The following is a 57,671-nucleotide window of genomic DNA, read 5'->3' on the forward strand; positions in this document are numbered from 1 at the left end:
GTGACCATAGTGGAGAGGTAATACCCGTTCCCATTCCGAACACGGAAGTCAAGCTCTCTTACGTCGATGATACTGGATTCGTTCCGGGAAAGTAGAAAGTCGCCAGTTTTTTTTTCGGGCAGTTAGCTCAGCTGGTACGAGCGTCTGGTTTACACCCAGAATGTCGGGAGTTCGATCCTCTCACTGCCCACTATGAGACACTCTATTTTAGAGTGTCTTTTTTTTGTCTTATCACTCTTTTTTTTTATTCCGGATCTCATTTCTCCCGACATTCTGTCAGAAGTCGCTCACTGCCGTTCGCTACTACCCATATATCGGATAATCCTAAAAAATTGCGCTGACGCACAATTTTTTTTAACGGATTTCCGATTAAAGGGTGTCGGAGTTCGATCCTCTCACTGCCCATCTAGAGACACTTCGTTTTGAAGTGTCTCTTTTTTTTGCTATGACTTCATTTGGTTTGTCCCGGATCGAACTCCCGACATTCTGCAGATCTCGTTCGCTCCGCTCACTCGCGCCATTTATTGGAGAATCCTAAAAAATTGCTTTCGCAATTTTTTTTAACGGATTTCCGATTATAGGCAAGTTCGATCCTCTCACTGCCTTGTACAATAGATATTTTTATGACTTCCCATTTCTATTCAGTTTTTTTATAATTGTAAAAAAGGGGATTTTATTTCATGATTCAAGATATTGCACCTTCTGTTTTTGATAATCATTTTGAAAATATTTCAGTTAGTGATGATGATATTGTATTTGATTTTTGGGATGATAAGGTTTATGTCTGTTATGATTCGAAAGAACAAAGGCTGATATTACCAACTTTTAAGGATTTTTCTTATCCAAAGCTTGCTGCCACTTATCTTTTTTCAATTGATAATAAAAAATATTTCCTTATTAAAGATGAAATTGTTCCATTTGCTAATCTTCCAAATTATACTTTGTTAACACCTCGACAGTTAAGGGATATGCCGCTTGCTTCTAATGTTGAACTCTTTGCTGTTTTCTCGGCTTATCATATCTGGAAGTGGTATGATGATAACAAATTTTGCGGACGCTGTGGACATGAACTGAAGCTGGATACAGTAGAACGTGCTCTCTTCTGTCCAGAATGTCAGACAAAAATCTATCCACGGATTAACCCCGCTGTAATTATTGGAATCATAAATGGAGATAAAATCCTGATTACTAAGTATCGTAGAGGCTATGCGCATTCAGCTCTTGTTGCTGGCTTTACTGAGTTCGGAGAAACTCTGGAGCAGACTGTTGAGCGCGAGGTCATGGAAGAGGTTGGTCTTAAAGTAAAAAATATCCGCTATTATAAGTCACAGCCATGGGCACTTGCACAGGACATTCTTGCAGGATTTTTCTGTGAGGTTGATGGCGATGATAAAATCAAAATGGATGAGGGTGAACTCAAATATGCTGAGTGGGTTAGTCGCAGTGAGATTGAGCTTCAGCCTTCGAATTATAGTCTGACAAACGAGATGATGAGGATGTTCCGAGACGGGAAGATTTCCTGAAATCTCTGGGTGACATCTTATAAAACTTCTTGAAGGTTTCTGCCATATAGCTGGCTCCTGTAAAGCCTGTGATTTCAGCAATTTCTGCCATACTCATGTCACCAGCCTGTAATAAATCTGCAACCTTTCGGCTTCTGTAATGCATTAGGTATTCAATTGGAGATTTATCTGTAAGTTTATTGAAAATCTGATTACATAAAGTCTGACTTACGCAGCCAGCCTGTGCAATATCTTTTAGGTTAATCTGTTCGTTAAAATGCTCATCAATATAAATCATCATTCCTTTTAATTTTGCATTGTGAGAATCAGCATCTTCTATTCGACCTACGTGCAGACGATAAGCATCTGTAAAACGGTGCATGATTATTTCCCAGAGCTCGAAAAATCCCTTAGTAATCATAAACTCACTTTTGTTTTCTTCTTCCTTACAGAGATTTTTGAGAAGCTGTTGAATTTCAGGACCATCAAAATCATCAGCTTTAAAATGTATGAAAGGAACGGAACGATCTGAAATTATTGGCTTTATGGCTTTTGTTTCAACCGCATAAGATGAACAGATAATCCGTGGATTCATAATGGCAAGGTAATATCTTGTAACTCGGTTTTCTGTAGCAATAGAGTAGTGGATGGCGTTTGCATTTACAAAAAGTGTATCACCTTTTTTAAGACGAATATTTACTCCGTCTACAGAATATTCCATGGAGCCGGAATAAACAGAAACGAATTCAACATCATCATGATAATGAGGAACCCGCTCCCAGGTACAGCCTGGATAAACATAACCGTCATGAATGTAGGTTGGAAAAGAATCTATATTATAATTTACAACTTCAGAACCATCGTTGCGCTTCATGATGATTCCACTCTTTGGTTTTTGTGCTGCCATAAAACTTTCCTAAAATAATAACAAAATTACATTTAAAGTGTAATATAGTTATAAAAATATGTAAAAATAATAATTATATTACATTTATTTACAATAGTATAATTCAACTATCTTGTAAAAGCAAGGGAATCTGGAATGGAATTATGGACACCTTCTGTTTCAGATTCCCTGTTATGGAGGGCTTTATGGCTGAAGAAGAATTTGCAATCAGAATGAACAACGTGACTAAGGAGTTTAAGGTTCTGAATCGGCATGAGGGGTTGAAGGGAAGTATTAAAGATTTATTTTCCCGCGACTACAAAACTATTACTGCGGTTGATAATATTTCCATCAATATCAGGCCTGGTGAAATTGTAGGCTATCTTGGTCCTAATGGGGCTGGAAAATCCACTACAATCAAAATGATGACCGGCGTTCTGGAGCCCACCCGTGGAGAGATTCTTGTAAATCAAACAATTCCATATAAAGACCGCAGCCGCAATGCAGAGAATATCGGTGTTGTATTTGGTCAGAGAAGTCAGCTCTGGTGGTCACTGCCACTTATTGAATCCTTCAAACTGCTTAAGGATATCTATATGATTGATACAGCAGATTATAACAGAATGCTTGAACTGTACCGCGAGCTTGCTGATATTGAAACTCTTCTGCACAAGCCTGTTCGCCAGATGTCTCTTGGTCAGCGAACTTTGAGTGATATTCTTGCGGCCTTTTTGCATAATCCGAAAATCGTATTCCTTGATGAACCTACAATTGGTCTGGACGTTTCGATGAAGGCAAAAATCCGTGAGCTCATTAAAGGGCTGAACAAGGAAAAGAATACAACGGTAATTCTTACAACACATGATATGGGGGATGTTGATGCGCTGTGTCAGAGAATTGTAATCATTGATCACGGATGCATGATTTACGATAACGACATTGAACACTTGAAGCATTATTTCGGCTCATACAGAACGCTGCGTCTGAATCTTGCGGATACAGGCTGGAAGGAAATTATTGTTGATGAATGTCAAACTGATGTTATGTCTGTAATTTCAGAATATCAGAGAATGGGCAGCATTAAGGATATCAGCGTAGAGGATATTAGTACTGAAGAGGTTATTAAGAAAATCTACGATGCTTCAAATCGAAAATCCGTTAAAAAACGAGCCTGAAAAGGGGCGTTTTAGGATTATCGAAATAATGGCTCAGAGGCAAGCTATGCTTGCCGACTATTAATTTATTACGGAGATGTTATATGAATCTAAAAAAATACTTAGCATTAACCCGCCTTGGCATGATGGAAAAACTCCATTACCGCCTTGGAACTTTTGTAACACTTTTCGGAAATCTGATTTATCTGGTTCTGATTTATTTTCTCTGGAAGGCAATTTATGCCAGTTCTGGAAGTGATGTTGTAAACGGCATGACTCTGAACGACACTCTGGTTTACCTTGTCCTTGCAACAGCTCTGTTCAATTTTCTGGAGGTATTCCTTGTCTGGGATATGAGCCGTGAAATTCAGTCGGGCTCAATCGTTCTGAAACTGCTTAAGCCAATGTCCTTTCGTAATTATAGTTTCTGGTCATACATCGGAGAGAATATCATGTCTTTCTTTCTGACTTTTTTGCCCACATTTATCATCATAAATATACTTACTCATGGCAGTATTGCTCTCAGTTTTAATCTGCTTTTCTTTGTGCTTTCAGTCGTGATGGCTCTGGTAATCAATTTCAGTATAGATATGATCTGCGCGACAATCTGTCTGTATACAGAATCTACCTGGGGTTTGAATATGGTAAAGGAATGTATTGTGCTTCTTTTGTCTGGAGCTTCAATTCCTCTTGCTTTCTTTCCAGAGTCGCTTCGAAAGATTGTTCAGTATCTGCCGTTCCGCTGTATTTATGATACTCCATTGAATGTCCTGCTGCAAAAAAACGGTTATACAATTGGAAACGGTCTGTTATTTTCACTTGTTCTTCAGCTTGCCTGGTGCCTGGCCCTTACAGCTATAGGCTGTGCTTTCTGGAGTGTTTCGCTTAAAAAGATTACTGTAAACGGAGGCTAGAAAATGAGTAATACAGTTGCAACTAAGAGAAGGGGACTTCGCTTTTATCTTGATATATATAGAAAGATTCTTGTACAGGATTTGAAAAGTAAGATGAGTTATCGTGCAGATTTCATTATTTCGAATATAGGAATGATAGTTTCGAATCTTGTTGGTTTTGTGACTTTTGGAATTTTGTTCAGAAACTTTCCGTCAATCAATGGCTGGATAATGTACGAAATGCTTTTTCTGTATGGCTTTTCGCTGATAGCTTTGACCCCAGTTCAGTGCTTTTTTGACAATAACTGGAATCTTCGTTATGCAGTAAAAACCGGAGATTTTATAAAGTACTGTTTCCGCCCAATCAACATATTCTTCTATTATATTTCTGAAGTTTTTGATGTTAAGGGACTGGGACAGCTTTGTTTCGGTGTGGGAACTTTAGCCTTTGCCTGGAGTCATTTGGGAATACCTGTGACCTTTGTGATTCTTGCACAGACTCTGCTTTTTTTGATAGCAGCATCACTTTTTATGATAGCAATTATGAATTTTGCAGCTGCTACCTGTTTCTGGATTCAGAATTCGGGATATATTATGGTAATCATGTTCCGCTTTAAGGATTTTGCAAAATATCCGGCAAGTATTTTTAATACAGTTTTCAGAATTATCTTTACTTTTGTGATTCCGATTGCGTTTATTGCGTATTATCCTTCACTGGTAATTCTGCGTCCTGATAATATTCCGCTGCTTTCGTGGCTTTCACCACTCATAGGCCTTCTGTTCTTTTATCTTAGTTACAGATTCTGGCTTTTAGGGGCTAGAAAATATGATGGTACCGGCTCGTGAAAATAAAGTGATTTGCAATAGTAACAAAAATACGTTACTCTTTTGTTATAATATTATGAATCTACTTAAAGAGGAGATGTATTAAAATGAAGAAGATTATTGCTATGGCTTTTACAGCTGTTTTAATGCTAAGTGCTACTTTTGCTCTTGATTTTGAAGTTGGAGCACGTGGTATTCTTGGTAGAAACTTTGATGGTGGTTCTTTTGCTGATAATTACAATGCTGCAAAAGAAGATAAGACTTTCGACTTTGGTTTTGGAGCTTATGCTAACTTTGCATTGTTTGGAGGTCTTGGAATTCAGGCAGAAGCAAATTATGTAAGAAGTTCGATTACATTTGCAAAAGATGGTACCCAGAATGTTCAGTATAATATGCATATTCTGGATCTTTCTCCAATGGCATGGCTGAATCTTGATTTGTGGAAATTTACAGTTGGTTTTGGTGTAGGTCCAAATTTTGAAATTCCTTTAGCTTCTTTGGGTGATATTACAAATGCAAAGAAACAGGATTTTACAGTAGGTCTTATAACTGGAGCTGATTTTAAATTTTATTTTACAGATCATCTTGGCCTTGTTCTTTCTGGACGTTTTGTTTGTGACTTTAAAAAGAAAGATGTTCCAATTGAAGTAAATGGATATCAGGTAGGAGGAGCTTCTTATCCTACTTATTCTTTTGCCCGCAGAACCCTCTACGGTGGACTTGGACTTGAGTTTAAGTTCTTCTAATAAGGTATAAGATTTACTATTGATTAAAAGGTCTTCCCTTCGGGGAAGGCCTTTTTTATATGGAATAAGATTTTTCAATGTACTTCCACACAATTAAGTAAATCACTATAATCAATCTATTATAAGGAATACAAATATGATAGTAATGAAATTCGGTGGTTCTTCTGTTGCTAATGCAGAGAGAATCAAGCATGTTGCTTCTATTATTAAGGCTTATCAGGATAAGAGACCTGCTGTAGTACTTTCAGCTATGGGCGATACTACAGACCATCTTCTGGAAGCTGCAGATAAGGCTGTGCTCGGAGAGGTTGATGTTGCTGGAGTTGCTAAACTCCATGAGGATACTGCCGCTGAGCTTGGAATTAAAATTGAAACTATTGAAGCTCTTTTGACTGAGCTTAAACAGCTGCTTACCGGTATTTCAATGCTTAAAGAAATCAGTAAACGTTCACGCGACTATCTTGTTAGCTTTGGCGAGCGTATGTCTGTTCGTATGATGGCAGCTTACTTGGAGTCTCAGGGAATTCCAGCCCGCTTCTATGATGCATGGGATATTGGAATTGTTTCTGATTCTAACTATATGTCTGCTGAACTTCTCGATGAGGTTTGGGAAAATATTCCGGCTCATCTTAATGATTACAAAAACGGCACAGACAATCATATTCCAATCGTAACTGGTTTTATTGCAAAAGACGTTAAGGGAAATATTACAACTCTTGGTCGTGGTGGTTCTGATCTTACAGCAACAATGATTGGTGCTGCTATGCGCGCTGAAGAAGTTCAGACATGGAAGGATGTTGACGGTATTCTTACTACTGACCCTCGCGTTGTAAAAGAGGCTAAGCCTGTTCCTGAAGTTACTTACGAAGAAGCTCAGGAACTTGCTATGTTCGGTGCTCAGGTTCTTCATCCTCGTTCTATGCTTCCTGTTCGTAAGACTGGAACTCCGGTTCGTGTTAAGAACTCTTACAATATTACAAGCCCGGGTTCTATTATCGTAGAAAAACATTCTGGAAAAGTTCCACCTGTTTGCGCAATTACAACTGTAAAACACATCACTTTGATTGATATTGTTTCTTCACGTATGCTGGGCGCTGCAGGCTTCCTGGCTCACATCTTCAATAACTTCCTTAAATGGAATATCAGTATTGATGTAATTGCTACTTCTGAAGTTTCTGTTTCTCTTACTGTAAATACAAAGGCTGATCTTACAGGTCTTATTTCCGATCTCGAGCAGGCTAGTCAGGTATCTGTTCGTAAGGATAAGGCTATCGTTACTATTATTTGTGACGCAGCTCATTCTTCTGCTATCCTTGCAAGCGGCTTTGATGCTCTTGCTGAAGAAGGAATCAATGTTCAGATGATTTCTCAGGGTGCAAGCAAAGTTAATATAAGTATGATTGTAAATGATGACGAAGCAGATAAAACTGTTCAGATTCTTCACAATGCATATTTCAGCTGATAAGCGGTTATGAAAAAAGCATTTACTGTCCTGGTGTTAACAATATGCCTTGCAGTTTTTATGCATGCGCAGTCACCGGAACTGACAAAAATCGGTGTTTATACATGTGGCGAACAGCCTAAGCAGGTTTTGTTTTCTCCGGACAGTAAATTCATAATTATGCCGTTATTAAATGATAATGGTTTTGATGTTTTCAGCATTCAGGAAAAGAAGATTGTAAAACGAATAGTTCCTCCTGATGCTTTACAACTAGGCTTTGCAGAAGGTCTTTTTATTCCACAGAAAAATGTTTTTCTGGTTTCACAAATGACAACTGCAAAGCTGTACGAATATTCTTATCCTGGTTTCGAATATAAAAGAACTATATCTACCGGAGGAAACTGGTCAAAGATTATTGCCTTTTCTGACGAAAAGCAGCTGCTGGCCGTTTCTAACTGGGTTTCGAATGATGTTTCAATAATTGATTATGAGACGGGAAGTTGCTTCAGAAAAATTTCTACAGGAGCTGCACCTCGAGGGCTATATTTTATTGAGGATGGAAAAAGTCTTATAAGCCTTTCCTTTGATGCTGGACTTGTAGAAAAGTTTGATGTTGAAACAGGTAAGCAGCTTTCGGTGTTGAAAGTTGAAAAGGGAGCTATGCGGCATATTGTTTTGAATTCGGACAGTACAAAGGCATATGTTTCCGATATGTATCATAGAATGATTTACGAAATAAATCTTAAAACCTTTAAGATTGCAGGCAAAACTCAGGTGTTCAATAATCCAAATACTATTAAACTTTATCAGGATAGATGGCTTTTTGTTTCTTCTCGTGGTCCGAATAATCCTGAAGATTACACAAAACGAAGCCCAAAAAATGGAAAGATTCAAATTATAGATACCCAGTCTATGAACGTTGTTACAGCCTTTGAAGGTGGTAATCAACCTACCGGTCTTGATATCAGTCCTGATGGAAAATATCTGTGCTTTTCAAACTTTCAGGATGCAAATATTGAGCTTTATGAAATACAAAACTAATGATTAAAAAATCTTTTTTTGATATTATACGAAAATCAAACAAAGGAGTTTTTTATGAAGATTGCACTTGTTGGTTATGGAAAGATGGGACATATGATTGAGCAGGCTGCTAAGCGTGCTGGTCATGAGGTTGTTACAACTATAGATGTTATGGCAGATGATGCCAAAGTAAAAGTTGCTGCTGGAGATACAGATGCAATTGTGCGCGCTGTAAAATCAAGCGGGGCAGAGGGAATTATTGAGTTTACTCATCCGACTGCTGTCCTTGCTAATGTCCGTGCACTTCTTCCTCTCGGACTTCCTCTTGTTGTTGGAACTACAGGCTGGAATGACAAGCATGAAGAAATTGCTGAATATGCAAAGCAGGTTGGCGGAACAGTTATGACTGCCGGAAACTTTTCTATCGGCGTAAATATGTTCTATAAAATTGTAGAAGAAGCTGCAAAGATTATGGCTGAATATAAAGATTATGATGTTGCAACATGGGAACTTCATCACAATCAGAAGGCAGACAGTCCTAGTGGTACTGCACTTGAAATTGCACGCCGTGTTCAGCTTGGTTATAAAGATAAGACTGAAATTGTAACTGATGCTTTCCATGAAAGACCAGCTGCAAATCAGCTTCATGTAAGTTCAACCCGCTGTGGTAATGTTCCTGGAACTCATAAGGTTTTCTTTGATGGAACTGCAGATACAATCGAGCTTACACATACAGCAAGAAGCCGTGAAGGCTTTGCTGTTGGCGCGGTAGAATCTCTTATTAAACTTGATGCTGCTCTTAAGAGTGGTAAGGTTTCTAAGGGAAATCTCTACGGCTGGGATGATATTTACTAGCCGTAAATTATTGACTTATTTAATCATCAGTATATTTGAGCACGCTATGAGAATTTGAGATATAACCAGAATGCTGTATCTGATTTTTCCGGCGTGCTTAAATTTTAACTTTGCCTGATTTATAAAATGGAACGCTGTGAGTGCCAGGAAGATTGAGGTACCTGCAAACAGCATAATTGTGTGGCCGGTTGTCTCATAGCACAGGAAAATCAGACTGCAGAAATGCAGGTATGATGATAATGCAAAGCCAAATGCAAAAAGAATATAAAAACGAACATCCTGCTTTCCTGAAAGGATTATTGCAATGACAGTTCCCGTCAGATAAATAGCACACATCAGAATTATAAGCCATAAGGGAACTTTGTGAATAAAGAATACTGTTCTATATAATGTACACCAGCAGAATACATTCGCAAGAATAAAAATACGACCGAAGATTCTCAGAAGTTTAATTCTTTCGAAAGCCAGAAAAACTGTTGAGAGGGTGGCAATTGAAAGTGCAAATATTGTTACCTTAATTAAGTGAAGGGAATCTGGCAGAAAATCTCTTAACAGTAAGATATTTAGTGCACCAAAAAATGGAATGATTAAACATTCACAGATTTTCTGGAGCATAGCATGTTTGATGATATAAGAAACAATCAGAAGCCCAATTATAATTATTAAAGCGCCAAGAAGAATCCAGTTTGCAATTGTCATTTTATTACCTCTGATTATGGGCCTTTCAGACCTGTAATCTTTAGTAATATTCTAGCATAGAAATTGTTTTCTGTGAATTGAACTTTTAGTCTTGTTTCATTATAATCTGACGTATTAAAATCGGGCGTATGTTTCGATTTTTTTTGAAAAACTACCCGGTACGCCGGGATTTTGAGGATAAATATATGACAATTACTGAAATGCTTGGTCAGAGCGGACTTCTGACTCTGCTTGGTATGTGTGTTGTATTCAGCTTTATCATTATCCTGATTATCTGTATGACCATCCTGAAGGGTGTTATTCATGCACTTAAACTCGATAAAGAACAGCCTGCTGACACACCAAAGGCTTCAGCTCCGGTAAATACTGGAAATGATGGTGCTATTATTGCTGCAATAGCAGCTGCCGTGCATGACAAGGCATTGAATTCGTAAATATAGGGGTATAAATATATGGCTAAAGTAGGAATTACAGAACTTGCAATTCGTGATGCTCATCAGAGTCTTCACGCAACACGTATGACAACAGCAGATATGCTGCCAATCTGTGACAAACTTGATAAAGTTGGTTACAAATATATCGAAGGATGGGGTGGAGCAACTTATGACTCTTGTATCCGCTTCTTGAACGAAGATCCATGGGAGCGCCTCCGCAAACTTCACGCAGCACTTCCAAACAACAAGATCATGATGCTTCTTCGTGCTCAGAACCTTCTTGGTTACAAGCACTATGCTGATGATGTAGTAGAGAAGTTCGTTGAAACAGCTGCTAAAAACGGTATCGGATGTTTCCGTATTTTCGATGCTTGTAACGACCCTCGTAACATGGAATGTGCTACAAAGGCTGCTAAAAAATCTGGCGTAGATGTTCAGATGGCTATTTCTTATGCCGTAACTCCATTCCACACAAACGACAAATATGCAGAGCTTGCTAAGACTTATGCAGACTTTGGTGCAGATTCTATCTGTATTAAAGATATGTCAGGTCTTCTTAAGCCATATGAGGCTTATGACCTCGTTCAGAAAATCAAGGCAAAGGTTGATCTTCCAGTAGAAATCCACTCACACGCTACAACAGGTCTTTCTGTTGCAACACTTTTGAAGGCTGCTGAAGCTGGTGCAGACTGGCTTGATACAGCAATTTCTTCTATGTCTATGGGTACTTCTCACTCTCCAACAGAAACTGTAGTAGAAATGCTCAAGGGTACAGACATGGATACTGGCCTTGATACAAAGCTTCTTCTTGAGATTGCTGCTTACTTCCGTGAAGTTCGCAAACACTATTCATCTCTTGAATCTGCATTCCTTGGTGCTGATACACGTATTCTCCTTTCTCAAGTCCCTGGCGGAATGCTTTCTAACCTTGAATCACAGCTCAAACAGCAGAACGCAGGCGACAAGATGGACGCTGTACTTGCTGAACTTCCAAAGGTTCACAAGGCTGCAGGTTACGTTCCACTTGTAACTCCAACATCTCAGATTGTTGGTACACAGGCTGTTATGAACGTTCTTATGGGACCTTACAAAGTAATGACTCAGGACTTCCGTAATCTTATTACTGGTAAGTTCGGTAAACTCCCAACAGATGCTGATCCAGAGCTTGTTAAGAAGGCTCTTGAACAGAATCATATGGATGCAGTTGTTACATGCCGTCCAGCAGATCTTATTGAACCTGAATGGGACAAGATGGTTGAAGAGTCTAAGAAGGCTGGTGGTGACGGTTCTGATGAAGACGTTCTCACATACGCTATGTTCCCTAATGTTGCTCCTAAGTTCTTTGCAGAACGCGCTAAGGGACCAGTTGATGCAGCAAGCACATTCGCTAAGAAAGAAGCTCCCGCTGCTGCCGCTAAAGAAAACAAGGGCGGTTCATATACAATCAACGTTAATGGTACAGCTTACAATGTTACAACAGGCCCTGCTGGCGACAGCATGAGCGTAAATGTAAACGGTACAGCTTATAATGTTACATTCGGTGCTGCTGGTGCCGCTCCAGTTGCAGCCGCTGCTGCTCCTGCTGCAAGTGCTCCAGTTTCTGGTGGTACAGCAGTTCCTTCTCCTGTTGCCGGAACTCTTCTCCGTCACGCAGTTTCTGAGGGTGCTCAGGTTAAGAAGGGTGATACAGTAATCATTATTGAATCTATGAAGATGGAGCTTGAAGTTAAGGCTCCTGCTGACGGAAAGATCAGCTTTGTTGTACAGCCAGGCACTCAGATTGCACAGGGCCAGACTTTGGCTAACCTCGGTGGTGCACCTGTTGCCGCTGCTCCTGTAGCTCCAGCTCCTCAGCATGCTGCCGCTCCTGCACAGCCAGCTCCTGCTCCTGCAGCTTCTGCTGGTGGAAAACCAGTTGCTGCTCCTGTAGCCGGAACATTGCTCCGCTATGCAGTTAGCGAAGGTGCTTCAGTTTCTCCTGACACAACAGTAATCATCATTGAATCAATGAAGATGGAATTGGAAATTAAGGCTGGTGCCGCTGGTAAGATTCACTTTATCGCAGCAACTGGCAGCCAGATTGCACAGGGCGCTACTTTGGCCGAGGTACAGTAATGGAAACAGAATTGAACAAAAATACTGAGAAATTCAAGGTATTAAAAGCTACTGCTATTGTATGTCTGATTGCTGTAGTTCTTTCTTTTGCAGGCTGTGGAGCTTCTAAGAACTCTTCATCTGCAAACAAGAGCTATGCAACATCTACAATCATCAAGGGCTCTGAAAATATTAAACCTATTTCGGTTTCTTCATTCTTTAAGAATGTAGGAAAAAATACCGGAATCTATAAAATGATTCACACTCCAACTGCTGCAGAACTTGCAGAAGAAAAGGCTTCTAAAGAAGCTATGGAGTTAGCTAAGGAAGAGCAGGCTGCTCAGGCCGCAGCAGACTTGGCTTCACATCCAGTTAAGGGCTGGCAGAGACTTATTATGCTCGCTATCGGCTTCCTTATTGTTTATCTTGCAGTTGTAAAGGGCTTTGAACCACTTCTTCTTATTCCAATCGGATTCGGAACTATTCTCGTAAATATTCCTGGTGCCGGTATGGGTGATGGTCCTGATGGTATGCTTCATATCATTTACAATGCAGGTGTTGGAAACGAGTTCTTCCCAATGCTTATCTTTATGGGTATTGGTGCTATGACAGACTTTGGTCCGCTCATTGCTAACCCTAAGACTGCATTGCTTGGTGGTGCCGCACAGCTTGGTGTATTTGCTACCTTGTTTGGTGTTGCCGCAATGAACTTTATTCCTGGAATCGACTATAACATGAAGCAGGCTTGTGCCATCGCTATTATTGGTGGTGCTGATGGTCCTACTTCTATCTACGTATCTGGTAAGCTTGCTCCAGAAATGATGGCTGTTATTGCGGTTGCTGCGTACTCTTACATGGCTCTCGTTCCAATGATTCAGCCACCTATCATGAAGCTTCTTACTTCTAAAAAAGAACGCCAGATTAAGATGAGTCAGCTCCGTCCTGTATCTAAGACAGAAAAGACTCTCTTCCCATTGCTTCTGCTTGTTGTAACAATTCTTCTTCTGCCTCCTGCAGCTCCACTTATCGGTATGCTCGCATTCGGTAACTTCATTAAGGAAGTTGGAATTGTACAGCGTCTTTCTAAGACTGTAGAGAATGAATTGATGAACATTGTTTCTATTCTTCTTTCTCTTGGTGTAGGTTCACAGATGACTCCAGAAAAGATCATGCACGCTAACTCACTTGGTATTATCGTTCTTGGTCTTGTTGCTTTCTGTATTGCTACAATGGGTGGTCTTATCATGGCTAAGATTATGAACCTCTTCCTTAAAGAGAAGATTAATCCGCTTATCGGTTCTGCTGGTGTATCAGCAGTTCCAATGGCAGCCCGCGTTGCTAACAAAGTAGGTATGTCAGAAGATCCTACAAACTTCCTTTTGATGCACGCTATGGGACCAAACGTAGCAGGTGTAATCGGTACTGCTATCGCAGCCGGTGTTTTCATCAGTACATATGGAATGTAATATAAAACTACATATCTAAATTAAAGATTTTAGGCAGATCTCTTCGGAGGTCTGCCTTTTTCTTTTTAAAGTCGCTCGATTAATCTCGCTCTGAGCCGTTTTTTCGATAATCCTAAAACGACCCTGCCGGCTCGTTTTTTAACGGATTTTCGATTGTAGGCTAGTAACAAATTTCTTGACTTTTGGTGTTATAATATTATATATTATATAATATAGATATCTAAACAATATTACACGAAGCAAAGGAGGTTCCGATGGTGTTTACAGCGGGCTCCGCCCTGCTTGATGCTGTGGTACTTTCGGTTGTCAGCCTTGAAGGAACTTACGGCTACAAGATAACGCAGGATGTCCGTAAAATTATGGATGTTTCTGAAAGCACGCTTTATCCGGTGCTCAGAAGACTCCAGAAGGACGGTTACCTTGAAACTTACGACATGGAGTTTCAGGGAAGGAACAGAAGATACTATAAGATAACTTCTAATGGTATGATTCTGCTGGATAAGTATCGCAGTGAATGGGTACTTTTTAGAAATGGTGTTGATGAGATTCTTATGGGAGTTTCATCTGGAAAAGAGGAAAAATAGATGACGAGAGAAGAATATTTGAATGAATTAAAGAGCAGTATTATGTCTCTTTCTTCTGATGAACAGTCTGAGGCTATTCAGTATTATTCTGATTATTTTGATGAAGCTGATGATGATGAAAAGGTAATGCGTGAGCTGGGAACTCCTGAGGAGCTTGCTAAAACTATTATTGAGAAGTTTGCAAATGCGCTCGTGGATACAAAGTCTTCAAAGGCTGATAATGATTCGGATGATGATTCTGATAGTGAAAGAACAAGTGGTGCAGACGGATATAGTATGGATGCCCTTTACTTTGAGTTTAAGAAATCTGAAGTAAAGAATCTTTCTATGGATTTTGGAGCTGCTGAAGTTGTTCTGATTGAAGGCGATAAATACTGTATTGAAACCCGCGGACTTCCTGAAGAATGCATAAACTGTTATTTGAATAAGGAAGGTACTCTGGTAGTAAGTAATACACGACGATTTAATCTGAACTTCTGGAGTCATAACCGCAGAAGCAGAATTGTTCCTCGTGTACTTGTTACTATTCCTAAGGATGCGAGTGTTGGAAAATTCAGAATTGGTGTTGGAGCAGGAAAACTTGTTTCAAAAAAAAATTCATTGAATTGTGAGTCTGGAACTGTTGATGTGGGGGCAGGAAACATTGTTCTTGATGGTATTTTTGGCGGCAAAATTAATATGCGTTGCGGTATGGGTAATCTTGAATTTACAGGAACCATAACAGGAGTTGTAAATCTTGATTGTGGAATGGGTAATATGGAGCTGAAACTTAAAGGTGATCCGACTGCTTATTCTTACGATGCAAAGGTTGGATTGGGAGATTTCCGCTTTAATGGTGAAAAGAAGAGTGGTGTCTGCCAGGTTTACAACAATCAGAAGCTTGCAAATCATTTCTCTGTAAATTGTGGAATGGGTTCTGTAAATATTACAATTAAATAGAACAAACTGATAGGAGATAGATAATATGGAAAAGAAAAGACTGTATAAATCAAGAAAAAATAAGATGATTGGTGGTGTCTGCGGAGGATTAGCAGAATACTTTAATATGGATCCGACAATCGTTCGTATTGTTGCAGCTCTTTTATGTCTGCTCAAGGGTGCAGGATTGATTGTTTATATCATCGCATGTCTTGTAATGCCTTATAATGATGAGGATTTCAGTGAAGATGATGCTGAAAATCTTAAAAGTGCAAATATTGATCCTGAAGAGGTAAAAAAAACAAGTCATAAAAAATCTGAGTCAAAAAATGACGAAAAACTTCATTCTGATGAAGAATTTGACAGCTACTTTAAGAAAGACTAAAAACAGGTAAATTATTACTTAAAAGCCGGTTCCTGAATAAGGGCCGGCTTTTTTTATCATATCCATTAAGAATTTTTTCCTATGGTATAAAAGCTAACTTATGATAAAATAGTAATACTATGGTAGGAATAAAAATTAATAAAACGTTGCGAAATGTTTTAATAGCACTTGTTGTTATTATTCTCATTTTCGCTATCCCGAGCTTTTTTCCTGATAAAGATTATCATGCTAAGTATGATAATTATGATTTATCCACAAATGTTGGGGTCGTTTCTTCTACACGAACTTATTCGGAGTATTTGAAAGAGCATTCTTCGGCTAAGAATCCTAAGAATGAAGTTTCTGTTGATGTTCTGAACTTTGTTGAAGAAAAATCAACTGGTACCCGCGTGGAAAAGAACTACAAAGGAAAAGATGTTGTTATTACAGATGAAGAATCTTCTGTAACTTGGATTGTAGATGTACCGGAAGCTGGCTTCTATAATATCAGTATGGAATATGTTGCCGTTCCTTCTCGAAATGTAAATATGGAACGTATTCTGTATGTAAACGGTGAAATGCCATTTACTGGTGCTGATACCCTTGCTTTTTACAGACTTTGGAAGGATGGCGGCCCTGTAAAATATGATAACCGTGGTAACAGTATCCGTCCAACTCAGGTAGAAGTCTTTGATTATCAGTCTGTATATTTCAAGAGTGATCTTGGCTATGAAGTAGACCCTTATAAAGTATTCTTTAACAAGGGTGAAAATGAAATTACTCTCGAAGCAACTAGTGAACCAATGGCAATCAGTGGTATTAAACTTTGTCCGGTTGTTGTTTATAAAACCTACGAGCAGTATCTTGCAAAACAGAAATCAAATCCTGACAGTTATACAGGAAAAGATATTACAGTTAAGGTTCAGGGAGAGGATTCTGTAGTTCGTTCAGATCCATCTTTGTTTGCCCGCTATGACCGTTCTTCTGCTATTACTGAACCATACAGTACAAAGCAGACAATTTTGAACTACACAGGTGGTGATTCATGGAAGATTCCTGGGCAGTGGATTGAATGGGAGCTTGAAGTTCCTGAAGACGGCTGGTATACAATTTCTTTGAAAGCACGCCAGTTCTTCCAGCGTGGTTATGTAGCATGTCGTTCTGTTTATATTGATGATGAAATTCCTTTTGACGCACTTAAATCAGTAGGCTTCAAATATGATTCTGACTGGCAGTATGCAACTCTTTCAGATGCAGAAAAGAAACCATATAAGTTCTATCTTTCAAAGGGTAAGCATTCAATTAAGCTTGAAGCAACTCTTGGTGAGATTGGACATGTAATTCAGCAGGTTCAGGATTCTGTTTACAGATTGAATCTTATTTATCGTACAATTCTTGTTCTTACTGGTGAACATCCAGATTTGAACCGCGACTATGAAATTCAGAAGGTATATCCGGATGAAGTAGCTGCTATGATGCTCGAAAGCCGCCGCTTGTACAAGCTTATTGACGACTTTGTTGCAATTACCGGTGAAAAATCAAATCAGATTTCTCCTGCCGAGGTTCTTGCAGTTCAGCTTGAACAGTTCTATAAGCATCCTGACAGAATTACAAAAGGTTTTGCAAGCTTTAAGGATAATACAACAACTCTGGCTTCTTCTATGCTCAGCATGACAGAAACAAAGCTTGATATCGACTATATCCAGCTCCAGAGTATCAATGATAAGATTAAAGTAGACCGCTCAAACTTCTTTAAGAACGTTGGTCATGAAATTACTTCATTCGTAAACTCATACTTTTATGATTCTTCTTCTCTTGGTAGTGTTTACAAAGAGGGATCAGATCATCTTATTGAAGTATGGATTGTAACAGGTCGTGATCAGAGCCAGGTTCTTAAGAACATGATTGATGACAGCTTTACTCCAATTTCTGGAATCAATGTAAACGTAAAGCTTATTAAGGTTGAATCACTTCTTAATGCCGTAGTAGCAGGAAACGGACCTGATGTTGTAATTTCAACTTATCAGTCACATCCTGTAGATTATGCTTTGCGTAATGCAAACGTAAACCTTCGCCGTTTTAAAGATTGTGATGAAGTTCTTTCATGGTTTATGCCAAGTGCTTATAAGCCTTATGAATATAATGGTGGTATATATGCGCTTCCTGAGCAGCAGACATTCAACCTTATGTTCTACCGCAAGGATATTCTTGAACAGTTAAAACTTAAGGTTCCTGAAACATGGGAAGAACTTATTGAAATTCTCCCAACTCTTCAGGGTAATAACATTACAATCGGTGTTCCTTATCCAAATATTATTACTCCAGATATGACAACCTTCTATTCGATGGTATATCAGGCTGGTGGACAGATTTATAACAAAGAGGGTAATAAGTCAGTTATTGACAGCGAACCTGGTGTTGCCGCATTCAAAACTTATACAGGCCTTTATAATAGTTATGGAATTCCTACTGTCTATGACTTTATGAGCCGCTTCCGTACAGGTGATATGGCAATCGGTATCGCTAACTATACTACATACAATACAATCGTAGTTGGTGCACCAGAAATCCGTGGCCTCTGGGACTTCACATACCTCCCTGGAACAAAGGATGAAAAGGGAAATATTGATCGTTCTAATATTTCCGGTGGTGTTTGTACAATGATGATTAAGAAGGGAATCGACCTTGATGACCTTGACCTTTCAAATCTTCCTGAGCTTGCTTATAGCGACAATAACGGAAAGACATTTGAAGAAGGCGTAATTCCTGGTATCGATGAAAAGACCTGGAACGAGGTTATGAGAAATGAAACCCGTATGGCTGATTCATGGGAATTCATGAGATGGTGGGTTTCTGCTGATACACAGGTTCGCTTTGGTCGTGAAATGGAAGCTCTTCTTGGTGCTTCTGCCCGCTATGCAACTGCAAACAGAGAAGCTCTCAGACAGCTTTCATGGAACTCAAAACAGATTAAAGTTCTTGAAGATTCTATGCAGGAAACAGTTGGGGTTCCTGAAGTTCCTGGAAGCTACTATACTCCACGCCATATCGTAAATGGTACACGTCGCGTTATCAACGAAAAGGATGATGCACGCGAAACCCTTATTGATTATACACGTAAGATCAATGAAGAGCTTACCCGTAAGCGTCAGGAATTCAACCTTCCTGTTGCAGAGGACTAGTTAGGAGATAATTATGAGTGAAAAGTTAGATAAATATATAGCTAAGAAAAAGCTCGCAATTTCTGATTTAGGCCGTAATATACGTGTAAACAAAGTCTGCTATTTATTCCTTTTACCATATGCAGTTTTGTTTATTACATTCTATGTACTTCCTATGCTGACTTCAATTTATTTTAGTTTTACTAACTATAATATTCTGGAGAAACCGGATTTTATTGGTGCCAGAAACTATCTGAACCTGTTCCTTGAGGATGATGTATTTACAACAGCTGTAAAGAACACTTTCCTTATTGCTATAATTACAGGTCCTGTAGGATACATCATGGCATTCATTTTTGCATGGCTCATCAATGAGCTTCCAAAATGGATTCGTACACTGGTAGTATTCTTCTTCTATGCACCTTCTATTTCAGGAAATGCATACTTTGTATTCAAGACATTGTTCAATGATGATCAGAACGGTTGGCTTAACAGATTCCTTGCAAATATGGGAATTACTAATGCTCCTATTATGTTCCTTACAGATCCTCGGATTGGTATGAAGGTTATTATTCCGATTATCCTCTGGATGTCTCTGGGTACAGGATTCCTTTCGTTCGTTGCCGGTCTTAAAGGTATTGATAAGGCACAGTATGAAGCCGGATATATTGATGGTATTCAGAACCGCTGGCAGGAACTCTGGTTCATTACACTTCCAAATATGAAGCCTATGCTGCTGTTCGGAGCTGTAATGTCAATTACTTCTGCATTCGGTGTTTGTGATGTAACTATGCAGCTTGCCGGATATCCTTCAACAGACTATTACGCACGTACAATTGTTACACACCTTTTCGACTACGGATTTACACGTTTCGAAATGGGTTATGCATCTGCAATTGCAACAGTATTGTTCCTTACAATGATTCTCTGTAACAAGGTTATTCAGAAACTCTTGAACAGAGTAGGACACTAATAGAGGGGGATGAAAATGAGTACTAAAAATATGTATAAAGATCAGACAATTCATCATTATAAATTCCGCCGTAAGCCAAACCGCTCTGTTGGTGGTGATATCGGAATCTACATCTTCCTTGCACTTTGTTCTGCAATGATGGTATTTCCTTTGTTCTTTGCAATCTGTAATGCTCTTAAACCTCTTGATGAAGTTTTGAAGAACCCTCCTACAGTATTGCCAAGAAACCCGACTTTCGATAACTTCTCTGACCTTCTTATTACAATGAGTCAGGGTTGGGTTCCACTTTCACGCTATATCTGGAACACAATTTTCATTACCGTTACAGGTACACTTGGTCATGTTGTTCTTGCTTCTATGGCTGCATATGTACTTGCTAAGTATCGTTTCCCAGGTGGACAGCTCTTCTTCCGTGTTGCTGTTGTTGCACTTATGTTCAGTGGTTATGTAACAGGTATTCCTAACTATTTGATTATGTGTAAGCTTCACATGGTAGATACATACTGGTCATTGATTCTGCCGGCTATCGGTGGTTCTCTTGGACTCTTCCTTATGAAGCAGTTCATGGACGGCTTCCCTATGTCTCTTGTTGAAGCTGCAAAAATTGACGGTGCAAGTGAACTTTTGATTTTCTGGAAGCTTGTAATGCCAAACGTTAAGCCTGCATGGCTTACAATCTCAATCTTCTCTATCCAGAACCTTTGGAACAACGCTCAGGTACAGTACATCTATACTGAAAGCAAGAAAATGCTCCGCTATGCTCTGGATCAGGTAGCACTTGGTGGTATTGCCCGTACAGGTCAGCAGAATGCTGTAATCGTATTTACAATGTCTGTACCGATTGTATTCTTTATCTTCTCTCAGAGTCAGATTATGGAAACAATGGCTACATCAGGACTTAAGGACTAGCGCTATGATGAAACGAAAACTATTATTGATTGCAGGTCTTTTTACTTTATATGCAGGACTTTTTGCAAAAGGTGATACATATATTTATGACTACTGGGGAAAAATGGAAAAGTCTCCGGATGCATATCGTGTATCGCACGTAGTATATGCAGATGATCTGGACCTTGATATCGGATTGAAAAAGCCGTCTTCATTGTTCGCACACGGAAATATGCTTTATGTAGCAGATACAGACAACAGCCGTATCATTCAGCTTGAATATACAAAGCAGAAGACTCTTGAGCTTCGCCGTGTAATTGATCATGTAAATCCTAATGGATTTGACACACCGGAAACTTTGAATCTTCCTGAAGATGTATTTGTTGGAAAAGATGAATCAATCTATATCGCTGATACTAAAAACGGCCGTGTTATCCGCCTTGATCAGAATCTGAATGTTACTCAGCTTCTTAAGGAACCGGATGATCCGACTTACGAGCAGGGAAAAGACTTCCTTCCTACAAAGGTTGTCGCAGATTCTAAGGGCCGTGTTTATGTTTCAGCAAGAAATATCAACAAAGGTTTCTTAAAGTATGAATATGACGGTACTTTCCAGGGCTTCTTTGGTGCAAACGAAGTTGTTTATAACTGGACAGATATGATCTGGAAAAAACTTTCTACTCAGGCTCAGAAAGAAAAAATGGTTCTCTTTGTTCCTGTAGAATATTCAAACTGCTATATAGATAAAGAAGGCTTTATTTATGCCGTTACAAAAACTTTCGAAGAGTGGGATCTTAAGTCAGACAGCGCAAAACCAATCCGTCGTCTTAATGCTCTTGGAAAAGATATTCTTGTTAAGAACGCTGTAAATCTTCCTATTGGTGATGTTCAGTGGGGTAATGCAGCTGGTATCAGTAATCCTTCTAAGTTTACAGATATTACAGTTCTTGATGATGAAGTTTATATCGTAGTTGATGAAAGCCGTGGTCGTCTCTTTGCTTATGACAATCAGGGATACCTTCTGTTTGCTTTTGGTGGCCGTGGTAACGTAGACGGATTCTTCCGTCAGCCAACTTCAGTTGAGCACATCGGTTATGATCTTTTTGTTCTTGATGGACAGAATGCTTCTATTACAGTATTTACACCTACAGATTATGGTAAGCTTATTTATAAGGCAACAGAACAGTTTGCCTGTGGTGAATACGATGCTTCTGCAGAATCATGGTCAAAGGTTCTTGAATATAATGGAAACTACGACCTTGCATACATTGGTCTTGGAAAAGCTTGTCTTCGTCAGAACAAGTACAAGGAAGCAATGGATTATTTCAAGACAAAGCGTGATCGCAGAGACTATTCAAAAGCCTTTAAGTATTACCGCAAAGAATGGATTGAAGCAAATATTGGCTGGATGGTAGGAGTTCTTATTGCAATTATTGTCATAGCCTTTGTTTCAAAAATCGTAAAGAAAATTAAATGGGAGCTTGATTCACTATGAGTTATATAACACGTAAATTAAGTAAATTAGGCAAAAAAGAAACTTATATTCACTTTTTGAATACACTGCGTTATGCTTTGTATGTTATCTTGCATCCCGCAGATGGTTATTGGGATTTGATTCACGCAAAGCGTGGTTCTTATTCTGCAGCCAATTTTATTGTAATTATCACACTTCTTACTCATGTATGGAAGCTACACTTTGCAAGCTTTGTAGTACAGCCAAACGTAAACTGGGAAGAAGTAAATATTCTTATGGAATTTGCTAAGGTTCTTCTTCCTCTGGCAATTTTCTGTATCTGTAACTGGGGTGTAACAACCCTGTTCGATGGTAAGGGACATCTTGGAGACATTTACATGGGTACTGCTTATGCGCTTACTCCGTATGTTCTCATTCAGATTCCAATTATCATTTTGAGTAATTTTGTAACTGTTGAAGAAAGTGCATTCTATTCTGTATTTAATTCACTTTCATTTGTATGGATCGGAATTCTTATCTTTATGGCAATTATGATGATTCATTCCTACAGTTTTGCGAAGACACTTCTGTTCGTGATTTTCACAGCAGCTGGTATGCTGATATTCATTTTTATTATGCTTCTGTTCTTTAGTATGATTTCTCAGGGCGTTGCATATTTTGTTTCTCTTGGACGAGAAGTAATCTTCAGATTGAACTGATGGGTAAGGGGTATTAAAAATGGAAAAAGAAAAGAAGGTAAAAGAACCTAAGGCTCCTAAAGCTCCAAAGGTTAAAAAATCAAAATATCCTGAAGGATATATTGGCCGTCCAAAGCCAATGAAGACTAAGACTTTTGAATTTCATAAGCCAACTGCAAAATTCTGGGTTGGTTTTGGATTCACACTTGCTGTAATCGGCTTCCTTACATATATAGTAATACGCCTTATTCAGGTTGGAAATGCAGTACAGCCTCCTTTAGAGTATTATGAAGCAGAAAAGATTGCAGATACTTATACTCTGGAAAATAATTATCTGAAGTTCGAAATGAATGGTAAAACTACAACCTTTACAGTACTTCAGAAAAATACCGGTAAAGTATGGTATTCAAATCCACAGGGTGCAATGACAGATAAGCTTGCTCTTGTAAAAGAAAAGAACAACATGATGTCTACACTTCTGGTAAAGTATTCTACAGAAAATGGTTCTGATGATACTTATGATACATATACAAACAGTGTTCAGAGAAACTTCTATAACATTGTTAAGAAAGGAAATGAAATTACTGTAAACTATACAGTTGGGCAGATGGACCGTGAGTATATATTCCCTCTCATTATGTATCAGGATGAATTTGATAAATGGACTGAAGGACTTACAAAATCACAGACAAGTGCTGTAGGTCGTGCTTACCACAAATATAATAAAAGTTCTTTCAAGGGATCAGAGCTTTCTGATATGCTTGAAAAGTATCCTGGTATGGAAGATCAGAATCTTTACCTCGTATTTGAAAATGTTCAGACACATGTGAAGGTTCAGATGGAAGAACTTTTTGCAAAACAGGGCTTCACTTATGAAGATTATCTTAAGAACAAAGAGCTTTATAAAGAATCAAATATCAAGGAAGTTCCAGCATTCAATGTTTCAATCACTTATAAGCTTGATGGAAACAATCTTGTTGTAAATGTTCCATTTAATGAGATTTCTTACCGTCTCAAGTATCCTATTACACAGCTTTCTGTTTTACCATATTTCGGAGCAGCAGGTCCTGATGATGAAGGATATATGCTTATTCCAGAAGGTGGTGGTAGCATTATCAACTTTAATAATGGTAAAACAAAGCAGAATGGTTATTATGCTGACTGCTACGGATGGGATTATGCTATGGAGCGTAAGGCTGTAATTACAGAAACACGTGCAGCTTATCCTGTATTCGCTATCAGCTATCCAGACAGCAGTGTTCTTTCTGTAATAGAGAAGGGTGCTGAATATGCTGGTATTACAGCAGAAATTGCCGGAAAGCTTGGCAGCTACAACTATATTCGTGCAGATTATAAGATGCTTCACCGTGAACAGTATGAAGTAACAGCACGAAGCCAGAGTGCACAGTTTGTTTACGAGCCTCAGCTTCCTCAGGAAGAATATATTCAGCAGTCATTTACTTTCGTAGACAGTGGTTCTTATGTAGATATGGCAAAGGCTTACAGAAACAAACTTTTTGCAGGTGCCAAGAAACAGAATGTACAGAATGTTCCTGTTGCTGTAGAAATTGTTGGTGCTATCGAAAAGAAACAGCAGATTGCCGGAATGCCAAAGGTAAGACCTTATAAGCTTACAAGCTATAAAGATGCCGGAAAAATTATTAATGAAATTGATGAACTTGGAATTAAAGATGTTAATTACAAGCTTTCTGGTTTTGTTAATGGTGGTATCCGTCAGAAGTTTATGAATAAAATCAACTTTATTAAGGTTCTTGGTGGAAAATCAGATTTCAAGAAGATGCTTAAGTCTGTTGAAGAAACTTCGGGAAAGCTTTATCTGGATGGTGCAGTTCAGACAGCTTACCGTTCAAATATTTTTGACGGTTTCTTCAGCTACCGCGATGCTGCACGTTTTGTAAGTGATGAGCTTTGTGAACTTTCAGAATATACTCCAATCTGGTACGGTAAAGATCCTGAAAGAGATAATTATTATCTTTTGAATAATAAAAACCGCATTAAGGGGGCTGAAAAGTTCCTTAAGAGTGCTTCAAAAATGAAGCTTGATGGTGTTTCATTCCGTGATAACGGTAATCTTCTTTCTTCAGATTTCAATGACCGTGCTCCTCTTACAAGAGCTCAGGAAACTGCAAATCAGATTGCAAAGTTTGATGAAGCAGCAGAGAAGGGGCTTGCAATTATGATTAATGGTGGAAATGACTATGCAGTAACAAAGGCTGACTTTGTAACAAATATGCCTCTCCATGGAAATCAGTATGCAATTATTGATGGTATAGTTCCATTCTATCAGATTGCATTGCATGGTTATGTAAATTATGCAGGTTCCCCAATTAATCTTGCTTATGAAAAAGATCAGATTCTTCTTGAGTCTGCAGAAGCAGGTGCTGGTCTTCAGTTCTCATTTATTAATGCTTCTGAACGTGATCTTCAGGAAACAAACTATACAGAGTACTATGCTAGTAACTTCGATGAATGGAAGGAGAAACTTTCTGAAGTTTATGAAGAATATAACTCAAAGATGTCTCCTGTAATGAATTCACTTATTAAAAATCATGAGTATGTTTCAGATAACGTAACTAAGACAACTTATGAGAACGGTTATGTAGTTTACGTAAACTTCAGCTATAAGAACTATATTACACCTTCAGGAAAATTTATTCCTGAAAGAGAATACAGAGTAATGAAGGTGGAGGACTAATATGAAGAAAAAAGTCGGATTAATGGGAAGACGTGCAGTATACGGATATCTGTTTATTCTGCCGTTCATTCTTGGATTTGTATTCTTTATGATAAAACCTCTGGCACAGTCACTTCACATGGCTATGTCGGAAGTAGTAATTTCAAACCAGGGATTCCAGCTCAACTGGAATAATTTTGATAACTTTAAGAAGGCTCTGCTTGTAGATGCAGAATTTAATAGAATGCTTGTTGAAGCAATCGGACAGATGGTACTTCGTTCAGCAGCAACTATCGTATTCAGTTTCTTCGTTGCTTTGCTTTTGAATCAGAAATTTAAGGGTAGAACTCTTGCACGTTCTATCTTCTTCCTTGCAGTTATTCTTTCTTCCGGTGTACTTGTAGGTCTTGAATCAAGCAACGCTCTTATGGCTCAGCTTAAGGAAATGATTGAAGAGTCTGGAAATGCAAATACAATTACAGACGTACTTGAAAAGATTCTTGTTTCAGAAGGCTCTGGAGTAAATGGTATCAGTGGTAAGGCATTCAAAACTGTCTTTGAAATTATTGATTCTATTTACGATGTTGCAATGGCTTCTGGTATTCAGATTATTATCTTCCTTTCTGGTCTTCAGAATATTTCTCCAAGTATGTATGAAGCTGCTCAAATGGAAGGTTGTACAGCATGGGAAAGTCTCTGGAAGATTACTGTTCCTATGGTAAGCCCTCTTATGCTTGTGTGTTGGATTTATACAATCGTAGACTTCTTCATGAAGAGTGATAACCAGATTATGACTAAGATTAATACCCAGATGACAGAATTGCTCAATTATGGTTTCAGTTCTGCTATGGCATGGATATACTTTGTTGTATGTATGGCATTAATCGGTATCAGTTCATTGATTATTTCAAAGGTGGTATACAATTATGACTAAGAAAGATAAAGCAAAAAAGAATGTAAATGCCGTTGAAACACGCTCTTTCTGGGAAAGAAATGAAGCATCAAATGGTATTCTTCTGAATGAGACAATCAAAAAATATGCTCTTTCAATCTTTAGAGGAATTCTTCTGTTTGGAATGTGTTTTATGATCATTCAGCCTATTCTGAATAAGATTGCGCTGAGTTTTATGGCAGAACGAGACCTTTATGATACAACAATTATTCTGGTTCCAAAGCACTTTTCTGTAAGTAACTGGAAGATTGCAATGAATCTTCTCAACTATAAGACAACCCTGTTTAATACATTATGGGTTTCTATATTGGTTTCTGTAATTGAAGTTGCAATGTGTAGTGTTGTAGGTTATGGTTTCTCAAGATTTCAGTTCCCTCTTAAGAGATTCTGGTTCTTCTGTGTAATTCTTGTAATCGTAATTCCGCCACAGACAATTTCTACATCTTTGTTCCTTCACTTCCGATATTTCAATCTGTTTGGAGCAACACTTAACCTTCGCGGTTCAATGCTTCCATACATTATGATGTGTCTTGGCTGTATGGGACTTAAAAATGGTCTTTATATCTTTATGATCCGCCAGTTCTTTATGGGCTTCCCGTTTGAGCTTGAAGAGGCTGCTTATGTAGATGGTTGTGGACCTCTTAAGACCTTTGTAAGAATTATGGTTCCTGGTGCAAAACCAATTATTACATCATGCTTCCTGTTCTCTTTTGTATGGCAGTGGACAGATAGCTTCTATTCAAACCTCTTCTTAGGTAAGATTCAGCTGCTTTCCATTCAGCTTACAGGTATCGTAGATAAGTTCGGTATCTATCTTTCAAAGCTGAATGGTGGTTCTGTAGTAGCTCCAATCGGTTACTCAAATGCTATCCTTTCAACAGGTATGCTTCTTGCGATTCTTCCTCTTATTGTTCTCTACATCTTCTGTCAGAGACTGTTCGTAGAAAGCCTTGCAAGCACTGGTGTTAAAATGTAGCCTATAATAGAAGAACCATTAAAAAACGAGCTGCGACAGCAGGTCGTTTTAGGTTCATCGAAAAAATGGCTCAAGCGGCGAGACTATGCGAGCCGCCAATTATCGGAAATCCCCGTTAACACGGGGATTTTTTTATACCTTAGGAGAAATTTCCTATGTAATTTCACCAAAGTGGTGGTATAATTATTTTAATAGGCAATTTGCCGGTTACGGCGTAAATTTATAAAAAAGGAGTATAATTTTATGAAAAAAATTGCACTTTTGGCAATGTCTGCAATGTGTGTTCTCGCACTTGCTGGATGTAGCAAATCTAAAGGTCCTTCTGCAGCAGCTCTTAAGGCAGCTGAGAATGGTGACTATTCTAAACTTCCAGTAGCAAAGAACCCGGCTACAAAGAAAGCTTACGACTTCGGTGGTATGGCTGTAACAATTTATGACTGGTGGTCAAACCCTGATGCTCCAGCAGCTTCTAAGGCAGAAGAAGATCAGAGAGCTTACCGCAAGTACCTCGAAGAAACTTACAACTTCACTCTCATTCAGGACAACTTGAATGCAGGTTGGGGTGGACATCCAGCTGAAGTAGCTAACTACTGTATCACTGGTGGTGATGATGCTCGTATCTTCATCATTGATGGACGTTCAGCATTCTCAGGACTCGCTGCTAACCTTTGGGCAGATGTTTCTAAGACTCCAGATATCGACTGGACAAAGAAAAAGTGGAATAAGGCTGTTCTTGGTGTAATGCCTGGTAAATCATTTGCCGTAGGTATGCCAGAACCACGTCACTGTCTCTTCTTCAACAAGCGCGTTCTTCAGGAAAATGGTTTCGACCCAGATGAACCATACAACCTCCAGAAAGAAGGAAAGTGGACATGGGAAACATTCGAAGAAATGTGTGCTGCTTTGACAAAAGATACAGATAACGATGGTATTATTGACCAGTATGCTCTCTCTGGATTCAACGGAGAATTCGCATGGCCAACAATCTACTCTAACGGTGGACGCATCGTAAATGTTGATTCAAACGGAAAATACTATCTTGATATGAGCGACAACGTTCTTGAAGCTTGGGAATATGTAAGAAGAATCTTCGTAAATTACAATAAACCAGCTGGAGAAGGTGCTAACTGGGACTACTTCAAGGCAGACTTCTTGAGTGGTGCAACAGCATTCTATAACAACCAGGAATATGATGCTCAGGCAAATGGTATGCTTGCTGATATGAAGGATGACTGGGGTATGGTATGTCTTCCACTCGGACCAAAGGGTGATGGAAAATACTTCACACTCAACCAGGATAATATGCTCGTAATTCCTAGCTACTACTCACAGGACAAGGTTAACAAGATTATGAAGATTTACGACTTCTGGTCTGATGATGTACCAGGATATGATGATCCAGATGCTTGGAAGGAATACTACTATTCTTCATTCCGCGATACACGTGCTATCGATGAGACAATGCAGTATATGATGGATAACTCAAAGTCTTGGAACGCTTGGCTGATTCCTGGCTTGAACTACGCTCCACTTTCATGGTCAATCTGTGCAGGTGCTGATGTTCAGGAAACATACGAATCAATGAAGAACGAACTTCAGGCTACAATTGATGAGGTTATGAACAAATAAGTTCAGCCTGTCAAATTGAGTTGATTTGATAAAAAAGGTCGTCGAGAATATCGGCGGCCTTTTTTTTGGATTTCTTTTTACGTTGAAACATGCCCCTATTTTTTATATAATAAAATTATGTCTAATCACGGTACAATTACAAACGATAATCATGCAGCTTTGTGGCACGGACGTTTTCAGGAAGGTCCAGATGCTGATGCTGTTAAATTTGAAACTTCCATAAATGATGATATGCGCATGGCCTTTGTTGATATTATGGGCAGTCAGGCACATGCAAAAATGCTTTATAAATCAGGACTTATTTCTGAAGATGAGCAGAATCAGATTATCAACGGACTTGAATCAATCAAGGATGATTTGAAAAATGACAAACTCAAGGTTGACCTTTCGGCAGAGGATATTCATTCTTTTGTTGAAGCAACCCTTACAGATAGAATAGGTGAGGCTGGTAAAAAAGTTCATACTGGTCGTAGTCGTAATGACCAGATTGCTCTTGATGAAAAACTTTACCTTCGTTATCAGATTAAAAAACTTCAGAAAGAGTTATTAAAACTTATTTCTGTACTTGTAAAAATTGCATCTGAAAATAAAGAAGCTTTAATACCGGGCTTTACACATATGCAGCATGCTCAGCCGGTAACTCTTGCACAGCATGTTTGTGCATGGGCCTGGATGTTTACACGCGATTTTACAAGACTGTCAGATGCAGCAAAGCGTGCAGATTTGTCTCCGATAGGTTCATGTGCTCTTGCTGGAAGTGGACTTCCGTTGAATCGTGAATATGAAGCTTCTCTTCTGGGATTTACAGCTGTTACAGATAACTCTCTTGATTCTGTTTCTGATCGTGATTATTACCTGGAAACAGCATCTGATCTTTCAATCCTGCAGATGCATCTTTCAAGAGCCTGTGAAGAAATTGTTTACTGGGCAACAACAGAATTTAATTTTGTTGATTTGAGCGAAAAATGGTCTACCGGCAGTTCAATAATGCCACAGAAGAAAAATCCGGATTTTGCTGAGCTTATTCGTGGAAAAACAGGCCGTGTGTATGGTGATATGGTTGCACTTTTCACAATGATGAAGGGGCTTCCTCTAGCATACGACCGTGATATGCAGGAAGATAAATCAAGTTTCTTTGAAGCTTACGATACTGTTATTTCTAGTGTTCGTATCTTTGCTGAGATGATTCGTACTGCAAAGTGGAATACAAGCGTTATGGCAGCTGGCTGTGACGGAGGTTATCTCAACGCAACAGATGTTGCAGATTATCTTGTTCGCAAGGGACTTCCATTCCGTACAGCACATGGTGTTTCTGCAGGACTTGTTCGTATTGCAATTGAAAAGAACTGCAAACTTGAAGAACTGGACTTCAGTGAATACGAAAAGGCATCTCCACTTTTTGAAAAAGATATTTTTGATTTGATCACACCTGAAAAATGTGTTGAAATCAGAAAGACAACAGGCGGGCCTGCTCCATCTGAGGTGCAGAAACAGATAGATAAGCTTTCGGCTTTTATTAAGGATAATACATCAGCGGAAGAAGATTCCATTGATGATTTTATTTATACAGGAGTATAACATGAAAAAAACTATTGTTGCTGCCCTTATAATGGCAGCTCTTGTTGCAGTTACAGGCTGTAAGAAAACAAATAAGAAAACTGGAGAAAATGCAGTGGATGCACTTAAGGCTCGCGGTACATTTGTACTCGGACTTGATGATTCATTTCCACCTCTTGGATTCAGAAATGATAATAATGAAATTGTAGGTTATGATATTGACCTTGCAAAAGAAGTTGCAAAACGTCTTGGAGTAGATTTCCGTGCACAGCCAATTGACTGGGATGCAAAGGAGATGGAACTTGAGACAGGAAAAATTGACTGTATCTGGAACGGCTTTACAATTACAGATGAAAGAAAAAATGCCCTTTCTTTTACAGAAGCTTATTTGAATAATGATCAGATACTTGTAGTACGTGTTGATAGTGGAATCAATTCGCTTTCAGATGTTTCTGGAAAAATCATTGGTATTCAGAGCGGTTCAAGTGCTCAGGAAGCTGTAGATGATAACGCATCATTCTCTTCTTCTATCTCAAAACTCATTATGTTCAAGGATAACATTACAGCTTTGAACGACCTTGATATTGGTGGTGTTGATGGAGTTGTAATGGATAGCGTTGTTGCTAATTATTCAATTGCACAGACTAAAAAGCCATTTAAAGTAATCAATGAGTCACTTGCAAATGAAGGTTATGGTATTGGTTTCAGAAAATCTGAACCTGAGTTACGCGATGCTGTATGGGAAATCTTAAAAGAAATGCAGAAAGATGGAACTGTAACAGCAATCAGCCAGAGATGGTTCGGACGCGATATTTCTACAATTAAATAAATGTCAGATAGATATATCAAAATGCTTCAGGCGATGTTGAATGGTTCTGTAACATCGCTTGAAGTTTTTTTTCTCACAATAATATTTTCAATTCCACTTGCTTTACCTATTGCCTTGAGCAGAATGTCTAAACATAAGCTGCTTTCAGGCTGTACAAATGTATTTCTTCTGATAATCCGTGGAACTCCGCTTATGCTTCAGCTCCTGGTTGTATATTTTGGACCAGGTCTCTTTATACGCTGGCTTCAGTCTCTTGGATATGTCGTTACTTTCCGATGGAACCGTTTTGTTGCGGCTATTGTAGCTCTTTCTGTCAATTATGCTGCTTATTTTGCAGAGATTTACCGTGGCGGTATTGAATCAATTCCAAAGGGGCAGCATGAAGCTGCAAAGGTTTTAGGTTATACTCCCGCACAGACTTTTTTCAGAATAATTCTGCCTCAGGTAATAAAGCGGATTGTTCCTGCGATGGGTAATGAAGTAATTACACTTGTAAAAGATACTGCACTGGTTTCTGTAATTGGTGTAAGTGAGCTTCTGATGGTTGCCAAGGAAAGACAGGGAGCTATGTTCTCATTTATCCCGCTGTTTATAGCCGGAGTATTCTATTTTATTATGAACTGGGTGGTATCCATCGGGTTCAGACAGCTGGAAAAAAAGCTGAGTTATTATAATTGATGTGATTGATATGGATGAAATAATCAGAGTTGAAAATATAAAAAAGACATTCTGCAATAACCTTGAAATCTTAAAAGGAATTTCTTTTTCTGTAGAGAAGGGTGAGGTATTGAGCATTATCGGACCAAGTGGTTCGGGTAAATCTACAATGCTCCGCTGTATTTCTCAGCTGGAAACTGTTACAGACGGAACTATAAAAATCTGTGGAAAAACTCTTGTTGAAAATGGAGTGTATGCAGACAAAAAGACTCGGCATGAAATAATTTTGAAGAGTGGTCTGGTATTTCAGAATTTTAATCTTTTTCCTCATTATTCAGTTCTGAAAAATGTAACAGAAGCGCAGATAAGAGTTCTTAAAAAATCCAGAGAGGAAGCAGAATCTGTTGCAATGGAGTTTCTGGACCGCATGGGCCTTGCCGCAAAAGCAGACGCATATCCTTGTGAGCTTTCCGGCGGTCAGCAGCAGAGAGTGTCTATTGCACGTGCACTTGCCTTAAAGCCAGAGGTTCTTCTTTTTGATGAACCGACATCTGCTCTTGATCCTGAGCTTACTGGTGAGATTCTTGCTGTAATAAAGGAACTTGCTGCAGAAAAAATGACAATGGTTGTAGTTACACATGAAATGTCTTTTGCCCGCGATATATCAAGCCATATTATCTTTATGGATGGTGGAGTTATTGTGGAAGAAGGTGCTCCAGAGGATGTAATCAATAATCCTAAAGTCGAGAGAACTAAAGCATTCTTATCTCGTTTTTCGAACGTGTAAGCCTTGAATAAAATCTAAAAATCATATAAAATACTGACCTAATATACACAATAGGCGTTTTTATGCCCTTAATAGTAAAAATTTGGCACTGGAAACAGCGCCATGGAGGATATAATGGTCAAAATCAGACTTAAGAGATTTGGTGCAGCTAAGCGTCCATGCTACCGTGTAGTCGTTCAGGACTCACAGAAGCCACGTGACGGCGTTTGTATCGAAGAAATTGGAACTTTCATGCCAATCGCGCAGGAAAAGGATCAGGTTTCTATCGATTTGGAACGTGCAAAGTACTGGATCAGCGTTGGTGCACAGCCTACAGACATCGTTAAGAAGTTGATGAATCGCCAGGCTGCTAAGAAGGCAGAATAGTTTACAGAGAGGCTAGAAAAATGGAAAAAGACCTGATTGAATACATCGCAAAATCATTGGTCGATGATCCGTCAGCTGTATCTGTAAATGAAACTGAAGGCGAGAAGGGCATGGTGCTCCAGCTCAGAGTGGCAGATGGAGACATCGGCAAGGTTATCGGTAAATACGGTAGAATTGCAAAAGCCATGAGAACAGTTCTGAGTGCATCAGCAGTAAAAGACGGTAAACGCTACAGTCTTGATATTCTTGATAACTAGTTAGGAATATTGCTGATGGAAAAAGCACAACTTGTGGTTGGGTTCATTCGAGGAACTCACGGTTTTTCGGGTGAATGTAAGGTTGAGAGTGCCTCTGGAGAATATGAGCATCTGCTCGATTTGAAGGAAGTTACTTTAGTGCATGGCGACCAGCAGAGAGAAGCAAAGGTTGAATCGGTTTCTCTTGGAAATGCAGTTGCTTATGTTAAGTTTGAGGGTATTGATTCTGATGAGGCTGTATTAAAGTACCGCCACTGGGGAATTAAAGTACCACGAAAATACTGCAAGCCTTTGAATAAAGACGAGTGGTATGTTGAGGATTTACGAAATTGTTCCCTTATTTATGAAGGGAAGGACGCTCCGGCAACGTTGATTGCACCAGGCAGCAAATATGCTGTAATAGGAACAATCACAGACGTAATGGAAGGCGGCGGGGGTAACTTGTTAGAAGTGTCACTCGCCGAGAGTTGTGACCGAAAGGTTCTTGTTCCTTTCAATAAAGAATTTATTGGTAAGGTTGATATTAAGAACAAAACGGTGCAATTGATGCACCTCTGGATTCTGGAGTAATTCCATGAAATTTACTGTGCTGACCTTATTTCCAGATATCGTTAGGGCTTTTTTTGAAAACTCAATCATGGCCAAAGCGGTAGAAAAGGAAATTATTGCTTACGATCTGGTGAACATCAGAGATTTTGCTACTGATAAACACCATACCTGTGATGACGGAACGTATGGAGGCGGCGCTGGCCAGCTTATGATGCCAGAGCCACTCGGAAAGGCACTTGATAGTGTAAATGCCCGCAGAAAGTACGTAATTTATGTAACACCGAGCGGAAAACAGCTTACACAGAAAATTGCCGAAGAACTTAGTCACAAAGACGAACTTGTATTCATCTGTGGAAGATACGAAGGTATTGACCAGAGAATCATCGATTCTTACGTTGACGCAGAAATCTCCATTGGAGATTATGTAATGTCATCTGGAGAAGTGGCTGCAACAGTTGTTATAGACACTGTTTACCGCCTTGTAGACGGAGTTATTTCTCACGAATCGCTTGAAGAAGAAAGTTATTGTGACGGACTTTTGGAGTACCCTCAGTATACTCATCCTGAAGAATGGAAGGGTATGAAGGTTCCACCGGTTTTACTTAGTGGTAATCATGAGGAAATCCGAAAGTGGCGGCTTAGAAAGCGGCTGATGAAGACAATGGCAAACAGACCGGATTTAATTCGCGATGCTCGCATGAAAGGTCAGCTTACTGAAGAAGCCGAAAAGATGATTGAGGAAATAACCGAATCTTTCTTTGCTAAACATCAGAAAAAGAAAAAGGCAAAGAAGGTGCAAAACTAAAGGAGATCACTATGGATCTTATTAAGACTATCGAAGAAACACAGAAGCGTCCTGGAGCACAGGGCTTCAATGTTGGTGATACTGTAAAAGTTTACTTCAAGATTATCGAAGGTAAAACAGAGCGTATCCAGGTTTATGAAGGAATCGTTCTCTGCAAGAAGAACGAAGGTGCACGCGAGACTTTCACTGTTCGTAAGATTTCTTACGGTGTAGGTGTAGAACGTGTATTCCCTTATAACAGCCCACGTATCGTAAAGGTTGACGTAGTTCGCCCTGGTAAGGTACGCCGCTCTAAGCTTTACTACCTCCGCGATAAGGTAGGTAAGAGCGCTAAGGTTAAGACTCTTGTTGGTGGAAAGATTGCTGCTGAAATCGCTGCTCGTAACGCACGCGCTGAAGCTGCAGCTGCTGCTACAGAAGCTCAGATTAAGGAAGAGCGCAAAGAAGCTGCTGAAGCAAAGAACAACGCTCAGTAATTTCAAGCTCGTGTCGTTGCGAGGCGCTTATCGACGAAGCAATCTATAAAATGGATTGCTTCACCTTCGGTTCGCAATGACGGATTTTATAAAGATAGGACTTCCAGTCTTGGAAGTCCTATTTTTTTTAACTATAATTATCTTATGGAATTTAATGCGGCAAATATCAATTCAACTGCGGCGGCAGGAACTTCCAGAACGCGGCCGGTCTCAGCTCATAAGGTACTAACCGAAGGTTCCTCTGTTCCTGTGCGCGTAACGCGTGGTCTTGGTGGAGGCCGATATGAAGGTTTTGTCGCTGGTGTAAAAGTAAGTTTTAGTTCTGAACGTGCATTAAAGACCGGAGATACTTTTTCTGCTATAGTCAGTGGTAGAGATGGAAAAATCATACTGACTCCCCAGTCTCAGACAGGCGCAATCTTGCAGAATATCGATTTTCAGATGAATGAAATGACATCCAACCGGCTTGCTTCTCTTTTACAGAGTGCAGGTCTTTCTTCGGATATTCTTTCTTCTTCCATTTTTCAGATGTTTACCCAGACAGGTCTTAAACTTGATTCTCAGATGCTGAGTCGTATAAGGAGTCTTGCCCTTCGTTTTAGTGGAAAAGAAAAATCGGCTGCAGAAATTCTTGTAATGCTTGCAGAAAAAGGGCTTAATGCAGATGAAGATGAAATAAAAGAACTTTTGCTGCAGCTTTCCGGAGATTTGTCCTGGGATGATAGTGGAAAAAAGGGGCGGGGTAATCAGTCAAATCAAAATCAGAAAAAACTTATAAATAGAATAAACGGTGCAGAAGGTGCCTGGTATATTTTTCCATTTGAGCTTGTGCAGTATGAGGGAGGAATGATTTCTTCAGATAATGCAAGATCTGTGCTTGGAAGTGGTAATCTTAGGCTTTTATTTGATTCAGGAAAAATATTGAAACTGATGAATCTGGACTGCAGATATAATGGAAAAAGATATCTGTTTAGTCTTGTTTATGAATCTGGCCGGTGTAAAAATGTTCGTTTTAATGTTTCTGAAGGGGATTACTCTAATACCGGCAATTATAATCAGAAAGATATAGCTGATAAATTAAAGAAAATGTTTATTGCTGCTGATATGAGTGGAATAAATATTTCAGAAGCTGAAATTAGTGATATGGAAGGAAATGCAAGCGGACTTGAAAATTTTTATACTTTCGGAGGTGTGGTATGAGTGAAAATCAGAAAAAGCGTGCCATAGCCTTGAAATATCCCGAAGGTGTAGAAGCTCCGGTTATAATGGCTAAAGGAGAGGGACGCACTGCAGAGTTTATGATAGCAGAAGCAGAAAAAGCCGGCATTCATATTGCTGAGGACGCTGTTCTTGTAGATCTTCTTGGAATGAATGAGGTTGGAACTGTTGTTCCTGAATCAGCCTGGAAAGCACTTTCTGTTATTTTTTCATTTATTATTTCTGAGGAAGAACTTAAACGCAGGAGTGCTGAATGAATACAAAGCAGATCGGAGATAATGGTGAAAACCGAGCTGTAGAATATCTTATCTCAAATGGATTTGCAATAATTGAGCGTAACTGGCGGACAAAGGGCGGAGAAGTTGATATAATAGCATTTAAGAATGATACGATTGTGTTTGTGGAGGTAAAAACGCTTCCAAACGGCACAATAGATATGATTCAGAGGGAGTTAAATTACCAGAAACGTCAAAGAATCATAAAAACATCTAAACGTTTTCTGTTAAAACATCGACAATATAGTAACAGTTACATCAGATTTGATGTAATTGTTATTGATATGCCCGGCTTAGAGCCCGTATATCATATTGAAAATGCATTTACAGAGTAATAACGCGTAGTTTTTAGGGAGATTTTATGATTTCTGGTGGAAAATCTACAGGGGCAGCAACTCTTGTTCTTGAACGGACCGAAACTGTCGATCTGTCTCCAAGAATACTGGAGTTAAGGGAGAAAATTCAAAATCAGGAATATCTTGATAATGCAATTCAAAGAATTGCACAGGTTATTAGTAATCATCTGATTGATGATCCTGATGAATTGAAATTCCGGGATTAATTATGGATAGACGTCGCAATAGAAAACATTCGAACAACTGGAATAATCAGAAAAGAAATAATGAGCAGTCTCGCGAAAATAAACAGAAGTCTTTTCAGTTTAACAAGGCTTTATATGAAGACCAGGATGCTGAAAGACAGAGATTAGCAGCTATTCAGGATGTTAAGGCACGTGAAATCATCTGTCCAAAATGCGGACAGCCGATTACTGACATTGCCAGTGCTATTGCTGATAAGACTACCGGACAGCCTCTTCATTTTGACTGTGTTCTGAATCAGGTAAAGCAGTCTGAGCCTACCGGAGAAAATGAAAAAGTAGCTTATATTGGTCAGGGACGTTTTGCAGTTCTTCAGTATGAAAATATCCGTGATCAGCGTCATTTTACAATCAAAAAAATAATCGAATGGGAAAACCGCGAAGAGCAGTCTCAATGGCGCGAAGAACTTAGCGGATTATATAGTAAAATCAATTAATAGATTGCCACGCCTTCGGCTCGCAATGACAATGGTGCTCCCATGTATATAACTATTCTGTGCAAGGTGGTAGATAACTTCGGAGACATCGGAGTTGTTTACCGTCTTTCAAAACAGCTTAAAAAAATCAATCCAGAAAATCAGATTAACCTCGTTGTTGATGATCTTATTAGTTTTAATAAGATTTGTAATCTTGTGCAGTGTGATGTAAGTGAGCAGGAAGTTGAAGGGCTTCGGGTTTTTAACTGGAATGCTGCGGATTATTGTCATGAGGCGTTTAGTCGTAATGACGGCGAGTTGATGCCGGTTATTCTTGAATGCTTTCAGTGCGGACGGCCGGACTGGATGGAAAAGATTTTATTCGAAGAAAAACTTTCGCGCACTGTTCACATTATTATGATAGATTATTTGACAGCAGAGCAGTATTCCGAGGACTTTCACTGTCTTCAGTCGCTTACCCGAAGTGCAAAGGTTCAGAAGGTGAACTTTATGCCGGGGTTTACTGAGAAAACCGGCGGGCTTGTAATTGAAGAAGAATGGCATGAGGTGCCGGAGCGTAAGGCTGATGGGCCGGTGCTTGTGTTTACGTATGAGAAGGACTGGCGGGATCTGGTGGACGGGTGGTTGAGCGCTCGTAGTGCGATCCCGCCTTATGAGCCGAAACTTCTCGTTGCACAGGGGCGCGGCAAGGAAAGTTTTATGTCTGCCGTGAAGGCTTGTGGCGCGGACGGCCTTGTAGAAGAACTTCCGTATTTGAATCAGACTGAATGGGATAAGGTTATGAAGTCCTGTTCAGCCCTTGTAATTCGTGGCGAGGAATCTATGTCGCGTGCCTGTCTTTCGGGTATTCCGTTTATCTGGCACGCTTATCCGCAAAGCGATGAATATCAGCTTGTGAAGGTGAATGCGCTCCTGGAGCGTATGAGACGGCATTTTTCAGAAGAAGATTTTGAAATCGTTGAACGTACCTGGCTAGATATAAATTCTCCGTCAGAGCCGTCATTGCGAGGAGAGGAGCGACGAAGCAATCCATATTCAGACTTCTTTTCTGCTGTTGACCACCTTGCTCCGTCTTTTTATGACTTTGCATGCTCTCTCAGAAAAAACGGTGACCTCGCTGCTAACTTAATGACATACATTGAAAAACTTGCTATAATATAGAAACTATTATTGTAAATTCTTTTTTAGAGGTTTTATATTATGTTAATGACATCACAGTTAAAAGTTGGAACAGCCTTCATGTATGAAGGTAATGCTCTTATCGTTCAGAAGATGCTCGGACAGCGTTCAGGTCGTGCCGGAATGGTTACAAGCTTCCGTGTAAAGAACCTTGTTACAAACTCAACAATGGATCTCGGTATTGATGCAGGTGAAAAGTTTGATGAAGTAGATCTTGAATCACACGTAACAAAGCTTTCTTATATTGACGGCGACACATTTGTATTCATGGATCAGGATACATATGAGCAGTTCGAACTTGCTAAGGAAGACCTTGGTGACTATGCAGGATACATCACTCCAGATGATGACCTCGAAGTAAACCTTACATTCTACGAAGGAAAGCCAGTAGGTATCGATCTTCCAGTTCGCGTTACACGTACAGTAACTTACTGTGAGCCAGGTGTTAAGGGTGATACTTCTGGAAAGTCTTTGAAGCCTGCTACACTTGATACAGGAATCGAAGTTCGCGTTCCATTGTTCATCAACACAGACGACAGAATCGTAATCGATACACGCGACGGATCATTCCTCGAGCGTGCTAAGAACTAAGCTTCTAACAGCTCAGAGGCAAGCTGTACTTGCCGACTTGTATAAGACCGCATGGTGATAATACCTGCGGTCTATTTTTTTTAATTTGCGAAATGCTTATATGTATGTTAAAATTATAATAATCATCTAATCGTTACTCCCCATTAAAAAAAATCATTTAAAAACATAATCATTTACTCTTAAGCAAACTGGAGATTATTATGAAGCATATATCTACTTATGCGTGTATGATTTTTTTGTCTTTATCGTTAACTGGATGTGGTAAACAGGTAATGACAGGTCCGACTGGCCCTCTGCCAGAAAAAAAGGTTAGTGGCCCGGTATTAAACGTGTCACTGGATGCTACAATAGATACTCTTGATCAGCAGGTATCTGTTTATGCAACTTCTTTCGAGCTTATTGGAAATATGATAGATGGTCTTATGCAGATGGCAGATGATGGTTCTGTAAAATATGCTGTCGCAAAAGATATGCAGGTGTCGGATGATGGACTTCATTATACGTTCAAGCTGCGTGATGATGTGTACTGGTCAAATGGAGACAGGGTTACAGCCCATGATTTTGTATATGGCTGGCAGCGTGGTATTGATCCTGCAACAGAATCGGAATACGCATTTATGTTCAGTGATATTGCACAGATAAAAAATGCTACAGCTATTCAGGCAGGACAGATGGATCCGAATCAGCTTGGAGTTCGCGCACCTGATGATTATACTTTTGAGGTAGAGCTCCAGACGCCGGTTTCTTATTTTGATCAGCTTCTTTATTTCTGTACCTTCTATCCCGCAAATCAGAAGTTTATTGAAGCTTGTGGCGATAAATATGCAACAAGTCCAGATACTTGTCTTTCAAATGGTGCGTTCATTCTGACTGATTATTCAGTTAATGCAACTTCAATTTCGTTTATAAAAAATACTGCTTATTATGATGCTGCAAGAGTAAAACTTGGTGGTATTCATTATGAAGTAATCAGTAGTGGAGAAGAGGCTTTAAGGAAATATCAGAGTGGTCAGCTGGATTTTGTTGAGCTTTCTGGTGATGCTGTTGTTCAGATGGAAAATTCTCCGGAGTTTAGACCGGTTGATTCAGGCTTCTTATACTTCCTCACCTTCAATTTTGATGACAAGATTTTTGCAAATAAAAACATGCGACTTGCCTTTGCAAATGCTATAGACCGCGAACTGATTGTAAAGGAAATGGCAGATGGCTCTGCTGCAGCTTATGGTGCTATTCCAAGAGGTTATGCGTTCTCTCAGTCTGGGCAGGATTTTACACCGGCTGGAATTGAGTTTCCTGATTTGTGTTCCTATAATCCTGCTTTAGCCCGACAATTCTATGAGAAAGCTCAACAGGAATTAGGTAAGAAAAATTTTGAAATTGAACTTCTTACTGCAGATGGTGAAACACAGGTAATCTGTTCTGAATCAATTAAACGTCAGGTAGAACGAAATCTTCCTGGAATAACAATCAATGTAAAGGTTGTTCCTAAAAAGGAAAGACGTAAGATTATGAGTGCCGGTGCTTTCCAGTTCGGTCTTAATAACTGGGGACCAGACTATGCAGATCCTATGACCTATCTTGCGATGTGGGTAACCGGAAACTCAAATAATATGGGTAATTATTTTAATCCAGCCTATAATGCAATTATTGCAGATTGTACAGATGGTGAGCTTTGTACAAAGATTGCAGAGCGCTGGGCTGCAATGAAAGAAGCTGAAATTATGATTATGGAAGATGCGGCTATTTCTCCAATTTATCAGAAGTGTAATGCAAATCTTATAAGGAGTAATGTAAAGGGAATTGCTTTCCATGCAGTTGCTATCAATAAGATATATAAGAATACTACAAAATAGGAACTAAGAGAGGTAAAGGTTATGGACGATGTAAAGAAGAAAAAATATGGGCATCTTGCCACACAGTTCTCATTATATATTCTTGCTATTCTTGCAGTATTCTTTGTACTTCTGACTATCTTTATTGTAAAGAGTGTAAAATCTTATTCTCGGAGTGATTATTCAGATTTCAGTGAAAAGGTAATTGCTGAAGATGCAGGAAAGATTCAGTATTGGAACGAAGTTCTTGTAAATGACCTTAGAATTTATTCTGATAATGATGTTACAAAGACAGGTAATATAAACAATATTATCAACTGGCTTTTAAGTCATGAAAATATCAAAAACTCACTTTTTAATTATGTAATGTTCTGTACACCGGATGGAGTTGGTTATGCAAGTGATGGAAAAATCCTTACAGTAATTTCAAAGCCGTTTTTCCGTTCGATAATGAAAGATAAAAAGAAGGTTTATGTTTCTGATATTGACTTTCAGTTAGATGGTTCTGTCTGCTATTATATTGCACGACCTGCTTATAATTCAGCAGGAAGTCTTATTGGTGTTTTTGCCGGTGCTGTAAGACTTGATGAAATTGATAGGATGGTTGGAGAACTTTCCATGGGTAAAGATGGAAAGGCAATCCTTGTGGGTTCGAATGGAGTGCTTATTTCTCATATACGTGGTATGAGTAAATATATGGATCTTTCTTATAGTGATAAAGCCGGATATTCCGGGCTTGATGAAATTGCTTCTCTGGCTTGTTCGGGAAAGTCTGGAGAAGGTTATTATCGTGATCCTGACGGAGTGCTTACCTTTGCTTCTTATGTTCCGGTTCAGGGAACTCCATGGTCGGCAATTTTAACTATTCCTCAGTCTCAGATTGAAGCTGTAGGAAACAGAATGAGAACTTTGATTATAATTATTACTGCATTAATCGGTGTAATTATTTCTATTGTCTGTTCTTTGATTATGATTGCTGCCGTTAAGCCACTTAAGGTTGTACAGGAATCTATTCATGAAATTGCATCCGGCGAGGCAGATCTTACACAGCAGATTGTAGTTAAGAGTAATAATGAAATTGGTGCTCTTGGAGATGGATTCAATGCCTTTATGGAAAAACTCCGCATGATTATCAGTGGAGTAAAAGATTCTGAAGAGATGCTGGGAGATGTAAATACAGGGCTTCAGCAGCGAATTGAAGGAAATGGTAATTCAATAGAAGCAATTATTCAGGATTTGCACGATATTGGTACTCATGTTCAGAACCAGGCTGATAGTGTTTCTCAGACAGTAAGTTCAGTTGAAGAAATCTCAAAGAATATCGAATCTCTTGAGAAGATGATTGAAACGCAGTCGAGTGGTGTAGTTGAAGCAAGTGCTGCCGTAGAAGAAATGATTGGAAATATCAGTAGTGTAAATAATTCTGTCGGTTATATGGCTTCTTCTTTTGATTCACTTGCTCAGAATACAGAAGAAGGTATTCAGCGACAGAATGATGTAAACCAGCGTATTCATGGGATTGAAGATCAGTCAAAGGCTCTTCAGGCTGCCAATAAGACAATCAGTGATATTGCGGCTCAGACAAACCTTCTTGCCATGAATGCTGCAATTGAGGCGGCTCATGCTGGAGAAGCTGGTAAGGGATTCTCTGTTGTTGCAGATGAAATCCGTAAACTTTCTGAAACCTCGAGTGCTCAGTCTAAGACTATTCGTGAAGAGCTTAAGAAGATTGAAGGTTCTATCAATGATGTAGCAAGTGTATCTCAGGCTTCTACAGAGGCCTTTGTTTCTGTAAGTAATTCTATCATGCAGACTCAGCAGCTTGTACTTCAGATTAAAGGTGCAATGGAAGAACAGCAGGAAGGTTCTAAACAGATTGGTGATGCGCTTAAGCTTATGAATGATAATACCAGTGAGGTTAGGGCTGCGTCACATGAAATGGCAGAAGGTAATAAGGCAATTCTTGAAGAAATTGATCATTTGCGGACTACAACAGGAGAAATCCGAGACAGTATGGAAAAGATTTCTACAAGTGCGGGTGAAATCAAGGAATCAAGTAATGCACTTACCGAAATTGCAAACAGCGTAGAAGCGGCTGTTGGTCAGATTGGTGAGCAGATAAATCTGTTTACTGTATAAAGTTAAATAAAAGAGCCCGGTTAACCGGGCTTTCTTTTATGAAGGACTTAGATTAATAGTCCTTCTTTTCTGTCTTACGTCTCTTGTTAAGAAGCTTTCTCTCGAGAGTTGTCTTCTTCTGGTGGAGGGTAGCAGAAGGTTTTTCGAAGTATTCACGCTTTTTGTATTCGCGGATAATGCCTTCTTTTTCAACCATGCGCTTAAAGCGTTTGATTGCTTTTTCAAGGTTCTCTGAATCATCAACCATGATTGTTGCCATACTGTATTCACCTCCTTTTTCCGGTGGTTCCGTCTTATTACGTATCGGGTATACTGGATTCGAACCAGCGACCTCAACGTCCCGAACGTCGCGCGCTACCAGCTGCGCTAATACCCGTTCTGTGTTCTAAATAAAAAAGCCTTCCGTTTTGCGGAAGGCTTAGCGCGAGCGGCGGGGCTCGAACCCGCGATCTCCGGCGTGACAGGCCAGCGCGATAACCAGCTTCGCTACGCCCGCGTGATGTTTGTTATATTATACGAAACACTGATTTATGTCAATAACAAATATCACTTTTTTTCAAAAAAAATTAATTTTTTTTATGCTCCAAAAATCAAGTTTGGAATAAATAATACCAGCTTTGGACAGAATACAAGTATTGCTAGTTCAAGCAAAATAGCTATAAAGAAAGGAATGCTTTCTTTTGTGTATTCTTCGGGAGGGCAATTTATAATTCCACATACAGTATAGAGTGCAGAACCTACAGGAGGTGTCATAACTCCAAGTGTTACGATTGTGGCCATAAGAACCCCAAAGTGAACAGGATCCATACCAACACTTGTTACCATTGGAAGGAAAATAGGTGTTAAAAGAAGGAAATTTACGTTGCTGTCTACAAACATTCCTGAAATAAAGAGGAAGCCCAGCATTAACAGTGTTAATAACTGTGGATTTTCTGTAATTCCAAAAATGAAATTAGAAAGAACAGCAGGAAGCTTTACCCAGGTAATGGCATAACTGAATGGGCCAGACATCGCAATAATAAGCATGATGGCTCCAGTATCTTTTACACTGGTAATGAGTGCTTCTTTGAAATTTTCCCATGTAAGCTTTTTATATACAAACTTTCCAACAATCAAGGCATAAATAACAGCGAAAGCACCTGATTCAGATGGAGTAAAGAGTCCAAATCTGATTCCCACAATAAGAATAATTGGGAATAAAAGAGCCCATACAGAAACCTTAAGATTCTGGAAAAGCTCTTTGAAAGTTAATCTTGTGGCATTGTGGGTTGGAGGATCAAATTTTCTGATTCGGCTTGTGATAGAAACTGTTGCCATCAAGAAAATCATCATCAAAATGCCGGGAATAATACCAGCTGCAAAAAGACGTCCGATAGAAACTTCACCGACAAATCCAAAAATAATCAAACCAAGACTAGGAGGAATTGTTGCTGTGATAAGTGCTGTAAGACAGTTTACCGAAGTGATGTAGCCTTTTGTATAACCCCGGGCCTGCATTTCCGGACCTAGGATTCTTGTTTCCATTGCAGCATCGGCAGTTGCTGAACCGGATACGCCACCCATCATTGTAGACATAACTACAGAAATCTGAGCTGTACCACCATACATTCTCCTGGTGAGGAGTCGGGCCAAACTTAAAAGTTGTTCTGTAATTCCAGAAACATTCATTAAGTTTCCTGCAAAAATAAAGAAGGGAACAGCCAGGAAAGCGAAGGACTGACTCTGCAGAACAACCATCTGCGTAGCTGCTTCAAAAGGCAAAACCGGCTGACTTAAAAAGTAAGCAAATCCAGCTAGTCCGATTACATAGGCAATCGGCATTCCCAAAATAAGAAATAAAACAAAACATAAAAGCAGAAGTGTCATTCTGATACCTCCACAGATTTTTCTTCTTTAAATGAGAATATTACTTTTTTGATTTTACCTATTGTTGATAAAGCCATTGAGAAGGTTGCAACTACAAGACTCAAAGTAACAACAGAGTAAGGAATAGGTATAGACTGATATGTTCTTAATCTTTCTACCCACACAAGGCGTGCACCATATACACAAATTATACATGTCAAAAAGAAAATGATTATATAAATAATCAGTGACAAAATCTTTTGAATTATAGGAGGTAAATGTCTGGTCAAAATATCAATTCCTATCAATTGGCCAGATCTCCAGGCAATATCAGCACCCAAAAAACTAGTCCAGGCAAGAAGGAGCATTGCAAGATCAATATTCCAGGACATTGATATTCTTAAGAAACGTAATATGGCAGACATAAAAACCAGCAGAACAAGAAGAACAAATCCTCCTCCACATACTGCTTTTTCTGCCAAATCTAAATATTTTAAAATTTTTTTCATAAATAGCACCTTAAAAAAAGAGGATGCGTCAAAAATGATGCACCCTCTTATTGATTTACAAATAATTTATTCGTTCAACTCTTTGAAAAGTCTGTCTTTCAAACCTGCTGAAAATCCTAAATCATTATTTGTATACAAAGGTTCAATTGCTTTCTGGAATTCTGCGATATCTACATCAGTAATTGTAACTCCATGATTCTTCATGTTGTCATAATATCCGGCTTCTTCGTTTCTGATGATTTCGCCATATTCTAGAGCAGCTTCGCGCATTGTCTTTACAAAGATATCGCGGTCGCTTGGAGAAAGGCTGTTATAGAAGTTTGCTGAACAAACGAATGCAGACTGAAGCATATAGTGCTTTGTCATGGCAATGTTCTTTACAACTTCATAAAGGCGTGAACCATCTGCTGTTGCAACCTGAACTTCACAACCATCAAGAGTTTTCTGCTGAATTCCAGGGAATACTTCGCCCCATGAAATACCGATGTTTGCAAAACCAAAGTATTTTGCAAGATTATTTCCAATTGCATTACCAAAACCACGGATGCGAAGTCCTGACAAATCACCAACATGAGCTACAGGTTTTGTTGTGTAAAAGCAGCGGAAACCGTTGTACATATTTGTGATATAAACAATTCCCTGCTTTTCTAATTCTGCCTGCCATTCTTTGAAGAGTGCAGTATCTGGAAGTTTTTTCAAAGATGATGGATCTGTAAGAATATATGGAGCCATAAGAATGTTCAAATCTGGGATTTTGAACTGACTTGCAAGACGACCAGGGTCACTTGGAACTACAAGGCTAACTCCAAGTTTTGCCTGTGTAACCAGAGCATCTGTATCACCGGATAAGGCTCCGGCAACCTGAACTGTAGCGCTGAAACGGCCGGTTGCGTTGAGTCTGTCGGCAACAGCCTGCATCATACGGCTTTGTCCTGTAGTTGCGGCTTCTGTTCCTGCGAAGGTTACTGGAATCTTTTTATCAGAAGATTCAGATTTTTTTGAACATGATGATAACAAAAGAACTAATGCGATTGTTACTACACTTGAAATTTTGAATAATTTTTTCATTTTTTACTCCTAATATTAGGCATAAGGGGAATCCCTTAGCTAGTATACTAGTATATTTGTAAAAAATGCATATGTCAAATTTTTTTTATTATTCTTCTTTCATGCAAAATATTGTGGAAATGCTTTTCTGAGCTCATCTTCCTGAAAATGTTTACGGGAAAGATGTTTATTTAATACTTCTTTTGCTGCAGCAGGATCTTTTTTCTTAAAGGTCTCAAGAAGTTCTTCATGTTCTTTAATAATTCTTTCTGGATTGAAAGCCTGAATTGTCAGTTCTCGGATTCTGTCCAGATGAATACTCATAAGACGAACCATATAATGACACTGCATTTTGTTGGTAATCTTGTACATGATTTCGTGGAAAGCATTATCCAGTTCCATTATTTTATCAAGATTGTGCTTTTCATAATAAAAACGCTGTAGTGTAACGTTTTCTTCCATCTCCTGAATATCTTTTTCCGATGCCTGCTGACAAGCCATCATAGTTATTTCTGATTCAATAGTTGTACGGGCAAATACTGCTTCATCTACATGAGCCATATCAATGAGACTTACATGACTGCCTCTCTGAGGAAGAATTTCAATTATTTTTGTAGAAGATAATTCTTGCATTGCTTCATGAACAGGAGTTCGTGATAGGTTTAATTCGTTTGCAATATCCTGTTCGCTAATCATGCTTCCTGGAGCCAGTTCAAGATTTACAATGTTATCTTTTATAACACGTAGTGCATATTCTCTGTTTGTCTCTTTTTCATGCTTTTCTGTATTCTTCATATTCTCTCATATTTTAAGGATAGAGTAATTAACGGTCAATCCCTTATTGTCTTAATGGCATACGGAAAATCCCTTATCTTTTTTTTTTGTTTTTGACACCCCTTGACTTTTAAAAATATTATACTACCATTGTAGTCAAGTGTTCTAGTATACTAGTGGGACTTATTTATATTACAGAGAATTTTTAATAATGGGAAAAAAAATGTTCAAGAAAACTCAAAAAAAACAGGGTACTGAATTAAATTCTGTTACAAAAGCACAGAATTTTAAGAAGTATTTTCGCAAGTACTGGCAGTTCTATTTACTGCTTTTGATTCCGGTGCTTTATTATATTATATTCCGCTATATTCCAATGGCCGGAAATATCATCGCATTCCGCCGCTACCGTGCAGGTGGAAGTCTTTTTGGCGATAAATGGAGTGGCTTAAAGTATTTTAAGCAGTTTATTGGAGATAGAACTTTCTGGCGTGCATTCAGAAATACTCTGGTGCTTAATATTTCGTATCTTGTAGTACGATTCCCTCTTACTTTGATTTTTGCACTTCTGCTTAATGAGATAAAAGCTTTGTGGTGGAAAAAGTTTGTACAGACTGTTTCTTATCTTCCACACTTTATTTCTATGGTTATTGTTACTGGTATGATTCGTGAGCTGGTTTCTACAAGTGGTCCGCTTAATCAGCTTATTGCACATTTTGGTGGTGAAAAGGTTTCTTTTATTGCATTCCCTCAGTATTTTAATCCAATCTTTGTAATTTCTGGTGTATGGCAGGCTCTTGGATGGGGTACTATTCTTTATCTTGCAGCTATTGCGGGAATCAATCCTTCCTTATATGAAGCTGCTGAAGTTGATGGTGCTAATCATTTTCAGCGTGTATGGCATGTAACTATTCCTTGTATTCTGCCTACTATTACAACTTTGCTTATTCTTGATATCGGAGGACTTGTCGGTTCCGGCGGTGCCTTCGAAAAAGTATTCCTTTTGTATAACCCAATGACTTATGAGACGGCTGATATTATTTCTACCTTCGTATTCAGAATGGGTCTTGGTTCCGGTAACTACAGCTATGCTACTGCCGTAGGTTTGTTTGAAGCCTTGTTGAATCTGTTCCTGCTTACAATGGCAAACAAGATTTCTAAAAAAGTTTCGGGCACAGGCTTGTGGTAATGGAGGAATAAAATGGCTGAGAAAACTGGCGTAAAAGTAAGAGAGTCTTCAGGTTATATCGTTTTCAAGTGGTTTAATACTGCAATTATGATTCTGGTTTGTGTGGTGACCTTGTATCCGTTTTTATACCTGGTAGCACAGTCTTTTTCATCTGAAGAAGCAATCACTCTTGGAAAGGTAAATCTTATTCCGATTGGTTTTAATATTGAAACTTATAAGTCTGTATTCGCAAAAGGCGAATTTGTGCATTCTTATAAAAATACTGTTGTTTATTCTGTACTTGGTACAATTCTTTCCCTTGTGTTCAGCTGCTGTATGGCTTATCCGCTTTCAAAAAAAGAATTAAAGGGATACAAGATTCTTACAAAGTTTGTAATTTTTACAATGTACTTTGGTGGTGGTTTGATTCCTAATTACGTTTTGATGATGAAACTTCATCTTGTAAATAAGGTAGCAGGATTTATCATTCCATCTCTGCTCAGTACTTATTACATCATTCTTATGAAATCCTTCTTCTCAGAAACTCCTCATGAGCTTGAAGAAGCAGGTGAGCTTGATGGATTGAGTCCTATAGGCATTTTTGTTCGAATAGTGCTTCCTCTTTCTATGCCTATCATTGCAACTATGATTCTGTTCAATGCAGTTGGATACTGGAATAACTGGTATAATGCTTTCCTTTATCTTGATAAAAAGGAAATGTGGCCGGTTGCTTATTATCTTAAGACTGTTATTTCCGGTGCATCAACTTCTGCAGACCCTGGAGAGGCTAGTGCAGAAAAGATGCAGATTGCTGCAAACATCAAGTCTTGTTCTATGGTTCTTATGGCTCTGCCAATCATCTGTGTTTACCCATTCATCTCGAAATACTACGTTGAGGGTATGATGCTTGGTGGTGTTAAAGAATAAAAAAAACGTTTTATTATTAATAGGAGGATAAAACTATGAAAAGAGTTGTAACAACAACTGTTGCAATTATGTGTGTTGCTGCTATGTTCGCTGCGCCTTGGTCAAAAAAAACAAAGGCTAAGAAAGATATAGCTGCATCTGGTTATACTTACGGTGAAGGAAAAACATTCCATTCTGATAAGCCTGTAACATACTCAATTTCTTTCAGTGATGCATCATGGTATGCAATGCAGGATACCTGGAAGACAGAAGGTATATTCAAGGATATTGAAAAAGTAACAAACGTTCATCTTGACATTACCTCTTATGATAGTGGTGACTACAATCAGAAGATTAACCTTGCAATCAACTCTGGTTCTGCTACATACATCATTCCAAAAGTATATAGCGAAGATCAGTACGTAGCTGGAGGCGGTGTTGTAGCAGTTTCTGATTATACTCAGTACATGCCTAACTTCACTGCTTTTGTTAATAAGTACAATATGAATCCAGATCTTGATACAATCCGCCAGAACGATGGAAAATTCTATCGTCTCCCAGGTATGCATCAGGCAGCTCTTCAGGACTATACAATTATGGTTCGTGATGATATTTTCACAGCTGCTGGTTATGATATTCGCAAACTTGAAAAAGACTGGACATGGGAAACATTGCACGATGTTCTCGTCGGAGTAAAGAAGTACATGGTTGCACAGGGTATGTGTAAACAGTCTGACTACATCTGGTCTGACCTCTGGTGTGGAGAATCAGGAAAAGGACAGGGGGGTAACCTTCTTAAATTGATGGGTGCTTCTTACAATGTTCTTTCTGGATGGGCAATTGAAGGCTCTAACGGTGGTATCAAATATGATTATAAGAAGAAAGAGTTCTATTCATCTTCTATCAGCCCAGATTTCAAGAAATTTATTACTGTTGCTAACAGTTTTATAAAAGATGGACTTCTTGATCCTGAAACTTTCACACAGACTGATGATACTGCTCATAATAAGTTCTACAGCGGAAAGACTGTAATTATGTCTACAAACCGCTCTCAGATGGCTAACGATATTGCTGGTGTAAAGAAGATTGTTGGAGATAAAGCTCAGTGCTATGTAACAGCTTATCCATCTGGAACAAACAAGAATCTTGCAGAAACTTCACGTCTTGAATGTGGTGTAATGATTTCTCAGAAAGCTCTTGATGAACTTGGAGAAAAAGAATTTGTAAAACTTATGCGCTTTGTAGACTGGATGTTCTATTCAGAAGAGGCTTATACACTCTGTAAGTGGGGTCCAAAGGGTAAGACATGGGATTATGCAACTGTAAATGGAAAACAGATTAAGAAACTTCTTCCAGGTTATAAGTGTGGTGGTCTTGGTCTTCCAGGTGCAGATAGCGATATTGATATCCGTCTTAAGTGGGGATATGCTGGTGGTAACTACTTCTATGGTCACTCAACAGCTGAATCAACAGATGCATTCACTCCAGAAGTACAGGATCTTTATGCCCGCTATGCAAAATACAAGACTGTTGCTGTAGTTGATCCAAAGGCTAAGCCAACTGAAGATCAGCGTGAGCAGTTGAATCTCTGGGCAACTCCTCTTATTGATAATATCAATGCCTGGACACTTAAGTTTGTTACAGGACAGAAAGATATCAATAGAGACTGGGATGAATATGTAAAGAGCTGCCAGAACCTCAACGTAGATAAGATTGTAAAACTTACTAACGATATCTATAAGAAGCAGACTAAATAGTTTGTGATGAATTAAATAAAAAAGAGTCCAATTCCTGAACTGAGTTTAAGGAATTGGACTCTTTTTTTTAGAGATGAGAGTTACGTCTCTGCTTAGGCGTAATACCACGAATTTTCTTATATGTTCTTATAAAATGGCTGGCATCAGTAAAGCCAGTTTCCTGACTGATATAATCGAGAGTCTTGTCGGTGTAGAGCAGGAGAGTATCTGCCTTACAGATTCGAATAAACTCAATATATTCCTTGCAGGTTTTTCCAAACTGAGTTTTGAACTGTTTTGCGAAATTTGAATAACACATTCCGCATTTTGAGGCAAGTTCTTCTATACTTATATTTTCAGACGAATGCTTGTCGATATATTCAAGGACAGAAAAATCCTTTGTAGAAAACTGGTCGAAGGTTGTTTTAGTTGAGAACTGAAAACCATGTCGAAGCCATATTCTGATTATTTCAGTTACAATAAGGCTTATCATTGAAGCAACCTTAATATCATAGCCGAACTGTTTGTTTTTTGTTTCCCACATACAGTATTCAAAATACATTTTTACCGGATTAAAGCGAAGATCTCGTGCAGTAAGAAGATTGGTTGCTTCAGAAGCATTATTTGCGTTATCAAGAAGTTTTGGAAGTTTTGGAGAACCCGGTGTTGTATTTGAAAGAATCATGTCATCAAACTTAATGACATAGAACAGAGGTTTTTCTGAATAATCTTCCTTTACTGGGTAATCAAGAAAGGCATGAATCTGCTTCGGATGGAAGATAATCATATCTCCGGGATTCATGGTAAACTGTTTGCCATCAACCTCTGCATATAAAACTCCACTTACAAGATAAACCATTTCGGTAAAATAATGCCAGTGTGGTTTTACGAATTTCCAGTCGCCAGAAAATGCCTGAAAAGGGGCATTAAGACTGTCACTATATTCAAAAAGGTCATCCATGGAGTCCTCCGGGATAGAGAATTGTACAATTATCTTCCCCTTTTTTTATAGCACGGAATTGCGAGTAATGCTAGTGTAAAATAGAGGTTTTTATGAAAGAAAAAACAGCATTTTCCTGGGTATGGTCATACGTGCGAAAATATCGTTTTGGTATGGCGGCAGGACTTTTTTTAAGTGTAATAGTTGCTGCAATGAATATGGTGAATCCTCTGGTTACCGGAAATATCGTAGATAAGGTTATTAAAGGCGGCCAGCATGAGCTTTTATTTAAATTAATTGGAATTATGATTTGTGTTGTAGTTGGAAAATCTATTTTCCGCTACAGCTATCAGGTCATTTTTGAGCATTGTTCACAGAACGTAATTTTGAAAATGAGGGAAGATTTATATGCTCACATTCAGAAGCTTGATTTTTCCTGGTATGATAATGCTCCTTCCGGAAACGTAATGACACTGCTTACTTCAGATTTGGATAAAGTCCGTCACTTTGTTGCCTGGGTTTTGTATCAGATTCTTGAAAACAGTCTCATATATATTTTTTCAATTATTACTCTGGCTTCAATCAACTGGAAGCTAACCCTTGCATTTATGGTTATTGCACCTCCAGTGCTTATCCTTGTAAGAAAATTCAAGGTACATATCCGACCGGCTCATATGCGTGTACGAGATCAGTTTGCAGTATTGAATACACGTGTTGGTGAAAATATTGAAGGAAATCGTGTCGTTAAGGCTTTTGTTCGTGAAGGCTATGAAACAGAACATTTTGAAAAAGAAAATGAAGGGTACCGCGATGTATCAGTAGCCAATGCAGATATGCGTGTACGCTTTATGCCTTGGATAGATGCTTTGTGTCAGGTTTTGCCTGTAATTCTGATTTTGTTCGGCGGTTACCTTGTAATCAATAATGAAATGACAATTGGTCAGCTGGTAACTTTTAACGGCCTTATGTGGGCTTTTATTCAGCCAATCAATATGTTTGGAACTCTTGTTGATAATACACAGAATTTCGGAGCTTCTGCCGACAGACTTTTTGAACTCTATAAAGCAGAACCGAAAATCAAAAATGGAAATGACAGTAAGGACGCTACAACTGTCGAAGGTCGTGTAGAGTTCCGTGATGTAAGTTTTGCCTATAATGAAACTCCAGTAATCAAAAATATGAGTTTTGTGATCGAGCCGGGAACTACAGTTGGAATTTTAGGTCCAACAGGAAGCGGTAAATCAACAATTGCAAATCTTATGTGTCGTTACTATGATGCAGATTCCGGTCAGGTTTTGATAGATGGAAAAGATGTTCGTGAGTACAATCTGCAGGATTTGAGAAGAAATGTCGGAATTACAATGCAGGAAGCATTCCTATTCAGTGATACTGTTGAAGGAAATATCGCTTTTGCAAAACCAGAGGCTTCTTTTGAAGATGTTGAAGCTGCCGCTGAATTGGCGCGGGTGAAGGAATTTATTGGAGATCTCACAGACGGCTATGACACAATTGTCGGTGAACGTGGTGTCGGCTTGAGTGGTGGACAGAAACAGAGAATTGCATTGTCTCGTCTTTTCCTTGCAGATCCAAAGATTATGATTCTTGATGATACTACAAGTGCTGTTGATAATGATACTGAATATAAAATCCGTCAGTCTATTAAGAGCCGCAGTAAAGGACACACTGCTTTTATTATCAGCCACAGAGTTTCATCTTTTGAAAACTGTGATGTAATTCTTGTTATTCAGGACGGACAGATTATTGATAAGGGAAGTCACCAGGAACTTATTTCTCGTGACGGTTATTACCATGATGTATGGCTGGAACAGCGCGGCTAAGAGGATTATTGAGGTAAATTATGGCAAGAAACAAATTTGATGCAGATGAAGAAATAGAACAGAAGTTTAATCCTCATATTATAATGCGTCTTGCAAAATGGATTAAACCTTATACAAAATGGATGGTACTTTCCTGTGTGATAATGCTGGTATCTTCTGCAATTTCACTTACAAGTCCATACCTTACCAGAATGGCAATTGATAAGGCAATTCCTTCTGCGAACTATAAGATGTTAGTTATTATTGCAGCTGTACTGTTGTTTTCAACTTTGATAGTAAGAATTCTGCTTGCTCAGAAGCTTAAGATAATGACTCGTGTAGCACAGAAAATTATTGTTAATATCCGTCATGATGTTTTTACAAAACTTCAGTCTCTGCCATTCAGTTATTTTGACAGCAGACCACACGGAAAGATTCTTATCCGCGTTGTAAACTATGTAAACTCGCTTTCTGATCTGCTTTCCAACGGAATAATTCAGCTGATTTCTGATTTGTTTACGCTTGTTGTTATCATAGGCTTTATGATTGCAATTGATGTAAAACTGACTATGGTGTGTATGGCTGTGCTTCCAGTGCTTTTTATCATTCTTATTTCAATGAAGAAGAAACAGCATGAGGCATGGAAGCAGGAAAGTTATAAGCGTTCAAATCTTACAGCATATCTTTCTGAAAGTTTGAACGGAATGAAGGTTACCCAGAGTTTTGCACGCGAGGAAGTAAATCAGGGGATTTTCAATGAACTTTGTCAGAAATGTAAAACAGTCTGGATTCGTGCTGTAAACATCAATAATATTATCTGGCCTTCTGTAGATATTCTTTCAACTTTGGGTGTTACTCTTGTTTATCTTGCAGGTATCAACTGGCTTGGAGAAACTGTAACAATCGGTACTCTTGTTGCGTTTGCAGGCTATATCTGGCGTTTCTGGCAGCCTATTCAGAACCTTGGTAACTTTTATAATTCTATGGTTACTACAGGCGCATATATCGAACGTATTTTTGAACTTCTTGATGAAGAGGATGATATAACAGATAAACCTGGTGCTAGAGAACTTCCTCCAATCCGTGGACATGTTCAGTTTGATCATGTTGATTTTTCTTATGAGCCGGGAAATCCAATCTTAAAAGATGTCGATTTTACAATAACACCGGGTATGACAGTTGCTATTGTAGGCCCAACGGGTGCAGGTAAAACCACAATCGTAAATCTTTTGAGCCGTTTCTATAATGCAGAGAAGGGTAAGATTCTTATAGATGGAATTGATATTCAGGAGCTTTTGATTAAGTCAATCAGAAAACAGGTTGGTGTTATGCTGCAGGACAGTTTCCTTTTCAGCGGAACAATTATGGAGAATATCCGTTATGGTCGTCTTGAAGCAACTGATGAAGAATGTATGGCTGCCGCAAAGGCTGTACAGGCTCACGAATTTATTTCTGCATTCCCTGATGGCTATAATACTGTGCTTAGTGCAAACGGCGGTGGTCTTTCACAGGGCCAGAAACAGCTTATAAGCTTTGCACGAGTTCTTTTAAGTGATCCTAGAATTCTTATTCTTGATGAAGCAACTTCTTCAGTTGATACTCATACTGAAAAAGCTTTACAGCAGGGGCTTGGTGAACTTCTAAAAGGACGAACAAGTTTTATTATTGCACACCGACTTTCAACAATCCGCAATGCAGACGTGATTTTCTTTGTAGATCATGGAGAAATTGTTGAACGCGGAAATCATAATGAACTTCTTGCATTGAATGGTCATTATGCAAAAATGGTGAGTGGCGTTTTTGCGTGATATGTGATAAAATATTAACATTATGAATGTTAAGGATTTTCGTGCCAAAGCTTATACTAAAAATGCTGAGGGAATTCCAGTTCCTGTTAATGAGACTCCCTCAGTACAAAAATCAGAAAACAATTTTCAGAAGACAGTTTTCACAAAAGATATAAAGGCAGAAGATCTTACACAAAAAAAGCAGTCTCCATCGCAGGCACTGGATAATACTGTTGATTATCTTAAAACCGGCGGCCTGTTAAAGGTTCCTGTTGAACAGACTCCAGACGGAAAAGATTCCGTTTACCGCCGGGTTGCAAAATTCCTTCTGCTCATTGGCGAAGATGAAGCTGCTAAAATTCTTCCACATCTTTCTGAATCTCAGATTGAAAAAATAATTCCTGAAATTGCCTCTATAAGAACTGTAAGCAAAGAAGAAGCTGCCGTTATTATGGAGGAATTTAACGGACTTCTTAATAAGGCCCGTGAAGAAGGCGGCGTAGAAACTGCCAGAGAAATGCTTGAAAAAGCATATGGAAAAAAGCGTGCAGACGAGCTGCTTAAAAAAGCTATGCCGCTCGAAGGTAAGGTTCCTTTTACCTATCTTAGAGATGCTGACAATGAACGTGTATATCTGCTTATAAAAGATGAAAATCCTGGTGTGCAGAGTATGGTTCTTTCTCATCTTAATCCGAAAAAAGCTGCAAAAATCATCAACCTTATGACTCCAGAAGAGAAGAAAGAAGTTGTTATGCGGCTTGCAAAAATGGAGCCTGTGAGCCCGGATGTTCTTCGCCGTGTAGATCAGGCTATGCACGAAAAATCTTTGAATCAGACTGTTGAAAAAGCAGAGAATATTGATGGACGTAACGCCCTTGCCCAGATTCTTAAAAAGATGGATGCAGGAGCTGAAAATGATATACTTACTTATCTTTCTGAAGATGATCCTGATTTGGGACAGGATTTACGAAGCCGGCTCTTTACAATGGATGATGTTGTAAAATCAGATGACCGCTTTGTTCAGGAAAAACTCCGTGAAATGACAGAAATAGATATCGCTTATCTTATTGCTGCAAAACCGGATGATTTCCGTGAAAAAATCCTCAGCAATATTTCTGCAGGTCGTCGTGCAGAAGTTCGCGCACAGGAAGATATCTTAAAGCCTATGCGCCGAAGTGACTGTGAACGTATAACTTCGGAATTCTTCAGCAAACTGCGTCGTGCATTCGAAGAGGGACATCTTATCATAAAAGACAGGAACGATGACGTCTTCGTTTAATAGAGGTT

The 57,671-nt window shown here is 38.9% G+C and carries 55 protein-coding genes, 3 tRNA genes and 1 rRNA gene; 49 read left to right on the forward strand and 10 right to left on the reverse strand.

The features are described 5' to 3' along the window. From rrf to nudC, 3 genes are all read left to right on the forward strand, one after another. Positions 1-108, forward strand: a 5S ribosomal RNA gene (gene rrf, locus BMY21_RS00005); the annotation flags it as partial. An 8-nt stretch (positions 109-116) separates the two neighbouring features. Continuing rightward, positions 117-190 (forward strand) — tRNA-Val (locus BMY21_RS00010). 490 nt (positions 191-680) lie between these two features. Then, positions 681-1,523, forward strand: coding sequence for an NAD(+) diphosphatase (gene nudC, locus BMY21_RS00015; RefSeq protein WP_074639800.1), 843 nt, complete (start codon positions 681-683; stop codon positions 1,521-1,523). On the opposite strand, the gene BMY21_RS00020 is transcribed toward nudC, so the two are convergent. Further along, complete coding sequence (locus BMY21_RS00020) at positions 1,435-2,409, reverse strand: AraC family transcriptional regulator (RefSeq protein ID WP_074639801.1); 975 nt, start codon at positions 2,407-2,409, stop codon at positions 1,435-1,437. The two genes, nudC and BMY21_RS00020, sit on opposite strands and share 89 nt — an antisense overlap. A 185-nt stretch (positions 2,410-2,594) precedes the next feature. On the opposite strand from BMY21_RS00020, the gene BMY21_RS00025 reads away from it, so the two are divergent. The 7 genes from BMY21_RS00025 to dapB all read left to right on the forward strand — a co-directional run bounded on the left by BMY21_RS00025 (position 2,595) and on the right by dapB (position 9,322). Further along, positions 2,595-3,563, forward strand: a complete 969-nt coding sequence (locus BMY21_RS00025) for an ABC transporter ATP-binding protein (protein ID WP_074639802.1) — start codon at positions 2,595-2,597, stop codon at positions 3,561-3,563. An 83-nt stretch (positions 3,564-3,646) separates the two neighbouring features. Then, entirely contained in the window at positions 3,647-4,456 is an 810-nt protein-coding gene (locus BMY21_RS00030; protein ID WP_074639803.1) for an ABC transporter permease, read from the forward strand. Positions 4,457-4,459: 3 nt separating this feature from the next. Beyond that, on the forward strand, positions 4,460-5,281 hold the full coding sequence (locus BMY21_RS00035) for an ABC transporter permease (protein WP_074639804.1): 822 nt from the start codon (positions 4,460-4,462) through the stop codon (positions 5,279-5,281). Between the two features lie 86 nt (positions 5,282-5,367). Next, positions 5,368-6,006, forward strand: coding sequence for a hypothetical protein (locus tag BMY21_RS00040; protein ID WP_074639805.1), 639 nt, complete (start codon positions 5,368-5,370; stop codon positions 6,004-6,006). 136 nt (positions 6,007-6,142) lie between these two features. Next, entirely contained in the window at positions 6,143-7,468 is a 1,326-nt protein-coding gene (locus BMY21_RS00045; protein ID WP_074639806.1) for an aspartate kinase, read from the forward strand. 9 nt (positions 7,469-7,477) lie between these two features. Next, positions 7,478-8,488, forward strand: coding sequence for a YncE family protein (locus tag BMY21_RS00050; protein WP_074639807.1), 1,011 nt, complete (start codon positions 7,478-7,480; stop codon positions 8,486-8,488). Positions 8,489-8,542: 54 nt separating this feature from the next. Further along, a complete protein-coding gene (gene dapB / locus BMY21_RS00055) occupies positions 8,543-9,322 on the forward strand; it encodes a 4-hydroxy-tetrahydrodipicolinate reductase (RefSeq protein ID WP_074639808.1) in 780 nt (259 codons plus the stop codon). 15 nt (positions 9,323-9,337) lie between these two features. Here dapB and BMY21_RS00060 read toward each other — a convergent pair whose 3' ends face one another. Continuing rightward, positions 9,338-10,021, reverse strand: coding sequence for a hypothetical protein (locus tag BMY21_RS00060; protein ID WP_074639809.1), 684 nt, complete (start codon positions 10,019-10,021; stop codon positions 9,338-9,340). A 128-nt stretch (positions 10,022-10,149) separates the two neighbouring features. Between BMY21_RS00060 and BMY21_RS00065 the strand changes: the two genes are divergently transcribed. The 33 genes from BMY21_RS00065 to BMY21_RS00225 all read left to right on the forward strand — a co-directional run bounded on the left by BMY21_RS00065 (position 10,150) and on the right by BMY21_RS00225 (position 43,858). After that, positions 10,150-10,455: an OadG family protein gene (locus BMY21_RS00065; RefSeq protein WP_369665162.1), complete on the forward strand. Its 306-nt coding sequence runs from the start codon at positions 10,150-10,152 to the stop codon at positions 10,453-10,455. An 18-nt stretch (positions 10,456-10,473) separates the two neighbouring features. After that, complete coding sequence (gene oadA / locus BMY21_RS00070; protein WP_074639811.1) at positions 10,474-12,570, forward strand: sodium-extruding oxaloacetate decarboxylase subunit alpha; 2,097 nt, start codon at positions 10,474-10,476, stop codon at positions 12,568-12,570. Then, the gene (locus BMY21_RS00075; RefSeq protein ID WP_074639812.1) at positions 12,570-14,015 is read left to right on the forward strand and encodes a sodium ion-translocating decarboxylase subunit beta; all 1,446 of its coding nucleotides are present in this window, start codon (positions 12,570-12,572) and stop codon (positions 14,013-14,015) included. Before oadA ends, BMY21_RS00075 begins: the two co-directional genes overlap by 1 nt. A gap of 254 nt (positions 14,016-14,269) precedes the next feature. Next, entirely contained in the window at positions 14,270-14,599 is a 330-nt protein-coding gene (locus BMY21_RS00080; RefSeq protein ID WP_074639813.1) for a PadR family transcriptional regulator, read from the forward strand. Then, entirely contained in the window at positions 14,600-15,538 is a 939-nt protein-coding gene (locus tag BMY21_RS00085; RefSeq protein WP_074639814.1) for a DUF1700 domain-containing protein, read from the forward strand. It abuts the gene before it with no gap. Positions 15,539-15,563: 25 nt separating this feature from the next. Then, positions 15,564-15,902, forward strand: a complete 339-nt coding sequence (locus BMY21_RS00090) for a PspC domain-containing protein (protein WP_074639815.1) — start codon at positions 15,564-15,566, stop codon at positions 15,900-15,902. A gap of 119 nt (positions 15,903-16,021) precedes the next feature. Beyond that, positions 16,022-19,063 carry an extracellular solute-binding protein gene (locus BMY21_RS00095; protein WP_218141015.1) on the forward strand — a complete coding sequence of 1,014 codons (3,042 nt, stop codon included), beginning with the start codon at positions 16,022-16,024 and terminating at the stop codon, positions 19,061-19,063. 13 nt (positions 19,064-19,076) lie between these two features. After that, positions 19,077-20,015, forward strand: coding sequence for a carbohydrate ABC transporter permease (locus BMY21_RS00100; protein WP_074639816.1), 939 nt, complete (start codon positions 19,077-19,079; stop codon positions 20,013-20,015). Positions 20,016-20,030: 15 nt separating this feature from the next. Then, positions 20,031-20,924 (forward strand): carbohydrate ABC transporter permease, encoded by an 894-nt coding sequence (locus BMY21_RS00105; protein ID WP_218141016.1) that lies wholly within the window; start codon positions 20,031-20,033, stop codon positions 20,922-20,924. Positions 20,925-20,928: 4 nt separating this feature from the next. Next, positions 20,929-22,398 carry an NHL repeat-containing protein gene (locus tag BMY21_RS00110; protein WP_074639818.1) on the forward strand — a complete coding sequence of 490 codons (1,470 nt, stop codon included), beginning with the start codon at positions 20,929-20,931 and terminating at the stop codon, positions 22,396-22,398. After that, positions 22,395-23,075, forward strand: a complete 681-nt coding sequence (locus tag BMY21_RS00115) for a YIP1 family protein (protein ID WP_074639819.1) — start codon at positions 22,395-22,397, stop codon at positions 23,073-23,075. The genes BMY21_RS00110 and BMY21_RS00115 overlap by 4 nt, the downstream gene beginning before the upstream one ends. Positions 23,076-23,094: 19 nt before the next feature. Next, positions 23,095-25,770 (forward strand): DUF5696 domain-containing protein, encoded by a 2,676-nt coding sequence (locus BMY21_RS00120; protein ID WP_074639820.1) that lies wholly within the window; start codon positions 23,095-23,097, stop codon positions 25,768-25,770. Position 25,771: 1 nt separating this feature from the next. After that, entirely contained in the window at positions 25,772-26,683 is a 912-nt protein-coding gene (locus BMY21_RS00125; RefSeq protein WP_074639821.1) for a carbohydrate ABC transporter permease, read from the forward strand. After that, entirely contained in the window at positions 26,676-27,677 is a 1,002-nt protein-coding gene (locus BMY21_RS00130; protein ID WP_074639822.1) for a carbohydrate ABC transporter permease, read from the forward strand. The genes BMY21_RS00125 and BMY21_RS00130 overlap by 8 nt, the downstream gene beginning before the upstream one ends. Positions 27,678-27,920: 243 nt before the next feature. Continuing rightward, positions 27,921-29,306, forward strand: a complete 1,386-nt coding sequence (locus BMY21_RS00135) for an ABC transporter substrate-binding protein (protein ID WP_074639823.1) — start codon at positions 27,921-27,923, stop codon at positions 29,304-29,306. Positions 29,307-29,423: 117 nt separating this feature from the next. After that, positions 29,424-30,884, forward strand: a complete 1,461-nt coding sequence (gene argH, locus BMY21_RS00140; protein ID WP_083379608.1) for an argininosuccinate lyase — start codon at positions 29,424-29,426, stop codon at positions 30,882-30,884. A gap of 1 nt (position 30,885) precedes the next feature. Then, on the forward strand, positions 30,886-31,692 hold the full coding sequence (locus BMY21_RS00145) for an amino acid ABC transporter substrate-binding protein (RefSeq protein ID WP_074639824.1): 807 nt from the start codon (positions 30,886-30,888) through the stop codon (positions 31,690-31,692). After that, positions 31,693-32,370, forward strand: a complete 678-nt coding sequence (locus tag BMY21_RS00150; protein WP_074639825.1) for an amino acid ABC transporter permease — start codon at positions 31,693-31,695, stop codon at positions 32,368-32,370. Positions 32,371-32,380: 10 nt separating this feature from the next. Next, a complete protein-coding gene (locus BMY21_RS00155; protein WP_074640859.1) occupies positions 32,381-33,136 on the forward strand; it encodes an amino acid ABC transporter ATP-binding protein in 756 nt (251 codons plus the stop codon). Positions 33,137-33,250: 114 nt separating this feature from the next. Beyond that, positions 33,251-33,502, forward strand: coding sequence for a 30S ribosomal protein S16 (rpsP, locus tag BMY21_RS00160; RefSeq protein ID WP_305825903.1), 252 nt, complete (start codon positions 33,251-33,253; stop codon positions 33,500-33,502). Between the two features lie 20 nt (positions 33,503-33,522). Next, entirely contained in the window at positions 33,523-33,759 is a 237-nt protein-coding gene (locus tag BMY21_RS00165) for a KH domain-containing protein (protein ID WP_022933403.1), read from the forward strand. A gap of 15 nt (positions 33,760-33,774) precedes the next feature. Continuing rightward, positions 33,775-34,329, forward strand: a complete 555-nt coding sequence (rimM, locus tag BMY21_RS00170) for a ribosome maturation factor RimM (RefSeq protein ID WP_074639826.1) — start codon at positions 33,775-33,777, stop codon at positions 34,327-34,329. 4 nt (positions 34,330-34,333) lie between these two features. Further along, positions 34,334-35,113 carry a tRNA (guanosine(37)-N1)-methyltransferase TrmD gene (gene trmD / locus BMY21_RS00175; protein ID WP_074639827.1) on the forward strand — a complete coding sequence of 260 codons (780 nt, stop codon included), beginning with the start codon at positions 34,334-34,336 and terminating at the stop codon, positions 35,111-35,113. Between the two features lie 11 nt (positions 35,114-35,124). Further along, positions 35,125-35,589, forward strand: coding sequence for a 50S ribosomal protein L19 (gene rplS / locus BMY21_RS00180; RefSeq protein WP_074639828.1), 465 nt, complete (start codon positions 35,125-35,127; stop codon positions 35,587-35,589). A 144-nt stretch (positions 35,590-35,733) separates the two neighbouring features. Continuing rightward, positions 35,734-36,789, forward strand: a complete 1,056-nt coding sequence (locus BMY21_RS00185; RefSeq protein WP_074639829.1) for a TP0910 N-terminal domain-containing protein — start codon at positions 35,734-35,736, stop codon at positions 36,787-36,789. After that, positions 36,786-37,064, forward strand: coding sequence for an EscU/YscU/HrcU family type III secretion system export apparatus switch protein (locus tag BMY21_RS00190; protein WP_074639830.1), 279 nt, complete (start codon positions 36,786-36,788; stop codon positions 37,062-37,064). The genes BMY21_RS00185 and BMY21_RS00190 overlap by 4 nt, the downstream gene beginning before the upstream one ends. After that, complete coding sequence (locus tag BMY21_RS00195) at positions 37,061-37,417, forward strand: YraN family protein (protein WP_074639831.1); 357 nt, start codon at positions 37,061-37,063, stop codon at positions 37,415-37,417. The genes BMY21_RS00190 and BMY21_RS00195 overlap by 4 nt, the downstream gene beginning before the upstream one ends. Positions 37,418-37,443: 26 nt before the next feature. Continuing rightward, positions 37,444-37,644, forward strand: coding sequence for a hypothetical protein (locus tag BMY21_RS00200; protein ID WP_074639832.1), 201 nt, complete (start codon positions 37,444-37,446; stop codon positions 37,642-37,644). Positions 37,645-37,646: 2 nt separating this feature from the next. After that, positions 37,647-38,117: a hypothetical protein gene (locus BMY21_RS00205; RefSeq protein ID WP_074639833.1), complete on the forward strand. Its 471-nt coding sequence runs from the start codon at positions 37,647-37,649 to the stop codon at positions 38,115-38,117. Positions 38,118-38,159: 42 nt separating this feature from the next. After that, a complete protein-coding gene (gene earP / locus BMY21_RS00210) occupies positions 38,160-39,278 on the forward strand; it encodes an elongation factor P maturation arginine rhamnosyltransferase EarP (protein WP_074639834.1) in 1,119 nt (372 codons plus the stop codon). A 45-nt stretch (positions 39,279-39,323) separates the two neighbouring features. Beyond that, complete coding sequence (locus tag BMY21_RS00215) at positions 39,324-39,887, forward strand: elongation factor P (RefSeq protein ID WP_256210216.1); 564 nt, start codon at positions 39,324-39,326, stop codon at positions 39,885-39,887. Positions 39,888-40,087: 200 nt separating this feature from the next. Beyond that, positions 40,088-41,740, forward strand: coding sequence for a peptide ABC transporter substrate-binding protein (locus tag BMY21_RS00220; protein ID WP_074639836.1), 1,653 nt, complete (start codon positions 40,088-40,090; stop codon positions 41,738-41,740). A gap of 21 nt (positions 41,741-41,761) precedes the next feature. After that, on the forward strand, positions 41,762-43,858 hold the full coding sequence (locus BMY21_RS00225) for a methyl-accepting chemotaxis protein (RefSeq protein ID WP_074639837.1): 2,097 nt from the start codon (positions 41,762-41,764) through the stop codon (positions 43,856-43,858). Between the two features lie 52 nt (positions 43,859-43,910). On the opposite strand, the gene rpsU is transcribed toward BMY21_RS00225, so the two are convergent. The 7 genes from rpsU to BMY21_RS00260 form a co-directional block, all read right to left on the reverse strand. After that, positions 43,911-44,117 (reverse strand): 30S ribosomal protein S21, encoded by a 207-nt coding sequence (gene rpsU, locus BMY21_RS00230; RefSeq protein ID WP_022931060.1) that lies wholly within the window; start codon positions 44,115-44,117, stop codon positions 43,911-43,913. Between the two features lie 44 nt (positions 44,118-44,161). Further along, positions 44,162-44,234, reverse strand: a tRNA-Pro gene (locus BMY21_RS00235). Positions 44,235-44,280: 46 nt separating this feature from the next. After that, a tRNA-Asp gene (locus BMY21_RS00240) sits at positions 44,281-44,354 on the reverse strand. Between the two features lie 80 nt (positions 44,355-44,434). Then, entirely contained in the window at positions 44,435-45,724 is a 1,290-nt protein-coding gene (locus BMY21_RS00245; RefSeq protein ID WP_074639838.1) for a TRAP transporter large permease, read from the reverse strand. Further along, a complete protein-coding gene (locus BMY21_RS00250; protein WP_074639839.1) occupies positions 45,721-46,212 on the reverse strand; it encodes a TRAP transporter small permease in 492 nt (163 codons plus the stop codon). The genes BMY21_RS00245 and BMY21_RS00250 overlap by 4 nt, the downstream gene beginning before the upstream one ends. Before the next feature lie 66 nt (positions 46,213-46,278). Then, complete coding sequence (dctP, locus tag BMY21_RS00255) at positions 46,279-47,280, reverse strand: TRAP transporter substrate-binding protein DctP (protein WP_074639840.1); 1,002 nt, start codon at positions 47,278-47,280, stop codon at positions 46,279-46,281. A 99-nt stretch (positions 47,281-47,379) separates the two neighbouring features. Beyond that, positions 47,380-48,054 carry a GntR family transcriptional regulator gene (locus BMY21_RS00260; protein ID WP_074639841.1) on the reverse strand — a complete coding sequence of 225 codons (675 nt, stop codon included), beginning with the start codon at positions 48,052-48,054 and terminating at the stop codon, positions 47,380-47,382. A 190-nt stretch (positions 48,055-48,244) separates the two neighbouring features. On the opposite strand from BMY21_RS00260, the gene BMY21_RS00265 reads away from it, so the two are divergent. The 3 genes from BMY21_RS00265 to BMY21_RS00275 are packed head-to-tail and all read left to right on the forward strand — an operon-like array spanning position 48,245 to position 51,861. After that, a complete protein-coding gene (locus BMY21_RS00265; RefSeq protein WP_256210217.1) occupies positions 48,245-49,219 on the forward strand; it encodes an ABC transporter permease in 975 nt (324 codons plus the stop codon). A gap of 12 nt (positions 49,220-49,231) precedes the next feature. Continuing rightward, a complete protein-coding gene (locus BMY21_RS00270) occupies positions 49,232-50,125 on the forward strand; it encodes a carbohydrate ABC transporter permease (protein ID WP_074639842.1) in 894 nt (297 codons plus the stop codon). Between the two features lie 35 nt (positions 50,126-50,160). Continuing rightward, positions 50,161-51,861, forward strand: coding sequence for an extracellular solute-binding protein (locus BMY21_RS00275; protein ID WP_074639843.1), 1,701 nt, complete (start codon positions 50,161-50,163; stop codon positions 51,859-51,861). 67 nt (positions 51,862-51,928) lie between these two features. Here BMY21_RS00275 and BMY21_RS00280 read toward each other — a convergent pair whose 3' ends face one another. After that, positions 51,929-52,801 carry an AraC family transcriptional regulator gene (locus BMY21_RS00280; protein WP_074639844.1) on the reverse strand — a complete coding sequence of 291 codons (873 nt, stop codon included), beginning with the start codon at positions 52,799-52,801 and terminating at the stop codon, positions 51,929-51,931. Positions 52,802-52,893: 92 nt separating this feature from the next. Here BMY21_RS00280 and BMY21_RS00285 point away from each other — a divergent pair, with 92 nt between their 5' ends. Genes BMY21_RS00285 through BMY21_RS00295 form a run of 3 tightly spaced genes read left to right on the forward strand, consistent with a single transcriptional unit; the run spans position 52,894 to position 57,663 of the window. Continuing rightward, the gene (locus tag BMY21_RS00285) at positions 52,894-54,618 is read left to right on the forward strand and encodes an ABC transporter ATP-binding protein (protein WP_074639845.1); all 1,725 of its coding nucleotides are present in this window, start codon (positions 52,894-52,896) and stop codon (positions 54,616-54,618) included. 20 nt (positions 54,619-54,638) lie between these two features. After that, positions 54,639-56,405, forward strand: a complete 1,767-nt coding sequence (locus BMY21_RS00290; protein WP_074639846.1) for an ABC transporter ATP-binding protein — start codon at positions 54,639-54,641, stop codon at positions 56,403-56,405. A 22-nt stretch (positions 56,406-56,427) separates the two neighbouring features. Continuing rightward, positions 56,428-57,663, forward strand: coding sequence for a flagellar motor switch protein FliG (locus BMY21_RS00295; protein ID WP_083379609.1), 1,236 nt, complete (start codon positions 56,428-56,430; stop codon positions 57,661-57,663). Positions 57,664-57,671 lie beyond the last annotated feature (8 nt).

The organism is Treponema bryantii (assembly GCF_900111035.1).
Classification (GTDB): Bacteria; Spirochaetota; Spirochaetia; order Treponematales; family Treponemataceae; genus Treponema_D; species Treponema_D bryantii_C.

Bases quoted from the DNA above. Each gene is read 5' to 3' on its own strand.
- nudC (WP_074639800.1), top strand. From the start codon at position 681: ATGATTCAAGATATTGCACCTTCTGTTTTTGATAATCATTTTGAAAAT.
- BMY21_RS00020 (WP_074639801.1), bottom strand. From the start codon at position 2,409: ATGGCAGCACAAAAACCAAAGAGTGGAATCATCATGAAGCGCAACGAT.
- BMY21_RS00025 (WP_074639802.1), top strand. From the start codon at position 2,595: ATGGCTGAAGAAGAATTTGCAATCAGAATGAACAACGTGACTAAGGAG.
- BMY21_RS00030 (WP_074639803.1), top strand. From the start codon at position 3,647: ATGAATCTAAAAAAATACTTAGCATTAACCCGCCTTGGCATGATGGAA.
- BMY21_RS00035 (WP_074639804.1), top strand. From the start codon at position 4,460: ATGAGTAATACAGTTGCAACTAAGAGAAGGGGACTTCGCTTTTATCTT.
- BMY21_RS00040 (WP_074639805.1), top strand. From the start codon at position 5,368: ATGAAGAAGATTATTGCTATGGCTTTTACAGCTGTTTTAATGCTAAGT.
- BMY21_RS00045 (WP_074639806.1), top strand. From the start codon at position 6,143: ATGATAGTAATGAAATTCGGTGGTTCTTCTGTTGCTAATGCAGAGAGA.
- BMY21_RS00050 (WP_074639807.1), top strand. From the start codon at position 7,478: ATGAAAAAAGCATTTACTGTCCTGGTGTTAACAATATGCCTTGCAGTT.
- dapB (WP_074639808.1), top strand. From the start codon at position 8,543: ATGAAGATTGCACTTGTTGGTTATGGAAAGATGGGACATATGATTGAG.
- BMY21_RS00060 (WP_074639809.1), bottom strand. From the start codon at position 10,021: ATGACAATTGCAAACTGGATTCTTCTTGGCGCTTTAATAATTATAATT.
- BMY21_RS00065 (WP_369665162.1), top strand. From the start codon at position 10,150: ATGTTTCGATTTTTTTTGAAAAACTACCCGGTACGCCGGGATTTTGAG.
- oadA (WP_074639811.1), top strand. From the start codon at position 10,474: ATGGCTAAAGTAGGAATTACAGAACTTGCAATTCGTGATGCTCATCAG.
- BMY21_RS00075 (WP_074639812.1), top strand. From the start codon at position 12,570: ATGGAAACAGAATTGAACAAAAATACTGAGAAATTCAAGGTATTAAAA.
- BMY21_RS00080 (WP_074639813.1), top strand. From the start codon at position 14,270: ATGGTGTTTACAGCGGGCTCCGCCCTGCTTGATGCTGTGGTACTTTCG.
- BMY21_RS00085 (WP_074639814.1), top strand. From the start codon at position 14,600: ATGACGAGAGAAGAATATTTGAATGAATTAAAGAGCAGTATTATGTCT.
- BMY21_RS00090 (WP_074639815.1), top strand. From the start codon at position 15,564: ATGGAAAAGAAAAGACTGTATAAATCAAGAAAAAATAAGATGATTGGT.
- BMY21_RS00095 (WP_218141015.1), top strand. From the start codon at position 16,022: ATGGTAGGAATAAAAATTAATAAAACGTTGCGAAATGTTTTAATAGCA.
- BMY21_RS00100 (WP_074639816.1), top strand. From the start codon at position 19,077: ATGAGTGAAAAGTTAGATAAATATATAGCTAAGAAAAAGCTCGCAATT.
- BMY21_RS00105 (WP_218141016.1), top strand. From the start codon at position 20,031: ATGAGTACTAAAAATATGTATAAAGATCAGACAATTCATCATTATAAA.
- BMY21_RS00110 (WP_074639818.1), top strand. From the start codon at position 20,929: ATGATGAAACGAAAACTATTATTGATTGCAGGTCTTTTTACTTTATAT.
- BMY21_RS00115 (WP_074639819.1), top strand. From the start codon at position 22,395: ATGAGTTATATAACACGTAAATTAAGTAAATTAGGCAAAAAAGAAACT.
- BMY21_RS00120 (WP_074639820.1), top strand. From the start codon at position 23,095: ATGGAAAAAGAAAAGAAGGTAAAAGAACCTAAGGCTCCTAAAGCTCCA.
- BMY21_RS00125 (WP_074639821.1), top strand. From the start codon at position 25,772: ATGAAGAAAAAAGTCGGATTAATGGGAAGACGTGCAGTATACGGATAT.
- BMY21_RS00130 (WP_074639822.1), top strand. From the start codon at position 26,676: ATGACTAAGAAAGATAAAGCAAAAAAGAATGTAAATGCCGTTGAAACA.
- BMY21_RS00135 (WP_074639823.1), top strand. From the start codon at position 27,921: ATGAAAAAAATTGCACTTTTGGCAATGTCTGCAATGTGTGTTCTCGCA.
- argH (WP_083379608.1), top strand. From the start codon at position 29,424: ATGTCTAATCACGGTACAATTACAAACGATAATCATGCAGCTTTGTGG.
- BMY21_RS00145 (WP_074639824.1), top strand. From the start codon at position 30,886: ATGAAAAAAACTATTGTTGCTGCCCTTATAATGGCAGCTCTTGTTGCA.
- BMY21_RS00150 (WP_074639825.1), top strand. From the start codon at position 31,693: ATGTCAGATAGATATATCAAAATGCTTCAGGCGATGTTGAATGGTTCT.
- BMY21_RS00155 (WP_074640859.1), top strand. From the start codon at position 32,381: ATGGATGAAATAATCAGAGTTGAAAATATAAAAAAGACATTCTGCAAT.
- rpsP (WP_305825903.1), top strand. From the start codon at position 33,251: ATGGTCAAAATCAGACTTAAGAGATTTGGTGCAGCTAAGCGTCCATGC.
- BMY21_RS00165 (WP_022933403.1), top strand. From the start codon at position 33,523: ATGGAAAAAGACCTGATTGAATACATCGCAAAATCATTGGTCGATGAT.
- rimM (WP_074639826.1), top strand. From the start codon at position 33,775: ATGGAAAAAGCACAACTTGTGGTTGGGTTCATTCGAGGAACTCACGGT.
- trmD (WP_074639827.1), top strand. From the start codon at position 34,334: ATGAAATTTACTGTGCTGACCTTATTTCCAGATATCGTTAGGGCTTTT.
- rplS (WP_074639828.1), top strand. From the start codon at position 35,125: ATGGATCTTATTAAGACTATCGAAGAAACACAGAAGCGTCCTGGAGCA.
- BMY21_RS00185 (WP_074639829.1), top strand. From the start codon at position 35,734: ATGGAATTTAATGCGGCAAATATCAATTCAACTGCGGCGGCAGGAACT.
- BMY21_RS00190 (WP_074639830.1), top strand. From the start codon at position 36,786: ATGAGTGAAAATCAGAAAAAGCGTGCCATAGCCTTGAAATATCCCGAA.
- BMY21_RS00195 (WP_074639831.1), top strand. From the start codon at position 37,061: ATGAATACAAAGCAGATCGGAGATAATGGTGAAAACCGAGCTGTAGAA.
- BMY21_RS00200 (WP_074639832.1), top strand. From the start codon at position 37,444: ATGATTTCTGGTGGAAAATCTACAGGGGCAGCAACTCTTGTTCTTGAA.
- BMY21_RS00205 (WP_074639833.1), top strand. From the start codon at position 37,647: ATGGATAGACGTCGCAATAGAAAACATTCGAACAACTGGAATAATCAG.
- earP (WP_074639834.1), top strand. From the start codon at position 38,160: ATGTATATAACTATTCTGTGCAAGGTGGTAGATAACTTCGGAGACATC.
- BMY21_RS00215 (WP_256210216.1), top strand. From the start codon at position 39,324: ATGACATCACAGTTAAAAGTTGGAACAGCCTTCATGTATGAAGGTAAT.
- BMY21_RS00220 (WP_074639836.1), top strand. From the start codon at position 40,088: ATGAAGCATATATCTACTTATGCGTGTATGATTTTTTTGTCTTTATCG.
- BMY21_RS00225 (WP_074639837.1), top strand. From the start codon at position 41,762: ATGGACGATGTAAAGAAGAAAAAATATGGGCATCTTGCCACACAGTTC.
- rpsU (WP_022931060.1), bottom strand. From the start codon at position 44,117: ATGGCAACAATCATGGTTGATGATTCAGAGAACCTTGAAAAAGCAATC.
- BMY21_RS00245 (WP_074639838.1), bottom strand. From the start codon at position 45,724: ATGACACTTCTGCTTTTATGTTTTGTTTTATTTCTTATTTTGGGAATG.
- BMY21_RS00250 (WP_074639839.1), bottom strand. From the start codon at position 46,212: ATGAAAAAAATTTTAAAATATTTAGATTTGGCAGAAAAAGCAGTATGT.
- dctP (WP_074639840.1), bottom strand. From the start codon at position 47,280: ATGAAAAAATTATTCAAAATTTCAAGTGTAGTAACAATCGCATTAGTT.
- BMY21_RS00260 (WP_074639841.1), bottom strand. From the start codon at position 48,054: ATGAAGAATACAGAAAAGCATGAAAAAGAGACAAACAGAGAATATGCA.
- BMY21_RS00265 (WP_256210217.1), top strand. From the start codon at position 48,245: ATGGGAAAAAAAATGTTCAAGAAAACTCAAAAAAAACAGGGTACTGAA.
- BMY21_RS00270 (WP_074639842.1), top strand. From the start codon at position 49,232: ATGGCTGAGAAAACTGGCGTAAAAGTAAGAGAGTCTTCAGGTTATATC.
- BMY21_RS00275 (WP_074639843.1), top strand. From the start codon at position 50,161: ATGAAAAGAGTTGTAACAACAACTGTTGCAATTATGTGTGTTGCTGCT.
- BMY21_RS00280 (WP_074639844.1), bottom strand. From the start codon at position 52,801: ATGGATGACCTTTTTGAATATAGTGACAGTCTTAATGCCCCTTTTCAG.
- BMY21_RS00285 (WP_074639845.1), top strand. From the start codon at position 52,894: ATGAAAGAAAAAACAGCATTTTCCTGGGTATGGTCATACGTGCGAAAA.
- BMY21_RS00290 (WP_074639846.1), top strand. From the start codon at position 54,639: ATGGCAAGAAACAAATTTGATGCAGATGAAGAAATAGAACAGAAGTTT.
- BMY21_RS00295 (WP_083379609.1), top strand. From the start codon at position 56,428: ATGAATGTTAAGGATTTTCGTGCCAAAGCTTATACTAAAAATGCTGAG.